General features: G+C 70.0%; 48 protein-coding genes and 1 riboswitch (1 of these 49 only partly in view). Of the genes, 30 read left to right on the top strand and 18 right to left on the bottom strand.

Annotated features, from left to right (window positions below; translation table 11 throughout):
• Positions 1-550, top strand: partial view of an acVLRF1 family peptidyl-tRNA hydrolase gene (locus ACZ6ZD_RS29875; RefSeq protein ID WP_465677249.1) — the 3' portion only. The gene continues 77 nt to the left of window position 1, outside the view; only the last 550 of its 627 coding nucleotides appear in the window; its start codon lies beyond the left edge, outside the window; the stop codon is at positions 548-550.
• On the opposite strand, the gene ACZ6ZD_RS29870 is transcribed toward ACZ6ZD_RS29875, so the two are convergent.
• Entirely contained in the window at positions 526-1,086 is a 561-nt protein-coding gene (locus tag ACZ6ZD_RS29870) for a hypothetical protein (RefSeq protein ID WP_465677248.1), read from the bottom strand. The genes ACZ6ZD_RS29875 and ACZ6ZD_RS29870 overlap by 25 nt on opposite strands.
• Complete coding sequence (locus ACZ6ZD_RS29865; protein ID WP_465677247.1) at positions 1,086-7,349, bottom strand: hypothetical protein; 6,264 nt, start codon at positions 7,347-7,349, stop codon at positions 1,086-1,088. The genes ACZ6ZD_RS29870 and ACZ6ZD_RS29865 overlap by 1 nt, the downstream gene beginning before the upstream one ends.
• A gap of 120 nt (positions 7,350-7,469) precedes the next feature.
• Between ACZ6ZD_RS29865 and ACZ6ZD_RS29860 the strand changes: the two genes are divergently transcribed.
• From ACZ6ZD_RS29860 to ACZ6ZD_RS29800, 13 genes are all read left to right on the top strand, one after another.
• Positions 7,470-7,922, top strand: coding sequence for a hypothetical protein (locus ACZ6ZD_RS29860; protein WP_465677246.1), 453 nt, complete (start codon positions 7,470-7,472; stop codon positions 7,920-7,922).
• Between the two features lie 53 nt (positions 7,923-7,975).
• Complete coding sequence (locus ACZ6ZD_RS29855; protein ID WP_465677245.1) at positions 7,976-8,713, top strand: hypothetical protein; 738 nt, start codon at positions 7,976-7,978, stop codon at positions 8,711-8,713.
• Positions 8,713-9,507 carry a hypothetical protein gene (locus ACZ6ZD_RS29850; protein ID WP_465677244.1) on the top strand — a complete coding sequence of 265 codons (795 nt, stop codon included), beginning with the start codon at positions 8,713-8,715 and terminating at the stop codon, positions 9,505-9,507. The genes ACZ6ZD_RS29855 and ACZ6ZD_RS29850 overlap by 1 nt, the downstream gene beginning before the upstream one ends.
• Complete coding sequence (locus ACZ6ZD_RS29845) at positions 9,504-10,814, top strand: CpaF family protein (protein ID WP_465677243.1); 1,311 nt, start codon at positions 9,504-9,506, stop codon at positions 10,812-10,814. Before ACZ6ZD_RS29850 ends, ACZ6ZD_RS29845 begins: the two co-directional genes overlap by 4 nt.
• Positions 10,814-11,713: a type II secretion system F family protein gene (locus tag ACZ6ZD_RS29840; RefSeq protein WP_465677242.1), complete on the top strand. Its 900-nt coding sequence runs from the start codon at positions 10,814-10,816 to the stop codon at positions 11,711-11,713. The genes ACZ6ZD_RS29845 and ACZ6ZD_RS29840 overlap by 1 nt, the downstream gene beginning before the upstream one ends.
• On the top strand, positions 11,710-12,630 hold the full coding sequence (locus ACZ6ZD_RS29835; protein WP_465677241.1) for a type II secretion system F family protein: 921 nt from the start codon (positions 11,710-11,712) through the stop codon (positions 12,628-12,630). Before ACZ6ZD_RS29840 ends, ACZ6ZD_RS29835 begins: the two co-directional genes overlap by 4 nt.
• Before the next feature lie 88 nt (positions 12,631-12,718).
• A complete protein-coding gene (locus ACZ6ZD_RS29830; RefSeq protein WP_465677240.1) occupies positions 12,719-12,940 on the top strand; it encodes a hypothetical protein in 222 nt (73 codons plus the stop codon).
• A gap of 6 nt (positions 12,941-12,946) precedes the next feature.
• The gene (locus tag ACZ6ZD_RS29825) at positions 12,947-13,378 is read left to right on the top strand and encodes a TadE family protein (protein ID WP_465677239.1); all 432 of its coding nucleotides are present in this window, start codon (positions 12,947-12,949) and stop codon (positions 13,376-13,378) included.
• Entirely contained in the window at positions 13,375-13,806 is a 432-nt protein-coding gene (locus ACZ6ZD_RS29820) for a TadE/TadG family type IV pilus assembly protein (RefSeq protein ID WP_465677238.1), read from the top strand. The genes ACZ6ZD_RS29825 and ACZ6ZD_RS29820 overlap by 4 nt, the downstream gene beginning before the upstream one ends.
• On the top strand, positions 13,796-14,569 hold the full coding sequence (locus tag ACZ6ZD_RS29815) for a Tad domain-containing protein (RefSeq protein ID WP_465677237.1): 774 nt from the start codon (positions 13,796-13,798) through the stop codon (positions 14,567-14,569). Before ACZ6ZD_RS29820 ends, ACZ6ZD_RS29815 begins: the two co-directional genes overlap by 11 nt.
• A 19-nt stretch (positions 14,570-14,588) precedes the next feature.
• The gene (locus tag ACZ6ZD_RS29810) at positions 14,589-15,233 is read left to right on the top strand and encodes a hypothetical protein (protein ID WP_465677236.1); all 645 of its coding nucleotides are present in this window, start codon (positions 14,589-14,591) and stop codon (positions 15,231-15,233) included.
• Between the two features lie 109 nt (positions 15,234-15,342).
• Positions 15,343-16,299, top strand: coding sequence for a hypothetical protein (locus tag ACZ6ZD_RS29805; protein WP_465677235.1), 957 nt, complete (start codon positions 15,343-15,345; stop codon positions 16,297-16,299).
• Between the two features lie 27 nt (positions 16,300-16,326).
• Positions 16,327-19,293 carry a hypothetical protein gene (locus ACZ6ZD_RS29800; RefSeq protein ID WP_465677234.1) on the top strand — a complete coding sequence of 989 codons (2,967 nt, stop codon included), beginning with the start codon at positions 16,327-16,329 and terminating at the stop codon, positions 19,291-19,293.
• Positions 19,294-19,345: 52 nt separating this feature from the next.
• Here the strand turns inward: ACZ6ZD_RS29800 and ypfJ are convergent, their stop codons facing one another.
• Positions 19,346-20,257, bottom strand: a complete 912-nt coding sequence (gene ypfJ, locus ACZ6ZD_RS29795; RefSeq protein WP_465677233.1) for a KPN_02809 family neutral zinc metallopeptidase — start codon at positions 20,255-20,257, stop codon at positions 19,346-19,348.
• Positions 20,258-20,352: 95 nt separating this feature from the next.
• On the opposite strand from ypfJ, the gene abc-f reads away from it, so the two are divergent.
• From abc-f to ACZ6ZD_RS29775, 4 genes are all read left to right on the top strand, one after another.
• A complete protein-coding gene (abc-f, locus tag ACZ6ZD_RS29790) occupies positions 20,353-21,951 on the top strand; it encodes a ribosomal protection-like ABC-F family protein (protein WP_465677232.1) in 1,599 nt (532 codons plus the stop codon).
• A 25-nt stretch (positions 21,952-21,976) separates the two neighbouring features.
• Positions 21,977-22,747 (top strand): enoyl-CoA hydratase/isomerase family protein, encoded by a 771-nt coding sequence (locus ACZ6ZD_RS29785; RefSeq protein WP_465677231.1) that lies wholly within the window; start codon positions 21,977-21,979, stop codon positions 22,745-22,747.
• Between the two features lie 65 nt (positions 22,748-22,812).
• Positions 22,813-24,693 carry an ABC transporter ATP-binding protein gene (locus ACZ6ZD_RS29780; RefSeq protein WP_465677230.1) on the top strand — a complete coding sequence of 627 codons (1,881 nt, stop codon included), beginning with the start codon at positions 22,813-22,815 and terminating at the stop codon, positions 24,691-24,693.
• An 18-nt stretch (positions 24,694-24,711) separates the two neighbouring features.
• Positions 24,712-24,888, top strand: a complete 177-nt coding sequence (locus ACZ6ZD_RS29775) for a hypothetical protein (RefSeq protein WP_465677229.1) — start codon at positions 24,712-24,714, stop codon at positions 24,886-24,888.
• On the opposite strand, the gene ACZ6ZD_RS29770 is transcribed toward ACZ6ZD_RS29775, so the two are convergent.
• The 3 genes from ACZ6ZD_RS29770 to ACZ6ZD_RS29760 are packed head-to-tail and all read right to left on the bottom strand — an operon-like array spanning position 24,889 to position 27,287.
• Complete coding sequence (locus ACZ6ZD_RS29770) at positions 24,889-25,392, bottom strand: hypothetical protein (RefSeq protein WP_465677228.1); 504 nt, start codon at positions 25,390-25,392, stop codon at positions 24,889-24,891.
• A gap of 60 nt (positions 25,393-25,452) precedes the next feature.
• The gene (gene uppS / locus ACZ6ZD_RS29765) at positions 25,453-26,211 is read right to left on the bottom strand and encodes a polyprenyl diphosphate synthase (protein ID WP_465677227.1); all 759 of its coding nucleotides are present in this window, start codon (positions 26,209-26,211) and stop codon (positions 25,453-25,455) included.
• Positions 26,211-27,287, bottom strand: coding sequence for an ATP-dependent DNA ligase (locus ACZ6ZD_RS29760; RefSeq protein ID WP_465677226.1), 1,077 nt, complete (start codon positions 27,285-27,287; stop codon positions 26,211-26,213). Before ACZ6ZD_RS29760 ends, uppS begins: the two co-directional genes overlap by 1 nt.
• 71 nt (positions 27,288-27,358) lie before the next feature.
• On the opposite strand from ACZ6ZD_RS29760, the gene ACZ6ZD_RS29755 reads away from it, so the two are divergent.
• Entirely contained in the window at positions 27,359-27,928 is a 570-nt protein-coding gene (locus tag ACZ6ZD_RS29755; protein ID WP_465677225.1) for an FHA domain-containing protein, read from the top strand.
• 30 nt (positions 27,929-27,958) lie between these two features.
• Here the strand turns inward: ACZ6ZD_RS29755 and ACZ6ZD_RS29750 are convergent, their stop codons facing one another.
• Entirely contained in the window at positions 27,959-28,936 is a 978-nt protein-coding gene (locus tag ACZ6ZD_RS29750; protein ID WP_465677224.1) for a LysR family transcriptional regulator, read from the bottom strand.
• A gap of 196 nt (positions 28,937-29,132) precedes the next feature.
• On the opposite strand from ACZ6ZD_RS29750, the gene ACZ6ZD_RS29745 reads away from it, so the two are divergent.
• Positions 29,133-32,447: a M20/M25/M40 family metallo-hydrolase gene (locus tag ACZ6ZD_RS29745; RefSeq protein ID WP_465677223.1), complete on the top strand. Its 3,315-nt coding sequence runs from the start codon at positions 29,133-29,135 to the stop codon at positions 32,445-32,447.
• 103 nt (positions 32,448-32,550) lie between these two features.
• Here ACZ6ZD_RS29745 and ACZ6ZD_RS29740 read toward each other — a convergent pair whose 3' ends face one another.
• Both ACZ6ZD_RS29740 and ACZ6ZD_RS29735 read right to left on the bottom strand, forming a co-directional pair.
• Positions 32,551-33,543 (bottom strand): zinc-binding dehydrogenase, encoded by a 993-nt coding sequence (locus tag ACZ6ZD_RS29740; RefSeq protein ID WP_465677222.1) that lies wholly within the window; start codon positions 33,541-33,543, stop codon positions 32,551-32,553.
• A gap of 35 nt (positions 33,544-33,578) precedes the next feature.
• Positions 33,579-34,496 carry an aldo/keto reductase gene (locus tag ACZ6ZD_RS29735; protein ID WP_465677221.1) on the bottom strand — a complete coding sequence of 306 codons (918 nt, stop codon included), beginning with the start codon at positions 34,494-34,496 and terminating at the stop codon, positions 33,579-33,581.
• 31 nt (positions 34,497-34,527) lie between these two features.
• On the opposite strand from ACZ6ZD_RS29735, the gene zapE reads away from it, so the two are divergent.
• From zapE to ACZ6ZD_RS29715, 4 genes are read left to right on the top strand one after another with little or no spacing between them, the layout of a single operon-like run.
• Positions 34,528-35,538: a cell division protein ZapE gene (zapE, locus tag ACZ6ZD_RS29730; protein ID WP_465677220.1), complete on the top strand. Its 1,011-nt coding sequence runs from the start codon at positions 34,528-34,530 to the stop codon at positions 35,536-35,538.
• A gap of 33 nt (positions 35,539-35,571) precedes the next feature.
• A complete protein-coding gene (locus ACZ6ZD_RS29725) occupies positions 35,572-36,180 on the top strand; it encodes a hypothetical protein (RefSeq protein ID WP_465677219.1) in 609 nt (202 codons plus the stop codon).
• Between the two features lie 7 nt (positions 36,181-36,187).
• Positions 36,188-36,817, top strand: a complete 630-nt coding sequence (locus ACZ6ZD_RS29720; RefSeq protein WP_465677218.1) for a hypothetical protein — start codon at positions 36,188-36,190, stop codon at positions 36,815-36,817.
• Between the two features lie 14 nt (positions 36,818-36,831).
• On the top strand, positions 36,832-37,698 hold the full coding sequence (locus ACZ6ZD_RS29715) for a PPK2 family polyphosphate kinase (RefSeq protein WP_465677217.1): 867 nt from the start codon (positions 36,832-36,834) through the stop codon (positions 37,696-37,698).
• Positions 37,699-37,715: 17 nt separating this feature from the next.
• Here the strand turns inward: ACZ6ZD_RS29715 and ACZ6ZD_RS29710 are convergent, their stop codons facing one another.
• The 6 genes from ACZ6ZD_RS29710 to ACZ6ZD_RS29685 form a co-directional block, all read right to left on the bottom strand.
• Positions 37,716-39,797: a hypothetical protein gene (locus tag ACZ6ZD_RS29710; protein WP_465677216.1), complete on the bottom strand. Its 2,082-nt coding sequence runs from the start codon at positions 39,795-39,797 to the stop codon at positions 37,716-37,718.
• Between the two features lie 60 nt (positions 39,798-39,857).
• On the bottom strand, positions 39,858-40,637 hold the full coding sequence (locus tag ACZ6ZD_RS29705; protein WP_465677215.1) for a sirohydrochlorin chelatase: 780 nt from the start codon (positions 40,635-40,637) through the stop codon (positions 39,858-39,860).
• Positions 40,634-41,920: a sulfate adenylyltransferase subunit 1 gene (locus ACZ6ZD_RS29700; protein WP_465677214.1), complete on the bottom strand. Its 1,287-nt coding sequence runs from the start codon at positions 41,918-41,920 to the stop codon at positions 40,634-40,636. Before ACZ6ZD_RS29700 ends, ACZ6ZD_RS29705 begins: the two co-directional genes overlap by 4 nt.
• Positions 41,920-42,846, bottom strand: a complete 927-nt coding sequence (gene cysD / locus ACZ6ZD_RS29695) for a sulfate adenylyltransferase subunit CysD (protein WP_465677213.1) — start codon at positions 42,844-42,846, stop codon at positions 41,920-41,922. The genes ACZ6ZD_RS29700 and cysD overlap by 1 nt, the downstream gene beginning before the upstream one ends.
• Positions 42,843-43,529: a phosphoadenylyl-sulfate reductase gene (locus ACZ6ZD_RS29690; RefSeq protein WP_465677212.1), complete on the bottom strand. Its 687-nt coding sequence runs from the start codon at positions 43,527-43,529 to the stop codon at positions 42,843-42,845. The genes cysD and ACZ6ZD_RS29690 overlap by 4 nt, the downstream gene beginning before the upstream one ends.
• A 216-nt stretch (positions 43,530-43,745) precedes the next feature.
• The gene (locus tag ACZ6ZD_RS29685; protein WP_465677211.1) at positions 43,746-45,443 is read right to left on the bottom strand and encodes a nitrite/sulfite reductase; all 1,698 of its coding nucleotides are present in this window, start codon (positions 45,441-45,443) and stop codon (positions 43,746-43,748) included.
• Between the two features lie 382 nt (positions 45,444-45,825).
• Between ACZ6ZD_RS29685 and ACZ6ZD_RS29680 the strand changes: the two genes are divergently transcribed.
• The 3 genes from ACZ6ZD_RS29680 to ACZ6ZD_RS29670 all read left to right on the top strand — a co-directional run bounded on the left by ACZ6ZD_RS29680 (position 45,826) and on the right by ACZ6ZD_RS29670 (position 49,783).
• Positions 45,826-46,386 (top strand): winged helix-turn-helix domain-containing protein, encoded by a 561-nt coding sequence (locus ACZ6ZD_RS29680; RefSeq protein ID WP_465677210.1) that lies wholly within the window; start codon positions 45,826-45,828, stop codon positions 46,384-46,386.
• 103 nt (positions 46,387-46,489) lie between these two features.
• Entirely contained in the window at positions 46,490-48,337 is a 1,848-nt protein-coding gene (locus ACZ6ZD_RS29675) for a glycoside hydrolase family 9 protein (RefSeq protein WP_465677209.1), read from the top strand.
• 339 nt (positions 48,338-48,676) lie between these two features.
• Positions 48,677-49,783 carry an amidase gene (locus ACZ6ZD_RS29670; RefSeq protein WP_465677208.1) on the top strand — a complete coding sequence of 369 codons (1,107 nt, stop codon included), beginning with the start codon at positions 48,677-48,679 and terminating at the stop codon, positions 49,781-49,783.
• Here ACZ6ZD_RS29670 and ACZ6ZD_RS29665 read toward each other — a convergent pair.
• The 3 genes from ACZ6ZD_RS29665 to ACZ6ZD_RS29655 all read right to left on the bottom strand — a co-directional run bounded on the left by ACZ6ZD_RS29665 (position 49,780) and on the right by ACZ6ZD_RS29655 (position 53,433).
• Positions 49,780-50,244 carry a GbsR/MarR family transcriptional regulator gene (locus ACZ6ZD_RS29665; RefSeq protein ID WP_465677207.1) on the bottom strand — a complete coding sequence of 155 codons (465 nt, stop codon included), beginning with the start codon at positions 50,242-50,244 and terminating at the stop codon, positions 49,780-49,782. The two genes, ACZ6ZD_RS29670 and ACZ6ZD_RS29665, sit on opposite strands and share 4 nt — an antisense overlap.
• A gap of 9 nt (positions 50,245-50,253) precedes the next feature.
• Entirely contained in the window at positions 50,254-51,702 is a 1,449-nt protein-coding gene (locus ACZ6ZD_RS29660) for a glycine hydroxymethyltransferase (protein ID WP_465677206.1), read from the bottom strand.
• A 28-nt stretch (positions 51,703-51,730) separates the two neighbouring features.
• A riboswitch (ZMP/ZTP riboswitch) is annotated at positions 51,731-51,813 on the bottom strand.
• On the bottom strand, positions 51,811-53,433 hold the full coding sequence (locus ACZ6ZD_RS29655) for an acyl-CoA dehydrogenase family protein (RefSeq protein WP_465677205.1): 1,623 nt from the start codon (positions 53,431-53,433) through the stop codon (positions 51,811-51,813). (Overlaps the previous riboswitch by 3 nt.)
• 63 nt (positions 53,434-53,496) lie before the next feature.
• Here ACZ6ZD_RS29655 and ACZ6ZD_RS29650 point away from each other — a divergent pair, with 63 nt between their 5' ends.
• From ACZ6ZD_RS29650 to ACZ6ZD_RS29640, 3 genes are all read left to right on the top strand, one after another.
• Complete coding sequence (locus tag ACZ6ZD_RS29650; RefSeq protein ID WP_465677204.1) at positions 53,497-54,546, top strand: YihY/virulence factor BrkB family protein; 1,050 nt, start codon at positions 53,497-53,499, stop codon at positions 54,544-54,546.
• Positions 54,547-54,692: 146 nt separating this feature from the next.
• On the top strand, positions 54,693-55,760 hold the full coding sequence (rsgA, locus tag ACZ6ZD_RS29645; protein ID WP_465677203.1) for a ribosome small subunit-dependent GTPase A: 1,068 nt from the start codon (positions 54,693-54,695) through the stop codon (positions 55,758-55,760).
• Positions 55,761-55,776: 16 nt separating this feature from the next.
• Positions 55,777-56,520: an SDR family NAD(P)-dependent oxidoreductase gene (locus tag ACZ6ZD_RS29640; protein WP_465677202.1), complete on the top strand. Its 744-nt coding sequence runs from the start codon at positions 55,777-55,779 to the stop codon at positions 56,518-56,520.
• The last annotated feature ends 436 nt before the right edge of the window (positions 56,521-56,956 follow it).

Raw genomic sequence — 56,956 nt, 5'->3', positions numbered from 1 at the left:
CTCGTTCGAGGTAGCACCGCATCAGGTGACGGTGTCTGCCGCGGACGGGACGGTCGCCGTGGTGAGTGTTCCGTTCCAGCCTCTCGCGGAGTTGAGCCGCGAGGGGCTGGTTGCGCATGTGCTGGGTGAGCATCGGCTCGGCGTCCTGCTGGTTCGGCGCGGCGGATACGGGGCCGGGGTGTTCGTCGGCGCGCGGCTGGTCGACTCGAAGGTCGGGTCGCGGCATGTGCAGGGGACGACGAAGGCCGGCGGGTGGTCCCAGCAGCGGTTCGCGCGGCGGCGGGACAACCAGGCGCGGGAGGCGTTCAACGCGGCGACCGAGGTCGCGGTCCGGATCCTCGCCGAGGCGCGGCTGGATGCGTTGGTGTGCGGGGGAGACCGGCGCGCGATCGACACCGTGCTGGAGGACCCGCGGCTGAAGGGGCTGGTCCCGCTGGTGCGGGCGCCGTTCCTCGGCGTCCCGGACCCGAAGCAGAAGGTGCTGGAGCAGGCCGGGGTGGACGCGCGGGCGATCCGGATCGAGATTCAGGACGTCGACGGGCCGGCGTAGAGCGCGCGGAAGTCGGCGAGCGTGCCTTCGTAGTACTCCAGATCGTCGAACAGCTTCCCGCGGAACAGCATCTGCGGGCTCTCGGCCAGCAGCCGGCGGCCGTACTCCGACCAGACGGCCGACTCCGGCACCTGGTCGGCGTCCTCGGGCAGGAACTTGATCGCCTCGCGGACGGCGTACGCTGCGTACTCCCAGTTCAGCTCGACGACCGAGCGGTCCTGATCGGGCTGACCGGTGTACGACATGTCGGCCGTCAGCGCCCGGCGGGCGAACGTGCCCGACAGGACGGCCCAGAGCGCGGCGTCCATGATCGTCGAGACGCCGAGGCCGAACGGTACGCCGAGTTTGCGGGAAGCGTCCTCGGCGGCGTACGGGATCTCGATCTCGCCGACGGTCGACGCGTACGTCCAGCCGGTCTCGCCCTCGGTCAGGTTGCCGGAGAGCCCGGGCGGCGGCACCGCCGGGACGCTCTCGTCGGCGGCGGTCAGCACGCTCTCGTAGACCTGTGCCTCGATCAACGACCTCGCCCGCAGCATCAGTGCCCTCGTTCCTGTTCGCGGCTCGACCGGGTGGACCCTACCGTGCTCGGCGTCGCCGCCGGGCTCAACTGGCGCGCCGTCGTGCTGTAGTCGAGGCCCTTGAGCATGCTGTCCGGTACGCCGCTGCGCACCAGCTCGTCGGACACCTTGGCGCTGAAGTTCTCGTCGGGACCGGCGGCGTCGTACACCTGGCGAAGGTCGACCCGGCCCTGCGCCATCAGCGCCAGGCGCGGATCCAGCCCGCCGAAGGCCGCACCGAAACCGCCGTCGCCGACCCCGGCCAGCGTGCCGTTGCTCGCGGCAACGTAAACCCGCTCCTGGCCGTCCCGGTCGGCCATCGCCACGACCAGCGTCGTCCCGTCGCGCTTGGCCTGCGCGAGCGCGTCGACGAGCGGGCGGTAGGGCTCGTAGACCTGGTTGCCCGCGGCATCTTCGTGGTACGCCGAAGCCCGGATGTCCGGCGTCCGCAGCTTCTCGGGGGTGAGCTGCAGCCGGGCCGCTGCTGATGCGTTGTCGGCGCCCGCTCCGGTCTCCAGCTGACGCAGCGCGTCGAGGTACTCGTGTTTGAGCATCTTGACCACGAACTGGGCCTCCGCGGCGTTCGGAAGCTGTTTGTGCTGCTTGCCCTTCGCGATCGTCACGTCGTAGCTGACCGGGATCCGGACCGCGACGACCTCGCCCTCCTCGAACTTGGTCGTCTCCAGCCGCGTGCCGTGCCCGGCGGAGCTCTGCTCCTTGACCTGCCGGCTCGCCGAGCCGCCGACCGAGACCGGGCCGCCCGCGACACCTGCGTTCACCGAGCCCGGGCCGAGGCGACTCGACGTACTGGATGAGCGGGAGCTGGTCTCCAGCCGGCTCACCGAGCCGGTCTGCGCGTCACTGACGGCGTCCTCGGCGAGCGCGAAGCCGGTCATCCGGGCTTTGACCGTGACCGCGACCGTCGCGTGGCCGTTGCCGCGCGTCGCCATCTGCATCAGCTGGAGGCCGTTCGGGCCGGTCAGCTCGGCGAACGACGCCTTCAGCCCGACCGGACCGAGCTGATCCCCGAGCGCACCCTGGGCTTCGGCGAAGCCGCTGACGCCGAGCCATTGCGGCCGGGCGAGTTCGGCTTCGAGAGCGTTGTAGAGCTGGTCGGCCGGACGCGCGCCCTGCGGATACGGCAAGGCGGTCTGGACGATCGCGCTCTCGGAGAGCTGGATCGAGCGGTGGTCGAACTGCTGCTCTGCTGCCGCCTCCCGGCTACCTGGCTCGCCGATGAGTGCGCGCGGCGCGAGCAGCGTGACGTCCGCGGCGAGCTGCCGCGGGCTCGCGGCGATGCTTTGCTCGGCGGGTGTGGTGCGCTGGAGCTTCCAGCGCGCGCTGGTCATCGCGGCGGCGCCCGCGTCCCGGACCCGGACAACCTCGCTGGTGAACACCACCCGGCGCTCGACCGCGGCCAGGTCGAAGTGACCGCTCATGTCGATCGTCGTGGCCAGCTCGCCGCTGCCTGCTGTCGTCTGCCGCTCCCGCTTAAGCCCGGCGCCGCCCGTGACGTCGCCGCTGCCGCCGCCGATGCCCGCGTCGTACGTCGTACTACGGCCGATCGAGCGGTTCTGGCCGCGGAACCGGTAGGCGCCGTCGAGACCGACCGCGTCGACCTTCTGGATCTCTGGCGTGCCGTCGACGGTGTAGTCGCCGACGTAGCGTGCGGTGATGCGAACCCGGTACAGATCGGGGTTGGGCTGACCGGCGACCGGCACCTCGACCGTGGTGTTGAAACCGCGTGGGCCGAGCATGTTCTCGAAGTCGCCCTGGAAGGCGTCCAGGTTGACCCGCAGCGCCGGTGCGAGCAGCTGGCTCTCCGCGAGCACACCGGGGGCGATCTGCTCGAACTGCGGCCGGACCAGCTCGAAGAGGTCAACCCGCTCACCCGGTCGGCCGACCGGCGCGATCGACTCGATCTGGGCCGACGCGACGCTGGTGTCGTACGAGGCGCCGAGGTCGACCGCTCGGCGTTGCTCGGCGAGCTGCTCGGTCGCCTGCAAGGTCTCGTCCACGCGCGCAGCCGGCGACGGGCGTTGCGCGCCGGAGTTGTCGAGCAGCTTGGCGACGAGCTGCTCGCTGGTGTGCTCGGCGGCGAGCCCGGTCGTCGCCCCGGCCTTCTCGACCTGGTAGCGACGGATGAAGCCGGCCGCGGTCTTCGCGTCCATCGGCAGGCGGTCGTTCAGGTAGCGCTCGGCGGCATCGGCCACGAAGGGCAGCGGCAGATCCATCCGGCCGGCGGCGTACAGGGGGTGGGCTCGTCGCTCGGCGATTGCCCGCTGTGCGATCGCGTCGTCCAGCGGGACGGTTTGGACGACGGCGCCGCGGCTGTCGACGATATCGGCCTGGAGCCGGAAGCGGTTCAGCAGTTCGTAGTGCGTGCCGAGGTGGATCAGCTGCCACTCTTGGGCGTTCGTCTGGCTGTTGCCGGTCGACTCCGACGTCCCTGCGGACCGGCCGACCGAGCCGGCGACCGGGCTGGTGCCGCTACCGATCGCGGCGCCACCGCCCGTCGACGAACCGGCGGTGAGGCTGGAGTCCGTCATGTTGAGGTTCATGTTGCCGGTGATCTGACCGGTCGCCGCGACGACGGTCTGACTGACCGCCTCTCCGCGCAGCACCACCTTGTACTGCTGGGCTTGCAGGCCGCGCTGCGTGACGACCAGCGGGATCTCGAGGTTGCCGTTCATCCAGTCCGGGTTGGCGACGAGACTTTCCGGGGACAGGGCGGCGTGGATCTGCGCGACGGCGCTGGAGTCGGCCCGGAAGCTGTCGACGGCCGCGATGATCTGGTCGGCCGGGTTGCGCGCGTCCACAGCGACAGTGATCGCGTCCCGGATCGCCTGCGGGTGCGGCGCCTTCGGGCTCACCGCGGGCGCCGGCGTCGCGGACCGGGTCAGACCGCTGTCGTACAGCAGGTGCACGCTGCCCGTCACGGCCGCGAGCGGCTGTGCCTGACCCTGCTCACCGAAGGTCATCAGGACGCGTTGCTGCAGGGCGTTGAGCGGCTCGGTGCTCTCGGTGATCGTGACCCGGTTGGCGCGTTTGCCCTCCGACGACGACAGGCTGCGGGCGAGGGCGTTCCGGTTGAGCTTGAGGCCGAACAACCCGGCGGACAGCGGAAGGGATTTCGAGCGGCTCGAGTTCCGGCTGGTGGCGGCCGAGGTGATCCCGAGACGGATGACGTTGCGGGTGGGCGTCGTACCGCGGCCGATCACGGTGTCGAAGTCCTGGCTGACGGCGAGCCGGAACTGGCGGTAGTGCGGATCGCGGCCGGTGCGCTGGTCGACCAGGGTGATCGGGATACCGCCCTGGCAGGCCTGGTTCAGCCCGCCCCGGAGGCGGTGCGCGGTGAGGTTCTGGATGACGGCGTTGTAGTTCGCGTGCTGGCCCGCGCGCCGGAGGTCGTCCTTGCCCGGATCGTCGGCGATCGGCTGGAAGTCGCTGTCGAGCGGCGGGACCAGACCGAGCCGCTGCAGGTTCGTCAGCGCCTGGCGCCGGAGTTCGTCGACGCCGGTCAGCTTCTCGGCGATGGCTTTACCGGGGCCGCGCAGCTGATCGGGACCGTTGCCCAGCCAGGGCGGCAAGGCCTGCGGCGTCGCGGACGGCTCCGGATCACCGCTGAGCAGGAGGCGTCCGTCCTGGTCCAGCCGCTGCGTGCCGTCGGGGTTCCGGAGGACGGCGGCGGCTGCGGCCGGACCGCCGGCGCGCAGCAGATCGTTCTCGGGAACGCGCAGGCGCGCCTCGCAGGTATCGGTGACCACGACCGGCGCCGCGTTGCGGTCGCCGATCTTCCGGAGCACGGCCCGGACCTTGAAATCGACGATCACGCCTTGGGTCGAGTTCTGGTTGCGGTGCGCGGTCGGCGAGATGGTGGTCCGGCTGACGTTCTGGCCGCCGGACCGGCTTACTCCGCGCGCCACGGCGGCCGAGGGCGCACCGGGAACGGTGTCCGCGCCCAGCCCGACGCTCCCGCTCAGCGACGTGCCGTAGGTCTCGCTGGCGCTGATCCCGCTGAACTCGTTCTCGATCTCCTCCTGCCACAGGTCGAAGCTGCGCTCACCGCTGAGCTTCGCAGTGCTCCAGACGGGCTCGAACGCGACCGTCAGCTCGTACGCCGGCCGCCCGGCGACCGAGATCGGACGGGTCAGCCCGCCGGGCTTGACGTACTCGTGCAACAGGCGGGCCGGGTCGCGGGTCATCATGACGTTGAGATGGTCGTAGGCGACCCGGTCGAGCGCGCCGAACTGGTCACGGGTCTGCGTGACGAGGCGATCGCTGATCGCTTGCAGACCGTTGAACCGGGTGACGGTGTGCTGGGGGAGCTCCGGACTGACCTCGTCGGCCCGCCCGAGCTGGGCCAAAGTGACGGTGGCGGCTGCCGGCTTGACCGCGTACGCGCTCGGGACCCAGGTGAGTTGCTTGCCGGCGGCAACTGTCTCGGCCGGTGACCAGGGGGCGGTGGGGGAGTTGCGGACCTCGATCTCCCACTCGCCGGTCCACTGGTAGAGCAGCGACTCGCCGCGATCGTCGTCCACCCGCCCGAACTGGGAGTGCCCGGCCTGGCCGGACGACGCGGTGAAGGATTCCCCCGAGCTGAGGTCGGCCCGCGGCGCGACCACCTGGCCGACCGCGTGGACCGGGCTGGTGGGCGGCGTCATCATGAGGAACGCCTGCAGATCGACGCCGCCCGACGTCCCGGTCGACTGCGTCACGGACGTGCTGACGCCCTGGTTGCCGGTGCCGAACGTGCCGTTGATCTGCTCGGCGAGGTCGTAGTCGCGGTCGACGATCTCGGTGAGATCGCGGCGCTTCATCCGCAACCGCACCTGTGTCACCTGGTTGACGTCGTCGCCGGGCGCGCCGCCGACCGGGATGATCATGCCGTCGGCGGACATCAGCCGCCGGTACTCCGCGGCCGGAATCGGCCGTGGCGCGATGTTGTCGAGCCGCTGACGCAGACCGTTCTCGGCGAGGATGCGGTTGATGTCGTCGACCGGCGCCAGCAGAGCCGGCCCGGTCGGTACGCCGGTCTCCAGCGCGTCGTGGACGGGCATGGCCTGTGCGGTCGCGGCGACGTACTCCGTGCTCCGGTTCGCGGCATCGTCCGCGAGGACGGCGAGCTGTCCGTGCGGACGGCTCGGATCGGCGATGACAGCGTCGGTCTCGGCCAGCAGGTTGCGGTACCCCTGGAGCGTGTGCGCGGCGTTCGCGGCTGCCTGCTGGTAGCCGGCCGCCAGCTCCGTGTGCCGGACAGCCGTGTTCCCCGCGGCAACTGCTGCGACCCGGATCACCCGGGCCCGTTCGGCAGCGCCTCGATCCCGCATCGCGGCCTCGACCTCAGCTTTACCTTCAAGCTCGGCGGCCTCAACGGTCGCAGCGCCTGAGCTGGTCACCTTGGTCTCGGCCAGGTGCGTCAGCTCCGCGACGGCCAGCTCCAGCTCGCCGACCTGCGCGGCCACCTGCTGCCGGAGTTGCGCGGCCCTCGGGTCGACCCGGGTCAGCGCGGTCGCGGCCGCAACACCTTCGGCCGTGTACCGCGCCCCTGCCTGCCAGGGAGCCTCCGGGAGCACACCTCCGCGCCGGCGGATCGCCTCAGCCGTACCCTCCAGCTCACCTTGAACCCAGGCGCCGGCACCCCAAGCCTTGACCAGCAGTTGATAGCGGTCGTACTGGGCGCGCAACTGGTTCTCACGCCGCTCCACCCTGAAGACCCGCCGCAACCGGCCGACGAACCCGGAACGGGACGTCGGCTCGTGCTGGGTCCGGGGCTCGGGAGGCGCGCCGTGGGCCGCGCGGGAGATCGCCCGGCCGCGTTCGAGGACGGAAAGCGGGGAAGCCTGGCTGGGAGTCTGCAGGCGAGCAGCGGCCTCGGGGGAGGTTGCTGCCGCGGCGCGGAGGGCCACCTGCAGCATGGCTTGGGCCTCGGCGGTCCGCGATCGGTCCAGACCGGGGACGGCGAGCATCCGGTCGAGAGCCGCGGTCGCGCCCTGGGCCGGGTCGGTCCGGCGGACCCGTGCGACCTCTGCGCCGAGCAGGGCGACCGTTTCGGCGAGGAGGCGATCGTCCGACACCCCGGCGGCGCGGCGAGCGACGTACTGCTCGATGGCGGTGGTGGAGACGGTGTCACGGCGGCTGGTGAGCCAGATGCGGTCACCCTGCAGCGGAACGGCGGTGGGAAACGCGATCCCGAGGGCCGTTGCGAGAGTCGCGCGTGCGCGCGCCGCTGTGCTCGTCACCGATACCTCACTTTCTGATCGCCTCGCCGGGACGTTAGCAAACAATCGGTTACTCGCCAGCTACTTGAAGCACCCGATCTGTTAACGAATTACGCCCTACTGTCCTCCTAGGATCGACGCATGACTGAGCGTCTTGGCTCCTCGCAATGGACTGTCGCCGAGGCCCGTGGCGTCATCGCCCAACTGCGGCACGTCGCGGCCGACGGCGACGAGTACGACGCGGTCGAGCTTTTCCTCGCCCTGTGCGAGTACCTCGACCAGCTGTACGGCGGCCGCGGCTTCGACGAATTGCTGGCCGGTCCGGCGCGCGCGGCGCTGGCGGGAGCGGTTCGCGAGCTGCACGCCCGGCGTACCGGTGCGGGGGAGCGGCTCGACCAGCCGGTCAACTCCGCCGTCACGCTCACCGACGGCCGCGCGCTGGCCGCGGAGCTGGAGGCCGCGGACGGCTGGCAGCGGGAGCTCGGTCTGGCGCTGCACGGCCTGTACGGCTATCTAGACCAGTTGTACGGCGGCCCGGGCGCTTTCACCGAGTTGCTGACCGTCGAAGAGCGCAGCCGGGTCGCGAGCCGGTAACGGCCAGCGTCTCCTGACCTGATTGGGCCTGCGGTGCCGTTACGGTAGGGCGCGTGAGTCTCTCGTCCTCAACGCGTACTCCGTCCTCCAACGCCCGCGGAGCGGGCCGTTCGGGGGGCGGTGGTACGAACCGCCTCCCCAGTAGCCGAGAGCGCCGGCCCGCCCTGGCCGCCCTCGCCGTCATCCTCATCCTGCTCGGCGCCGCCGGATCGGCGCTGATCGCGCTGAACAGCGGTAACCGCGAGGGGTACGTCGCGATCAGCACCAAGGATCCGATGCCACCCGGCCACCGGCTCCAGCCGGGTGACCTGGCCCGCGGCGATCTGGCCGGTGCCACCGACGGCCTGATCAAGTGGTCGGATCGCAACCAGTTCCTCGGTCAGTACACGACCGGATGGCTGTTCAACGGGCAGTACCTGGCCAAGGGCAACCTCGTGAAGGAGACCCCGATCCCGTCCACCGGCGCGGAGATCGGCGTCGTCCTGGAGGCCGGCCGGGCGCCGGCCGGCGGTCTCATCGAGGGCGACATCGTCCAGGTGGTCCGGGTGCCGAGCGCGAACCAGGACGCCGCCGGTCTGGGCATCCTGGTGACTGCGGCCGAGGTGACCAGCGCGGCCGGCGGTGTGGTGGCCGACAAGACCTCGACGGTGAACACGCTGAACGTGACGATCCTGGTCCCCAGCAGCAAGGCACCGGGTGTGGCTGCCGCGGCTGCGGCGAAAACGCTCGTACTGGTGAAGCTGAACCCCGCAACGAAGCCCGAGGTCGCGCGGAACAACGGAGCCGGTTGATGGCACTGGTGGCATTCGCGAGCGCGAAGGGCTCCCCGGGAGTCACGACCGCCGGTCTCGTCCTCGGCGCGCTCTGGCCGCGGCAGGTGCTGCTGGCCGAGTGCGACCCGTCGGGCAGCGATGTCGGTATCCGGATGACGGCTCCTGGCGGCGCCCCGCTGAACTCGGACCGCGGTCTGGTCTCCCTGGCGGCCGCGAGCCGCAAGGGGCTAGGCGACGAGGTGATCCTCGCCCACAGCCAGCAGTTGGACGGCGGCCTCGACGTACTGCTCGGCGTCCGCTCGCCGGAGCAGATCGGCGGTATGGGCGGCCTCTGGCACCCGCTGGGCATCTCTTTCAACCAGATGCAGGCCGCCGACGTCCTGGCTGACTGCGGGCGGGTCAGCGCGACCGCTCCGCAGCTGCCCGTCATCCACTCCGCGCGGCTGATCGTCATGGTCTGTACGGCGACCGGCTCGTCCGTGGCGCACCTCCGCGAGCGCCTGTCCTCGCTGGTACATCACGTCGACGCCCAGCTCGGAGTGGTCGTCGTGGCCGACCCGAAGCAGCGGGACGCCGTCAAGCAGGTCTGGACGGTTCTCGACCAGATGTCCGTACCGGTCCGGCACCGGTGGCATCTGGCGTACGACCCGGTCGGTGCGGCCTTTTTCGACGGCCGTGGGCACGGCCGGCTGGAAAAGACCCAGCTGATCCGGTCTGCGACCGACATCGCCGCTGAGATGTCGGCGCTGGTCGCCACCCCGCACGACTTCGACATGGCCCAGGCGGCCTTCCCCGGGCAGGGGGAGCGATGACGGCTGATCAGGAGCTGGTCCGCCGCCTGCGGGTCCAGGTCGCGGAGCGGCTGAACGAGCAGCGCCGTCGCGACCAGGTGAACGGCGTCCCGCCGATGAGCGCCGAGGACGAGCGGGAGTACGCCCGGTCGCTGATCGTGCAGGTCCTGGAGGACCACGCCCGCTACGAGCTGGCCGAGGGCCGGACGCCGCCCACCCCGGACGACGACGCCCAGATCGCCGGCGCGATCCACTCCGCGCTGTTCGGCGTCGGCCGGCTGCAGCCGCTGATCGACGACCCCGAGGTCGAGAACATCGACATCAACGGCTGCGACCAGGTCTTCGTCCAGTACGGCGACGGCCGCGAGGAGATGCCGGGCCCGGTCGCCGAGAGCGACGACGAACTGGTCGAGCTGATCCAGGTGCTGGCGGCGCACGCCGGCCTGACCAGCCGCCCGTTCGACTCGGCCAACCCGCAGCTCGACCTGCGGCTGCCCGACGGCTCCCGGCTGTCCGCGGTGATGGGCGTGACGTCGCGCCCCGCGGTCTCGATCCGGCGCGCGCGGCTCGGCCGGGTGTTCCTGCGCGACCTGGTCGCGAACAACACGATCTCCGAGGACGTCGGCTCGTTCCTGCGCGCCGCCGTCCGGGCCCGGAAGAACGTCATGATCGCCGGCGCGACCAACTCGGGGAAGACGACGCTGCTGCGCGCGCTGGCCAACGAGATCGCGCCGCACGAGCGGCTGATCACGGTCGAGCGCTCGCTCGAGCTCGGCCTCGGCGAGTTCAAGGACCTGCACCCGAACGTGGTCGCGTTCGAGGAGCGGCTGCCGAACTCCGAGGGCGTCGGCATGGTCAGCATGGCCGACCTGGTCCGCCGGTCGCTGCGGATGAACCCGTCCCGGGTCATCGTCGGTGAGGTGCTCGGCGACGAGATCGTCACGATGCTGAACGCGATGAGCCAGGGGAACGACGGCTCGCTGTCGACGATCCACTCGAACAGCTCGATGGAGGTGTTCAACCGGATCAGCACGTACGCGATCCAGGCCTCCGAGCGGCTGCCGATGGAGGCCACCCAGATGCTGATCTCGGGCGCGCTCGACTTCGTCGTGTTCGTCCGCAAGCACAACGACTACCAGCACGGCGGCACCCTGACCCGGTACGTCGAGAGCATCCGCGAGGTGACCGGCTGGGACGGTCGCGTGCTGTCCGGCGAGGTCTTCGCGCCCGGTCCCGACGGCCACGCGGCCGCGCACGCCCCGATCGCCTGTATGGACGAGCTCGAGCACTACGGCTACCAGCCGCTCGTGCACGGGACGTGGGCCTGATGACCGACGAGACCCTGCTCGCGCTGCTCTGCGGCGCCGTCGTCGGCGGCGGGATCCTGCTGCTGATCATCGCGATCCGCGGCACCGAGCCGCGCGACGAGACGCCGTCCTTCTTCCGGCGGAACAACGTCGACGGCCGCAAGCAGCTGATCCGGATCGGCAGCGGGATCGCGGTCGGCCTGATCGTGCTGGTCGTCACCAAGTGGCTGGTGCTGGCCGCGGCCCTCGGGCTGCTGGCCGCGATGGCCGACCGGTTCTTCGGCGGTACCGGCGAGGAGCGGCGCGCGATCGACCGGCTGGAGGCGCTGGCCACCTGGACCGAGGCGCTGCGCGACACGATCGCCGGCGCGGTCGGTCTGGAGCAGGCGATCCCGGCCACCGCGGTGAACGCGGCGCCCGCGATCAAGCCCGGCCTGAACCTGCTCGTCGACCGGCTGCGAATCCGGGAGCCGTTGCCCTCGGCCCTGATGCGGTTCGCCGACGACCTCGACGACCCGTCCGCGGACCTGATCGTCGCGGCCCTGGTGCTGAACGCGCGGCTGCGCGGGCCGGGTCTCCGGGAGGTGCTGAGCGCGCTGGCCGACTCCGCGCGCGAGGAGCTCGACGTCCGCCGGAAGGTCGCCGCGGAACGGCGTTCCACCCGGCGTTCGGTCCAGGTGGTCGTCGCGATCACGCTGCTGGTCGCGGCCGCGCTCGTGCTGTTCAACCCGCAGTACGTCGCGCCTTACACCAGCTTCATCGGGCAGTTCGTGCTGTTCATCGTGATCGCGTTGTATGCGCTGGGTCTGATCTGGCTGCGCAGACTGGCCAAGATCGAGGTGCCGGAACGCTTCCTGATCGGCGGTAACGACAAGCGGGCCGGGCGGTCCGAGGAGCGGATGGAGGTGGTCGGCGGATGACGTGGGCCTTCTTCTCCGGCGCTCTGGTCGGGCTCGGCGTGTTCCTGCTGGTGCGGATGTTCGTCCGGCCGCGCGCGAACGTGCTGTCCACCATCGCCCGGATCGACGCCGGCCGGGCCGGCTACACCAGCCGCGCGACCGCGAGCGCGGCCGGTGAGCGCACCCTCGGCGGCCTGGACCGGGCCAAGGAGACGCTCGGCCGGCGGCTCGAGGCCGAGGCGAACGCCCGCGGCTGGGCGTTCGGCAAGCTGCGCCGCGATCTCGCGGTGATGAACCAGCCGTTCGCGACGATGCTGGCGACCAAGGTGTTCTTCGCGCTCGGCGCGCTGATCTTCATCCCGATCGTGCTGTTCCTGTTCAGCGCGATCGGGTTCGCCGCACCTGGTGCGACGCCGGCCGTCGTGACGCTGGGCGCGATGGCGTTCGCGTTCTTCCTGCCCGACCTGGCCCTGCGCCAGGAGGCGGAGGCGCGGCGGCGCGACTTCCGGCACGTGGTCGGCAGCTTCCTGGACCTGGTCGCGATGAACCTGGCCGGCGGCCGCGGGCTGCCGGAGGCGCTGATGACGGCGTCCACGATCGGCGACCACTGGGCGATGGCCAGGATCCGGCAGGCGCTGGCCAACGCGCGGCTGATCGGCATCACGCCGTGGGACGCGATGGCCCGCCTGGGTGAGGATCTCGGCGTCGAGGAGCTGCGGGACCTGGCGTCCGCGCTGGCGCTGGCCGGCGACGAGGGCGCGAAGATCCGCGCCTCGCTGCTGGCCCGGGCCGCGTCGTTGCGCCGCAAAGAGCTCGCCGACGTCGAAGGCAAGGCGGGGGAGCGGTCGCAGTCGATGCTCGTCGCGCAGCTGGTGATGTGCGCGGCGTTCATGCTGTTCCTCGGTTTTCCGGCCGGGATCGCGATCCTGGCGAGCTGAAACGGGTACGGATCCGATCGGCGGAACTGTCCGTCGTACAGGGCATACTGAGGCCAGCCCCGGCCTCAGGAAGTGGAAGGCGAACGAAATGAACACGGAACTGCAGTTCTGGCGCGCGATGGCCGGCTACGCCGTCGCGCGGGCGCACGCGCAGCGCGCGAAGGCCAAGCAGGGCCGCACCGAGCTCGGCGCCTCCGCGCTGGAGTGGGCCATCATCTCCGGGATCCTGGTCACCGCCGCGCTGGCGATCGGCATCATCGTGCGCCGCGTCATCACCAAGCACTCCGGCGAGATCGAGAACGGCGGCTGATCCATCGTGCCGGTCCGCCCCCTCCGCCGGCGCCGCCGTACTGAGCGTGGCGCGAGCTCGCTCGAGCTCGCGATCCTCGCGCCCACGATCATGGCGCTGATCTTCGTCTCGATCCAGACCGCCCTGTACCTGTACGGGCGGTCGGTCGCGCTGAACGCCGCGCAGGAAGGCGTTTCCCGGCTCCGGCTGGTGCAGCCGCCGGTGTACACCCCCGGGATCGGCGAGAAGGTGCGGACCGATATCGAGGCCTACACCAAGGAGCTCGGCGGGACGACGCTGCGCAACCCGGCGGTCGCGCCCCCGGCGTACAACAATCCCGAGGGTCTGGTGTCGTTCACGGTCAGCGGCGACACGGTCTCGCTGGTGCCGGGCCTGAAACTGCACGTCGAGCGGACGGCGACCGGCCCGATCGAGCAGTTCGAGGCGGACGACCGATGAGGAGTCCTCAGTTTCGCGGTGAGCGCGGCACGATGGCCCTCGAGATGGTCATCCTGGCGCCGATCCTGCTGATCCTGTTCATGTTCCTGCTCGCCTGCGGGCGCTACTTCCAGACGTCGTCCCTGCTGGAGAGCGCGGCCCGCGACGGCGCCCGCGCGGCCAGCCAGTCCCGCTCGCTGCCCGAGGCCCAGGGCCGCCTGGACGACGCCGTCACCCGCACGATGGACCAGTCGATCAAGTCCTGCAAGGCGACCGCGGCCGGCACCGTGACCAGCGCGCTGACCGCCGGCGCCCCGCTGTCGGTCGAGGTCACCTGCACCATCGACTACCGCGACCTCAACCTGCTCGGCATCGGCGGCGACACCACCATCACCAAACGCTTCAGCTCGTCCGTCGACCCGTACCGCGGAGTCCGCGATGGCTCCTGAATCACACCGCTCGCGGATCGTCGAGTTCGTCCGCATCGATGCCCCCGGCAACCACCGCTCGATCCTCCCGCGCGGCGCCCTGAGCCCCGCCGTCATCATCCTCGCGGTGATGATCTTCACCCTGGCCGGGCTCGTCATCGACGGCGGCCGCCAGCTCGGCGCCCGCTCCCGCGCCGTCGGCTACGCCCAGGAGGCCGCCCGCGTCGGCGCCGCCACCATCGAGCTCAACACCGCCGACCCCAAGATCGACATCCCCAAGGCCACCACCGCCATCGCCGCCTTCTGCGCCCAGGTCACCGCCAACGACCCCGCCGTCACCGCCTGCGCCCCCACCACCCTCACCGCCGACCAGGTCGACATCGCCGTCACCATCCTCAACAAAACCACCTTCCTCGGCCTCATCGGCAAATCCACCCTCCGCGCCACCGGCGCCGGCACCGCCCACGCCGAACAAGGCATCGAGAAAGCCGACGACAGCCCGACCATTCCGCCCATCTTCGTAACGCGGGTGTCGGGCGGCCCGGGCTGGTCGATCTCCAGTACAGCCGTCCCGCCGGACGCGCCCTGCCCGGCGAAGTGGACGATCGGCTCGCCGACGCCCACCTGGACGCTCGACCCGCTGCCGTTCCCGGCGAGCTGTACGCCGAGCATCACTCCGACGCCGAGTCCGACCCCGACCGACGGCGAGGAGAGCCCCGGCACGCGCCCGACCACGCAGCCGACCTCGAAACCGCCGAAGCCCACCACGCCACCGACCCGCTGACCCGAAGGAAGGACTGACCGTGCGAACCGTTGCCCTGACCGCCGCCGTACTGACCGGTGCCGTGCTGCTGGCCGCCTGCGGCGGGAACTCCGCCGACGGCGGCGCTCCGGTCCCGGTCGGCGGTGGTTCCGAGCCGACCGCGTCGTCGCCGACCGCGAGTACCTCGGCGCCGCAGAGTACGGCCCCGACCAGCGCGCCCACCGCGCCGGCGTCGACACCGCCGAAGAAGGCCCAGGTGATCGTCGTCCCGGGGAACTACGGCGCGAATCCCGCCGTCCAAGGGCTCGTGCAGAGCTACCCGCTGTACTTCCAGGCCTTGGTGAGCAAGGACGACCAGATCCTGCGGACGCAGTTCCCGTCGTTCTTCTACGCCGACACGCAGCAGGAGATCATCGACGCCCGGTCGCAGGGCTGGGTGATGAAGCCGCCGGGGAGTTTGGTTGTCCGCAGCATCAAGGACCAGCCGAACGGCGTCGTCCGGGTGAGCGCCTGCCGCTCGCAGACGACGTTCTACTGGGATGCCAAGGGCAAGCGCTGGACGGTGCCCGCGCCGAACGGGGCGCCCCAGGTGATCGACATGATCAAGACCGGCCTGGGCTGGCGGCCGTACCGGATCGGGCCGCCGAAAGGCGTGAAATGCACCGGAGTGACGTATCCGGCCTAGTCCGGACCGGCGAAATTCACATATCGAACAGGTGACGGGGTACCGGACAACGGGCAAGATGCCACCTGCTCGGACAATAATCTGCCAGAGACGACCCTGGGGAGTGAGGATGCGTAACCGAGTGGTTCGCGGACTGGTCGCGCTGGGTGGCACGCTCGCCCTGATCGCGGCCGTTCCCGCCTCGACCGCGACCGCCGACACCATCCAAGCCGGTAACAACGTGTGCAGCATGTACGTGAACTCGTTCGGCTTCGGTGCCTTCTGCAGCTCCGGCGCGGCCTACTACCCGAACCCGCCTGGTACGCCGCCGCCGACCTGGCGGCAAAAGCTGGACGGGCGCGTCTTCATTCCCTGTCGGGATTTCCCGGTCCCGGACGGTATCCGTCTGCCCAAGCCGCCGGACGGCAAGCAGTGGGTCCTGCGGCTGTCGATCAGCGACTACCGCCTCGACACCGTGAACGGCGGACCGGAGGCGCACCTCGAGCGGGCGATCGTCCCGGTCGACGCCGAGGAGCGGCGGCAGTGCCCGGTCGAGGAGTACATGGAGCAGTTCTGGTGGCAGTTCGGTGATTCCTACCCGGACCCGATCCTCCAGGTGATGCCGACGTACACGCCGCGGGTGAACGTCCCGGCGTATTTCTCCCTGACGCCGGAGAGCGCGAAGGTCCAGAAGACCGATCCGCGCAAGATCGACCCGAGCGAGATCAACGGCGGGCTGTACGACGCCACGCACAACCTGATCATGCGCGGTCTGGTCGTCGAGATGATCGTCGACCCGGGGGACGGCACCAAGCCGTTCAAGTGCCCGATGGGCATCACGCCGGAGGACGACCCGGACGGGTACGACGAGAACAGCGACCCGTACCACCAGCTGAGCACCTGTAAGCACGTCTACAAGCGGTCGAGTGCGAACCAGCCGGACAAGATGTACACGGTCAAGCTGACCATCACGTGGGAAGTCTCCTACTGGGTGAACGCCGCGACGCAGTGGCAGGCGATCGGCCGGGCGAACGTCTCGGCCGTCCAGCGGTTGCCGGTGCAGGAAGTGCAGGCTATCGGTGGGTGACGTGGGGACGGGGACGGAGGAGCGAGCATGGTGAAGACCGGTGAGCCGGTGCGGGCGCGGTTGCCGCAGCAGCGGTCGGCGAGTCCGGGGGCGGATCGGGCCAAGGGGTTGCTGGCGCTGATCGCCATCGCGGCGATCGTGGGCGGGGTGCCTTATGTGCTGCTGCGCTTCTTCGGGACGCCGTGGCCGGACCAGATGCCGCACTGGAACGTGCTGCTGGCCGAGCTGGACGTCCGGGCCGTGCTGGGGATCTTCGCGTTCTTCATCTGGGTGGCGTGGGCGCATTTCGTGGTCTGCCTGATCGCTGAGGCGATTGCCGAGGTGCGGGGGCACGGGTTGTCGCCGCGGATTCCGCTGGGCGGCGGCTCGCAGTCGCTGGCGCGGCGGTTGATCTCGACCGTGGTGCTGATCGCGGGCGCGGCCAGCGTGGGGATGCCGGTGGCGACGGCGGTGACGGCGAGTACGACGGCCGGGCCGAGCTCGGTGTCAGTCGTCCAGGGTGGTGAGCACGAGACGCGGGACACGTACCGGCAGACCGAGAAGCGCAGTTCGGTGCTCTCCGGCGACCAGACCGTCAAGAAGACCGCGACCGGCGTCCGGACGAACAACGACCAGAAGGGCCAGGTCGTCAAGTACACCGAGGTCCGGCCGCCCGCTGGGCGGAACTACGACTGCCTGTGGGACATCGCCGAGCGGTACCTGGGCGAGGGCCGGCGGTACAAGGAGATCTACGATCTCAACAAGAACAAACTGCAGCCGGACGGACGCCGCCTCACGAACCCGGATCTGATCATGCCGGGCTGGCAGGTGCGGCTGCCGGCCGATGCCAAGGGCGCCGGCGTCCACACCGTGCGGGTGAACGTCGACCAGCCGGGTAAGCCGGTGAAGACGGTCGACCAGAAGCCGGTCAAGCCGGTGGAGCAGCAGCCGACCCGCGTCGCCAAGCCGAAACCCGTGCATGTCGCGGGGGAGGAGCAGGGCAGCCGCTGGGCCGAGCAGGGCGCCGAGTCGGGCTCGTCGGTCTCGATCGGGAACGCCGCCGCCGACCCCGGCGCGAAGAACATCCGCCCGGCCAACCCCGGGCAGGACCCGACGGCCGGGCAGTCCCAGCCGGGCGATCCGCTCCCCGGCGCGACTCCGGTTGCCGCGGACGGCGGCTTCGACGCGACCCAGGCGGGGATCTACGGCTTCGGCGCGACGCTGCTCGCCGCCGGCCTCGCGATCGCGCTCAAGCGCCGTCGCGGCTGGGCCCAGGGCCCCGGCCCGAAGGCCGCCGGGCAGCGCCAGACTGAGGTCGGTCTGCGGCTCGCGGCCGACATCCCGACCGCACAGTTCGTGGACGCCGCCCTGCGTCAGCTCGGCGCCGACATGGTGAAGGCCGAGCGGCCGATGCCGAAGGTCGTCGCCGCCCTGGTGACGGACACCGCGCTGACGCTCGTGCTCGACCCGTACGAGGCGCAGCCCGCGCCGCCCGGCCCGTGGCAGGCGATCGCCGAAGGCACCCGCTGGACGCTCCGCCGGGCCTACGCGCCGACGGCTGATCTGACGGCTGTGCCCGCGCCGTACCCGACGCTCGTCACCATCGGCCAGAACGCGGACGGCGCGACCGTCCTCGTCGACCTGGACACCGCGAACGGCATCGTCAGCTTCGGCGGCGTCACGGGCGCCGCCCGCGACGTGGTCGGCTCGCTCGCCGTCGAGCTCGCGACCAACCTCTGGTCCGAGGGCTCGCATGTCAGCATGGTCGGCTTCGGCGACGACCTCTCGGCGCTCGCGCCGGGCCGGCTGCAGTACTGGGTCCGCCTGGACGACGCGATCGCGGATGTCACCCGCCGTACGGACGCCCAGGTCCAGGCCTGCGAACGCCGCAACATCGCCTCGGCCGCCGACGGCCGGACGGCGCACCCGGACGTCGCGCTGTGGGGCGCGGAGATCATCTTCGTGTCCGCCCCGCCGTCGCCCGAGGAGCAGGACCAGCTCAACCGCCTCGCCGCGGAGCAGAAGCGCGGCATCGCGGTGGTCGTGGTCGGCGACGTCCTCAGCTCGCCGTGGCGGTTCGTCGTCGACGACAAGTCACAGGCGGTCTGCCGCCTGCTCGGCCTCGAGGTGGACGCGCACACCGTCACCCCGGAGCAGGTCAAGGACCTGGTGGCCCTGTTCGAAGCGGCCGAGACCGACGGCGGCGACAAGCGCCGCGCGGAGCAGGACATGCCGGCGTACGAGTTCTCCGCCACCGACCTGAGCCGGCCCGCGCCGGTCGAGGTCGACCTGCTCGGCCCGGTCGAGGTGGACGCCCGCGGCGCCATCGACGACGGCCGGATCGCGCTCTCGACCGAGATCATCGCGTTCCTGGCCAGCCAGGACTACGGCGTCCACCCGAACGTCCTCGCCGGCGCCATCTGGCCGCGCGGGATCAGCGAGGAGCTGCGCGACGCCGCCCTCGACCACACCCGCCGCTGGGTCGGCAACGACGCCATGTACGCCGACGAGTCCGGCCGCTGGATGCTGAACCGCAGCATCGTCCGCGTCGACTGGGACGTCTTCCGCACCCTGGCCAAACAAGCCACCATGATGGACGACCCCAGAGCCCCCTTGTCGACGGCCCTGGCCCTCGTCCACGGCCCCGCCTGGGCAAGCCTCCCGGCCGGCCGCTACTCCTGGCTGGCCGCCTCCGGCATCGAGCGCAAAATGGCCGAACAAGTCGTCGACGCCGCTCTCAAACTCGCCGAAGCCTCCCTGGCCCACAACGACGGCGCCATGGCCCGCACCGCCCTCCAGACCGGCCTCAGCTTCTCCCCGGCCTCCGAGGACCTCTGGCGAGCCACCCTCCGCCTCGCCGCCCACTTCGGCACCACCCAAGACGTCACCAACGTAGCCACCCAGCTCTACCTCGCCCTCGCCAAACACGGCACCCCCCGAGGCCCCGAACCCGAAACCGACGCCCTGGTCGACGAACTCCTCCCCGGCTACCACCGCCCAGCCCAAGTCGCCTGAGAAAGCAGAACCGCCCCGCGCCTGATCAGGTGCGGGGCGGTTTGCGTTGGGGTTACAGGGTGGTGGCGGACCAGGTGTCGCAGGTGGTGAGGTCGCCGGAGTCGAGGCCGGTTTTGAACCAGCGCATGCGTTGGTCGGCGGTGCCGTGGGAGAAGGACTCGGGGTTGACCTGGCCTTGGGTCTTGGACTGGATGCGGTCGTCGCCGACGGTGGCGGCGGCGTCGAGGCCGCGGGCGATGTCGTCGTCGGTGAGGCCGGTGATGAGGGGGTCGCCGGATTTGGTGGGGACGGTGGTGGCGTGGTTGGTCCAGATGCCGGCGAGGCAGTCGGCCTGGAGCTCGGAGCGGACGGAGTCCGAGGTGGGGCCGGTGCGGGTCTTGATGCGGCCCAGGATGCCGTAGAGGTTCTGGACGTGGTGGCCGTACTCGTGGGCGACGACGTACGCCTCGGCGAACTCGCCGCCGCGGGCGCCGAGGTCCTTTTCGAGGGTGGCGAAGAAGCCGAGGTCGAGGTAGACCCGTTTGTCCGGCGGGCAGTAGAAGGGGCCGACGGCGCTGGTGGCCGGGCCGCAGCCGGTGTTGACCGAGCCGTCGAAGACGTTCATCGGCGCGCGGGTGTACTTCTTGCCGCGGCGGGGGAGCTCGGTGGACCAGAAGCCCTCGATGGAGTTCTGGTAGAAGACGAACCGGCAGTCCGAGTTCGACTGCAGGTCGGTGCCCTTCTTGCAGGAGTCCAGGTTGCCGGGGGCGGTGTTGCGGGCGGCCGGTTCGCCGCCGCCGGTGTCGCCGCCGAGGCCGGGGATGCCGCCGGTGAGCAGGACGATGACGACGAGCAGGATGATGCCGCCGATCCCGCCGCCGACCGGGATCATGCCGCCGGGGAGCCGGCCGCCGCCGCCTCCGCCGCTGCCTCGGGTGTCCTCGACCCCGCTGGTGTCGAGATCCGCGTCGGGATTGAATTTCACACTCGGTAGACTAGTCCCCGAAGTGGGAGATGGTGGAGCGCCGCCGATAAGCCCCGCCGACCGGATCCGACGAGCCCGAGGACGCCCGCACCGCGATGATCACTGTCTCCAATCTCGAGGTGCGTGTTGGCGCCCGTCAGCTGCTCGCGCCGGCGTCGTTCCGGGTCGGCCCGGGGGACAAGGTCGGTCTGGTCGGCCGCAACGGCGCCGGGAAGACGACGCTGACCAAGATCCTGGCCGGTGAGGGCCTGCCGGCCAGCGGGTCGGTGACGAAGTCCGGCGAGATCGGCTACCTGCCGCAGGACCCGCGGACGGGTGACCTCGACGTCCTCGCCCGGGACCGGATCCTGTCCGCCCGCGGGCTGGACGAGGTCGTCCGCCGGTTGCGCAGTGCCGAGAAGTCGATGGCCAGCGCCGACGAGAAGACCCGCTCAAAGGGGATGCGCCGTTACGAGCGTGCCGAGGCCGATCTGCATGCCGCCGGCGGGTACGCCGCGGAGTCCGAAGCGGCCCGGATCGCGGCCAACCTGGGCCTGCCCGACCGGGTCCTCGGTCAGCCGCTGAGCACGCTGTCGGGCGGTCAGCGCCGCCGCGTCGAGCTGGCCCGGATCCTGTTCGCCCAGGCCGAGGTCCTGCTCCTCGACGAGCCGACCAACCACCTGGATGCCGACTCGATCGTCTGGCTGCGCGACTTCCTCAAGCAGTACGCCGGTGGCGTTATCATGATCAGCCACGACGTGAACCTGCTCGAGGAGACCGTCACCCGCGTCTTCCACCTGGACGCGAACCGCGCCGAGATCGACGTCTACAACGTCGGCTGGAAGGCCTACCTGACCCAGCGCGAGCAGGACGAGCGCCGCCGTAAGCGCGAGCGCGCGAACGCCGAGAAGAAGGCCAGCCAGCTCGTCGACCAGGCGAACAAGATGCGCGCCAAGGCGACCAAGGCGACCGCCGCGCAGCAGATGCTGCGCCGGGCCGAGCAGTTGATGTCCTCGCTGGACGAAGAGCGCCGTTCGGACCGCGTCGCGAAGATCGCCTTCCCGACGCCGGCCTCCTGCGGCAAGACGCCGCTGATGGCCAAGGAGCTGTCGAAGTCCTACGGCTCGCTGGAGATCTTCACCGACGTCGACCTGGCGATCGACCGCGGCTCGCGGGTCGTCGTCCTCGGGCTGAACGGCGCCGGCAAGACGACGCTGCTGCGGGTGCTGTCCGGGATCGAGAAGTCCGACACCGGTGAGGTGATCGACGGCCACGGCCTCAAACTCGGGTACTACGCCCAGGAGCACGAGACCCTGGACGTCAACCGCACGGTCCTGGAGAACATGAAGACCGCCGCCCCGGATCTCAACGAGACCCAGGCGCGCAGCGTGCTCGGCTCGTTCCTGTTCAGCGGGGACGACGCCGACAAGCCGGCCAAGGTGCTCTCCGGCGGCGAGAAGACCCGGCTCGCGCTCGCGACGCTGGTCGTCTCGGCCGCCAACGTGCTGCTCCTCGACGAGCCGACCAACAACCTCGACCCGGCCTCCCGCGAGGAGGTGCTGAACGCGATCCGCTCGTACCAGGGCGCGATCGTCCTGGTCACCCACGACGAGGGCGCCGTCGCGGCCCTCGAGCCGGAGCGCGTCCTGCTCCTGCCGGACGGCGTCGAGGACCTCTGGACCAACGACTACGCCGACCTGGTCTCGCTCGCTTAAGCTACTCCGGGGTAATGTACGTCCCATGACGGATCTGGGACTGCGATTGACCGTGGACGGCCCGGTGGCGCGGGTCGTTCTCGACCGGCCGGAGGTGCGCAACGCGCAGACCCCGGCGATGTGGCGCGCGCTCGCCGACTTCGGCCGGTCGCTGCCGGACGACGTCCGCGTGGTCGTGCTGTCGGGGGAGGGCCAGTCGTTCTCGGCCGGCCTCGACCGCCGGCTCATCATGGGCGAGAACGACCAGGGTGAGGAGCCGCTCCTCGCGCTCGGCGCGAAGCCGACCGACGAGGTCTACGAGATCGTCGCCGAGTTCCAGGCCGGCTTCTCCTGGCTGCGGAACCCGAACATCATCAGCATCGCGGCCGTCCAGGGGCACGCGGTCGGCGCCGGTTTCCAGCTCGCGCTCGCCTGTGACCTGCGCGTTCTCACCCCCGACGCCAAGTTCAGCATGCGCGAGCCCGCGCTCGGCCTGGTCCCCGACCTCGGCGGCACGCAGCCGCTGGTCCAGCTCGTCGGCTACTCGCGGGCGCTGGAGATCTGCGCGACGACGCGCTGGGTCGAGGCGGCCGAGGCGAAGGAGCTCGGCCTGGCGAACATCGTCGTCCCGGCCGAGGAGCTCGCCGGCACGGTCAAGGACCTGACGGACGCCGTCCTGACGCCGCTCGCGGGCGCCGTCCGGGAGACCAAGGCGCTGCTGCTCGGCGCCGCCGACCGCACCTACGCCGATCAGCTCAAGGCCGAGGGCGCCGCTCAGGAGCGCCGGCTCAAGGAGCTCATCGCCGCCTTCGGCTGATCGCCGGGAACATCGGCGTAACCTGAAGTGTTGTCCAGCTTTACGGGGAACACGAAGGGAGCCGGATGTCGGGAATGGGTCGGATGCCGGTCGGCGCGAACTGGCGCCGTCAGGACGCGTCGGTGGTCGGTCAGAAGCTCGCCAAGGGCACGCTGCGCCGGATCGTCGCGTTCGCACGCCCGTACCGGCTGCACATCACGCTGTTCCTGCTGCTCGTCGTGATCTCGGCGTTCCTGGTGATCGCGTCGCCGCTGCTGTTCAAGAAGATCGTGGACGACGGGATCTCGAAGGGGGACGCCGGTCTCGTCACCGCGCTCGCCTTGGTGGTCGCGTTGCTCGCGGTCGTCGAGGCGGGCCTCGGCCTGCTGCAGCGCTGGTTCTCGGCGCGGATCGGCGAGGGCCTGATCTACGACCTGCGGACGAAGGTCTTCGGCCACGTCCAGAAGATGCCGGTCGCGTTCTTCACCCGGACGCAGACCGGCGCGCTGGTGTCCCGGCTGAACAACGACGTGATCGGCGCCCAGCAGGCCTTCACCTCGACGCTGTCCGGGGTGGTCTCGAACATCATCAGCCTGATCCTGGTCGTCGGCGCGATGCTCGTCCTGAGCTGGCAGCTGACGCTGGTCGCGATCCTGATGCTGCCGATCTTCCTGATCCCGGCCCGCATCCTCGGCCGGCGCCTGGCCGCGATGACGCGGGACCAGATGAACCTGAACGCCGAGATGTCGACGACGATGACCGAGCGGTTCAGCGTCGGCGGCGCGCTGCTGGTCACGCTGTTCGGCCAGCCCGCGATCGAGAGCCGCGAGTTCGGCGACCGGGCCGGGCAGGTCCGCGACCTGGGGATCCGGATCGCGATGCTCGGCCGTGTCTTCTTCACCGCGCTCACCCTGGTCGCGGCGCTGGCGACCGCGCTCGTGTACGGCGTCGGCGGCAACCTCGCCGTCCGCAACACGCTCACGATCGGGACGCTGCTCGCGCTGGTCGCGCTCCTGGGTCGGCTTTACGGCCCGCTGACCGCGCTCTCGAACGTCCGCGTCGACGTGATGACGGCTCTGGTGTCGTTCGAGCGGGTCTTCGAGGTGCTCGACCTGGAGCCGATGATCCAGGACCGGCCGGAGGCGGCTGACCTGCCCACGGACGCCGCGAGCGTCGAGTTCGACCATGTGGCGTTCGCGTACCCGACGGCCGAGCAGGTGTCGCTGGCCAGTCTGGAGTCGGTCGCCGTCCTCGACAAGCGCGTGTCGGCGCAGGTGCTCGAAGATGTGAGCTTCGTCGTCCAGCCGGGGCAGATGGTCGCGCTCGTCGGGCCGTCCGGCGCAGGAAAGACCACGATCACGAACCTGGTCGCCCGCCTGTACGACGTCAGCGGGGGAGCGGTCCGCGTCGGCGGCCACGACGTCCGGGACGTCACGCTGCGCTCGCTGCACGACCGGATCGGGTACGTGACGCAGGACGCGCACATGTTCCACGACACGATCCGCGCCAACCTGGTCTACGCCAAGCCGGAGGCGACCGAGGAGCAGATGGTCGAGGCGCTCCGGGCCGCGCAGGTATGGGAGCTGGTCGAGGCGCTGCCGGACGGTCTCGACACGGTCGTCGGGGATCGCGGTCACCGGCTGTCCGGCGGTGAGCGGCAGCGGCTCGCGATCGCTCGGTTGTTGCTCAAGGCACCGCAGATCGTCGTCCTGGACGAGGCGACCGCGCACCTGGACTCGGAGTCCGAGGTCGCCGTCCAGCAGGCGCTGGACACGGCGCTGGAAGGCCGGACGTCGCTGGTGATCGCGCACCGGTTGTCCACCGTGCGGAACGCCGACCTGATCCTGGTGGTTGACCACGGCAACATCGTCGAGCGCGGCACCCACGAGCAGTTGCTCGCGCGCGGCGGCGAGTACGCCGACCTCTACCACACCCAGTTCGCGGAGAGCGCGATACCGTTGAGCTGAGGCGCCGGGAGGAGGGGCATGATCAAACTCGCGTTGGTCCTGCTCGCGGGGTATGCAGGCTACAAAGTTGCCTACCACTCCGAAGACGGCCAGCACTACGGCAAGGTCGGCGACCGCACCCTACGGACGTCGCTCTCCCTGCTCATCGGCGCGCTGGCCGCGGGCATCACCTACGTCGCGCTCCTGCGGTACTGACTAGGACGCGTTCTCCTGCTGCGGCTCCTGTTCCAGCAGATGCAGGACGGGCACCTTGAGGTGCCGGCGCGCCGAGTTCGTCCAGTCCAGATGGAAGAACTCCGCCACCACGTGCGGCCGGGTCAGAATGACCACTTCCTGCCCCTGGGACGACTCCACGGTCGCGATCAGCGCGTCGATCGGCCGATCGTGCGAGATCCCGCCGTCCGCCTCCTTGCCCAAGTCCCGCAGCCGCTGCACACTCCGCCCGCTGCACCCCTTGGCCTCACTGTCGATGGCCCGCTGCGCCTCCGCCAGATCCTGCCGCTGCGTAGCCAACCCAGGCCCGTACAGATCCGCCGTCCCCAACGCGCTGATCGAGGCCTCCACGCCAGCCTCCGCGTTGTGACAAGGCACCAGCACGTGATACCGAACCGCCTCCGGCATCTCCTCGTGCAACTCCACCACCCGCCGAGCATCAGGCTCCGACAGCTCCTGCTCCACCAGCAGCACCACGTCGTACATAGCAACCTCCACTCTCCGGCCCCTACACCCCCATAGTGCCCCTCCGTCCCCACATTTCACTCACCTGAATCGTTCCACCCGCCGTCTTCCGTACGTGCGGAGCGCGCGCAGCAGGTCGATCTCGCGGAATGCGGGCCAGTTCAGGTCGCAGAACGCGATATCCGAGCGGGTCGCCTGCCAGAGCAGGAAGTCCGACATTCGTAGCTCACCGCTTGTCCGGATCACGAGATCCGCGTCCGGTAACGACGGGACGTACAGATGCCGGCTGATATCGGCCTCGGTCAGCGTCGCGGCGATCTCGTCCAGAGCACGCCCGGACGCCGCCGCCTCGTCCAGGACGCCGCGGACGGCGTCGATGAGTTCGAGCCGGCCGCTGTAGCCGATCGCGATCGTCAGATCGCCGGCGCCGGTCCGATCCCGGGTCGCCTCGACCGCCTCCTTCAACGCGCGAGCCGTTGTGTCGGGCAACAGATCGAGCTGGCCCGCGACATGCAGCCGCCAGCGGTGATCCCGGCGGACATGGTCGGCCAAGACGGTTTCGGCCAGCCGCATCAGGTAGTCGACCTCGGCCGAGTCGCGCCGACGGATGTTGTCGGCGGAGGCCACCCAGGCGGTGACGCAGTGGACGCCGGCCTTGGCGCACCAGCCGAGGAAGGTATCCAGGTGTTCGGCGCCGAAGCGGTGGCCGACGCGGACGTCGTCGTAGCCGGCGCCGCGAGCCCAGCGGCGGTTGCCGTCCATCACGATCGCGATGTGCTGCGGCATGGGGAGCCCGGCGAGCTGGCGACGCAGCACGCGCAGGTAGAGACGGCGGAGCATCAGGTGGTCGCGCTCGTCAGGACGTCGGCGAGATCGAACTTCACTGGTTCTTCGAGTTGCTCGTAGTTGCAGGAGTCGGGGGTGCGGTCGGGGCGCCAGCGGACGAACTGGGCGGTGTGGCGGAAGCGGATGCCTTCCATGTGGTCGTAGCGGACTTCGACGACGCGTTCGGGGCGGAGGGGAGTGAAGGAGAGGTCCTTGCCGGCTTGCCAGCGGCTGCCTTCGGCGTTGCGGGGGGTGCGGACGCCTTCTTCTTGTTTGGCCCAGGCCCAGGGGTGTTCGTCGAAGGTGGTGACGAGGGGCTGGAGTTCGGCGAAGAGCTCTTCGCGGCGGGCCATCGGGAAGGCGCCGATGACGCCGACGCTGGCGAGGACGCCGTCGTCGTTGTAGAGGCCGAGCAGCAGCGAGCCGATCCGGTCCGGGCCGCTCTTGTGGACGCGGTAGCCGGCGACGACGCAGTCCGCCGTCCGCTCGGGTTTGACCTTGAACATGGTCCGCTTGTCGGGGAGGTAGAGGCCGTCGAGGGGTTTGGCGATCAGGCCGTCCAGGCCGGCGCCCTCGAACTGCTCGAACCATTGGCCGGCGGTGTCGTGGTCGGTGGTCGCGGGCGTGACGTGGATCGGCTCTTTCGCGTCGGCGAGGGCTTCGAGCAGCGCCGTACGCCGTTCCGCGAACGGGCGCTCGGTGTAGTCGTCGTCCCCGAGGGTCAGCAGGTCGAACGCGACGAACCGGGCGGGCGTCTTCTCGGCGAGCATGTTCACCCGGCTCGCCGCCGGGTGGATGCGCTGCTGGAGCGCCTCGAAGTCGAGCCGGTCGCCGGACTCGCCGATGACGATGATCTCGCCGTCGATCGCGCAGCGCTCGGGCAGGTTCGCCAGGACGGCGGCGACCAGCTCGGGGAAGTACCGGGTCATCGGCTTCTCGTTGCGGCTGCCGATCTCGACCTCGGCGCCGTCGCGGAAGATGATCGAGCGGAACCCGTCCCATTTCGGCTCGTAGCTCAGCTCCCCGCGCGGGATCCCCTTGACGGGTTTGGCGAGCATCGGCTTGACCGGTGGCAGCACAGGCAGGTCCATCTCGTCATTCTGACCCACCGCGCCCCGAGTCGGGTGGACAGTGCACCCGATTGCCCTCGACAATTTTCGCCATGAGTACGGTCCAGGCGCGTCCCTCGGATGCGGAGCGCGATCGCGCGCTCGCGATCCTGCGCGCGGGCGCCGGGAGCGGCCGGCTCTCCCACGACACCTTCGTCCGCCGGATGAACTTCGTCCTGAACGCCCAGAGCCGCGGCGAGCTCGACTCGGTCCTGACCGACCTGCCCCGGCCGGAGTCCCGCGCGACGGTCTGGGTCCGGACGCTGCGCGAGCGGGTGGCCCGGGTCGACGTCTGGCGCCGGCTGGAGGATCTGATCGGCGTCCCGCTGGCGAGGCGGACGCCGATCATGCTGCCGATGACCCCTCTCGCGCTGCCCGCGCCGGGTTCGGCGACGGTCCGCGTCGGCCGCGGCGACGGCGCGACGCTCCGGCTGGCCGACGTCGGCGTCTCCCGGCAGCATGCCGAGCTGCGGCATGTCGGCGACGGCTGGATGGTCCGCGACCTCGGCTCGATGAACGGCACCGAGGTGAACGGCCTCCGCATCACGACCGCCACCCGCGTCCGCCCCGGCGACCGCGTCTCGTTCGGCCCGGTCGCCTTCGTCCTCACCTGGACCGAATAACACTCATCCTTCGATCGACCGCCGGCTGCGTCAGTCGGGGTCGATGACCGTGGGGTGGGCCGCGGGATGAGCGGCCCACCAGCCGCGGACGGCCGCGTTGGCGGCGATCGTTTCCCGGTAGGTGTCGACGAAGGTCTGGTGGACGACGTTGACCGTCTCCTGACTCACGTTGTCCACCCGCCAGCGCAGCGTCCGGCGCCAGTACAACGGCGTCCCGACGAGCGGTTTCACGACGGTCCGGGGGAGCTCCCGAACCGTCGGCGCGCAGAGGCAGATACCGCGCCCGGCGCCGATCAGCTGTTCGATCTCGGTCGTGTCGAGGTTCCCGTACCGGAAATCGGGGGTGAATCCGGCCTGCTCGCAGGCCTCCCGGAGGTAGGCCAGGTCGCCGTCCTCCTTACCGGCCGGTGGGCAGATCCAGACATCGTCGGCCAACTGTTCCAGCTTCACCTCGTCGGCGTCCGCGAGCCGGTGGGTGTCGGGGAGCGCGACCCCGAACGGCTCCGGGTAGACCATCGTCTGCTCGCGGATGCCCTGCGGGCACGGCGGCGCGTACGCGTCCTCGCACCGGCCGAGCATCGCGATGTCGACGACGTCGGCCGCGAGCAGCTCGGTCAGCACCGCGGTGGACGAATCCACCTGGCTGGCGATCTCACGGTCGGAGAGCGCTTCCTCGAGGCGGGACAGCCAGTTCCCGAACATCACCGTGCGTGCTGATCCGAGCCGCAGCGTGCCGGAGCCGCTGGTATAACGCCGGCTCGATCCGACCAGCTCGTCCATGTCCGCGAGCATCGACCGGGAGCGGGTCAGCACGTGCTTACCCAACGGCGTCGGGACGACGCCGCCCGGTCCGCGCTCGAACAGCGAGCCGCCGACGGCGTCCTCGATTCTGTGCAGCTGCGCGGTCAGCGACGGCTGCGAGACGCCGAGGGCGGCGGCGGCCTTGGAGACGCTGCCCGTGTCCGCCAGGCGGCAGACCACGCGCAGGTGGCGAAGTTCGAGCTCCATAGCGGGGAGGTTATGCCCTGCTGGGATATCACAGCCATCACGTAGAGGTGTCAATCTCATCGGAACGAGGACGCCGGTCGCTCACCTGCCTGCCCTGCCGGAGCCGGCCTCCTCGGTATCCGCCACCGGCCGACCGGACTGCAGCCCCAGCGGCCGGTGGCGGCGTCCCGCCCCCTTCCTAGTGAGGACATGTCCCGTGAAACGCACTGCCCTGCGTGCGACGGCGATCGGCAGCGTGCTGAGTCTCGCGGTGCTGACCACAGCAGTGGTCACCACCAAGCTCCCAGCCGCCACCGCCGACGCCGAAGCAGCATCCAAGCCCGATCCGCGGGCTGCCGCGATCCGGACCGCCGACCGACTGGTCGACGGCCGCGCCGCCGAGTTGAAAGCCGGTTCTGGGGACCGGTTCATCCGTCAGCAGGACATCAGCACGCCGTGGGGCCTGCACTACGTCGCCTACCAGCGCACGTACCAGGACCTCGCCGTGATCGGCGGCGACTTCGTCGTCACCACGGACGCCGACGGCAACGCCAAGAGCATCACCGTCGCGCAACAGCAGCCGATCTCGGTCGACCGCACACCCACGGTCTCCAAGGCGGCGGCGAAGAAGGCCGCGCTGAAGGCGATCGACAAGGCCAGCCCGGTGCCTGGTGAGCCCACGCTGGTCGTGTACGCCGGCGGCGCCAAGCCGGTACTCGCCTGGGAGGCCCGCATCCAGGGCACCGACCACGGCGAGCCCAGCCGGCAGAAGGTGTACGTCGACGCCCGCACCGGCAAGGTCGTGCACACCATCGAGGAGACCGCGTCCGGCACCGGTACCGGCGCCTGGAACGGCTCGAACCTGACGATCGGGACGACGCAGTCCGGCTCGACGTACACGATGGTCGACCCGGCGCGGCCGTCGCTGCGCTGCGGCAACCAGTCGAACGGCACCACCTTCTCCGGCCCGGACGACGTCTGGGGCAGCACCTCGAAGACCGACCGCGAGGCCGGCTGCGTCGACGTCATGAACGTCGCCGCCGGCGAGTGGGACATGCTGAAGAACTGGTACGGCCGCAACGGCCTGGACAACCAGGGCAAGTGGGCCGACGCGCTGGTCGGTCTCGGCGACGTCAACGCGTACTGGGGTTCGCAGTACAACCCGGACGGCGTCGTCTTCGGCTACAACAACGCGCGGGAGTGGATCACCGGCACGGACGTCGTGGCGCACGAGTACGGCCACGGCCTGGATGCGAACACCCCCGGCGGGATCTCCGGCCACCCCTCGCAGGAGGCGGTCGCGGATATCTGGGGAGCGCTCACCGAGGCGTATCTGAACAACCCGAACGACGCCCCCGACTACGAGGTCGGCGAGCGGATCAACCTGACCGGCGCCGGCCCGATCCGGTACATGTACCAGCCGTCGAAGATCTCCGGGCACCCGGACTGCAACTCCAGCAGCCTGCCGAGCTCGGTGCATGCGGCGGCCGGGCCGATGAACCACTGGTTCTACCTGCTGGCCGAGGGGACCAACCCCGGTAACGGCAAGCCGAACAGCCCGACGTGTAACAACACGACGCTGACCGGTATCGGCATCAAGGACGCCGGCAAGATCTTCTACAACGCGATGCTTGCGAAGACGTCGAGCATGTCCTACGCCAAGTGGCGCACCACGACGCTGACCGCGGCCAAGAACCTGGACAGCAGCTGTGGGTGGCACGCGAAGGTGAAGGCCGCCTGGGCCGCCGTGTCCGTCCCGGCCCAGTCGGGCGAGGCCACCTGCACCGCGACCGGTAACGACTTCACGATGTCGGTCTCACCGGCCAACGGCTCGGTGAAACCCGGAGAGAGCGCTTCCGCGACCGTGAACACGGTGATCGGCAGCGGGTCGGCGCAGTCCGTCCAGCTGACCGCCAGCGGTCTGCCGGCCGGCGCCACCGCGTCGTTCGACCCGGCCTCGATCCAGTCCGGCAACTCGTCGACGCTGCGGATCAGCACGACGTCGAGCACCCCGGAGGGCACGTACGACGTCAGCATCGCCGGTGACGGCGCGGACGTCGACCGGACGGCGTCGTACCGGCTGACCGTCGGCGGATCCGCCCCGCCCGCCGGAGTACCGAACATCGACGTCGAGAAGGTGAAGGCGCACCTCGTGGCGCTGCAGTCGGCGGCCGAGAACAACGGCGGCCACCGGCGGGCCGGCAGCGCGGGCTACACCGCGTCGGTGAACTACGTCGAGCAGAAGCTGCGGGACGCCGGGTTCAACGTCACCAAGCAGCGCTGCACGAACTGCCAGTACCCGTCGGACAACCTGATCGCCGACTTCCCCGGCGGCGACGCCAACCAGGTGATCATGCTCGGCGCGCACCTGGACGGCGTCAGCGCCGGCCCGGGCAGCAACGACAACGCGTCCGGCTCGGCGGCGATCCTCGAGGTCGCGCTCGCCCTGGCGCAGCAGAAGCCGACGCTGGCCAAGCACGTGCGGTTCGCCTGGTGGACCGACGAGGAGCAGGGCCTGAACGGCTCGAAGTTCTACGTCAGCCAGCTGCCGACGGCCGACCGGTCGAAGATCAAGGCGTACCTGAACTTCGACATGGTCGCGTCCACCAACGCGGGCTACTTCGTCAACAACATCACCACGGACACCGGCAAGGTGCTGAAGGCGTTCTACGACGGGCTGAACCTGGCGCCGGAGGAGAACACCGAAGGTGCGGGACGTTCGGACGACGCGTCCTTCAAGAACGCCGGGATCCCGACCAGCGGTGTCGCCGCCGGGGCAAGTGCCCGCAAGACGAGCGCGCAGGCACAGAAGTGGGGCGGCACCGCTGGTTCGGCTTACGACCCCTGCTACCACGCGGCGTGTGACAAGTACCCGTCGAACGTCTCGGCGACGGTGCTGGACCGCAGCGCGGACGCGGCGGCGTACGGGCTCTGGAAGCTGGCCGTCGGCGAGCCGCCGACCGGGAGCGACTTCAGCCTGAGCCTCGACCCGGCCAGCGGATCGGTTGCCCCGGGCAACTCGGTGCAGACGACGGTGAAGACGGCGACGACCAGTGGCGACCCGCAGTCGGTCCAGCTGGCCGCGAGTGGCCTGCCGAGTGGCGCGACCGCGTCGTTCTCGCCGACGAGCGTGAACTCCGGGTCGTCGTCCACGCTGACGATCGCCGCTTCGGCGTCCACGCCGGCCGGGTCGTACAACATCGTCGTCAAGGGCACCGGTGCGGTCAGCCACGAGGCGACGTACCGGCTGACGGTGACGGGATCGCAGACCGGCACGGTCACCGTGCAGAGTCCGGGCAGCCAGTTCGGGTTCGTCGGCTGGCAGAGCTTCCCGCTCCAGGTCCGCGCGACCTCGAGCGCCGGCCTGCCGATCACCTTCAGCGCCGCCGGCCTGCCGCCCGGTCTCACGATCAGCTCCTCCGGAGCGATCACCGGAACGCCCACCACCCGAGGCACCTTCTCGGCGACTGTGACCGGCACCGACTCCGGTGGCGCATCCGGTCGGGCGACCTTCTCCTACACCATCTACTAACCCTCAGCTGGGTCGCGGAGGATCCCACCAGGTCTTCCGCGACCCGAACCGGCCGCGTGGTCTTCTCCCTGATGAGGTGGGGAGAAGGCCACGCAGCCACGTGTCACGGCACCAGCACCACCTTGCCGACGGTCCGCCGCTCCTCCAAGGCGCGATGGGCCTCGGCCGCGTCGGCGAGTGGGAACGTCGTAGAGAGCGCTCTCCAGCGTCCCTGGATCGTCTCGTCGAGCGCGATCCGCTCGAACTCGCGCAACCGCGCCCGCACATCGCCGAGCGCCGCCGTCACCGTGATCCCGCGGGTGGACAACACAGGGGAGTCCACCGGCAACGGATCACCACCCGACCACCCGAAGGTGAGCACCCGACCGCCGTCCCCAACCAGATCCAGCGCTTGCCGACCGCTCTCCCCGGCCACCCCATCCAGCAACACTGTCACCGGCCGCTCACCCTCGAGGCCGGACCCGGAGCCGAGATCGGCGCGGAGAGCGCTCACCCAGTTGGGATCCTGGTAGTCCGCGGCGTAGTGGGCGCCGAGGTCACGGACGAGTTGGGTCTTGGTGGGGCCGCCGGCCAGGCCGATGACGGTGGCGCCCGCGTTACGGGCGGCCTGGACGAGATAGCTGCCGATGCCGCCGGCGGCGGAGGTGATGAGGACTACGTCGTCGGGGGAGAGCGCTGCCTGGGCGAGGATCCCGGCGGTGGTGCGGCCGGTGCCGATGGCGGCGACGGCTTGGACGGCGTCCACGTGGTCCGGCAGCTCGTAGAGCGACTCGGTCTTGGCGACGGCGAGCTCGGCGTAGCCGCCGGGGACCATCCCCAGGTGGACGACGACGCGCTTGCCGAGCCAGCCTGGGTCGGCGTCCGGGCCGAGCGCGCGGACGACGCCGGCGACCTCACGACCGGGGATCGTAGGCAGGTCGGGAGCGGAGAAAGCGGTTCCTTCGACGTTCCCGGCGCGTAGGAAGGTGTCGAGCAGGTGGACACCGGCGGCCTCGACCTGGAGGAGGACCATCCCCGGCCCGGGCACCGGATCCGGCGCCTCCTCGTAACGCAGGTTCTCCGCCGGACCGAACGCGTGCAACCGAATCGTCTTCATGACGACGCAAGCTATGACCTCAAGTTAGCTTGAGGTCAACCTTCGAGCCAGTACTCCCGATCCGGCAGCAGCGCGGCCAGCTGGTCGAGCAGGTCCGCGGGGAGATCGGCGGAGAGCGCGTTCTCGAGTGCGTCCACGCGAGCGGGTTTGGTGATGCCGACGACGGTCGCGGTGATGTTCGGGTTGTCGACCGAGTGCCGCAGCGCGGCGGTGGCCAGGTCGACGCCGTGCGCGCGGCAGGCGGCGTCCATCTCGGCGACCGCGCGCAGGACGGCGTCCGGCGCGTCCAGGTAGCCGTACTTCGTGGCGCCGGCCGGGTTGGCCAGGATCCCGCCGCCGTAGACGGCCGCGTTGACGACGCCGAGACCGTCGGAGACCGCTCTCTCGATCAGCGCTCCGGCGGAGTGGTCGACCAAGGTCCAGCGGTTGTGGACGAGGAGTACCTCGAACCCGCCGAGGTCGAGGTACCGGCCCAGCTCGGCCGGGTTCCCGCCGGCCAGACCGACGTGCCCGACCTCGCCGTCCGCGCGGAGCTGCTGCAGCGCGTCGACCGCCGGCCGCATCTCCTCGAACACGTTGAACTCCGGGTCGTGCAGATAGACCAGCGGCAGGTCGTCGAGCCCGAGCCGCTCCTTGCTCTCGGCAACACTGTCGCGGACCCGCTGCGCCGAGTAGTCGTTGCCGAGTGCATCGACCTTGGTCGCGACCAGGAAACCGGCCGGCAGCCCGCCGTACTCGCGGATCGCGCGCCCGATCCGGCGCTCGCTCTCGCCGGCGCTGTAGCCGTTCGAGGTGTCGATCCAGGTCAGCGGGCTGTCGAATACCCGGAGGACCACCTCGACCGCCTGATCGGCGCTCACGTCGTACCCGAAGACATCCGGCATACTGCCCAGGCCGCTGCCGCCCGCACAGACGCTGGAGACGGTCAATCCGGTGGATCCGAGGGTTTTCATACCGCCCAGCCTACGAAGATAGGGTTGCGGCATGGTGATTCGGCTGAGCGAGCGGTGGCCGGAGGTCAGCCCGGATCGGCTGCTCTCCGAGTGCGTCCCGCCCCCGCGGTTCGCGGACGTCCGCTTCGCCACCTACCGCCCCGACCCGGCCGAGGAGTCCCAGACCGCGGCGCTGACCCTGCTGACCGAGCGCGCGATGCTCCTGGCCCAGCCGCGACAGGAGCCGAGCCTGTGGTCCCGGCTCCGCGGCCGGACGCCGGAGCCCGGCAAACCGGGTATCTACCTGGACGGCGGCTTCGGCGTCGGCAAGACCCACCTGCTCGCCTCGCTCTGGCACGAGGCAGCGGGGCCGAAGATGTACTGCACCTTCGTCGAGCTGACCAACCTCGTCGGCGCGCTCGGTCTCCGGGCGGCGGTCGAGGCGCTGTCGTCGTACCGGGTGCTCTGCATCGACGAGTTCGAGCTGGACGACCCGGGCGACACGATGCTGATCACGCGCCTGCTCGGTCAGTTGGTCGGCGCCGGCGTCCAGCTGGCCGCGACGTCCAACACGCTGCCCGACAAGCTGGGGGAGGGCCGCTTCCAGGCCGTCGATTTCCTCCGCGAGATCCAAGCGCTCGCCGCCAACTTCGACGTCCGGCGGATCGACGGTCCCGACTACCGCCACCGCGGCCTCCCGACCGCGCCCGACCCCTGGTCCGACGAGCGCGTCGAGACAGCTGCCACCGAACGCCCCGGCGCCTCCTGCGACCACTTCGTCGACCTGCACCGGCACCTCGCCGAGCTGCACCCGAGCAAGTACGGCGCCCTGCTCGACGGCGTCCAAGCAGTCGGCATCACCGACATCCGCCCGCTCACCGACGAGAACGTCGCGCTCCGGATGGTCGTCCTGGCCGACCGGATGTACGACCGCGACCTGCCGCTCCTGGCGAGCGGCGTCCCCCTCGACCAGTTGTTCTCGGCCGCCATGCTCAAGGGCGGCTACCGCAAGAAGTACCTCCGCGCTCTGTCTCGATTGATCGCACTCGCCCGCAAATCGTGACGCGGTGAACCCGGAGCGTGTTCTGCTGAACGGATGGGGAACAGCCTGAACCGCAGGTCGGTGTCGCTCGGTCTGCTGGCGCTGGCCGTGGCGATCCTCGCACTCGGCCGCTACATCCAGTTCGACAGCGACGGTCTCAGCCACGAGCGATTCAACCACCCGCTCGGCGTGGTCGCGGCGCTGATCGGCATCGCGGCCCTCGTCGTCCCATGGCCCGACGCGAAGGCCCGGCTGGCCGCCGGCATCGCGCTGCTCGTACTCGCCGGCCTGGTCATCCTCGGATACATCGCCGACGCGTCGTTCCGCTTCATCTGGACGACGAACGACGGCGAGCTGTCCGTCTTCCTGATCGGCGCCCTGCTGCTGGCCTTCGTACTCATCACCAGCGCGGTCGCCGTCCGCACCGGCGACCGTTGGGTGCTCCGGACGGCGGCCTACCTGGCCGGCACGCTCGTCCTCGCCGTCATCGCCTTCCGCATCGGGTACGGCTTCCACGAGTCGCGCGGCTGCCCGGACCCGGACTCCGAATGCCTCGCCGGACTGAACGGAATCTGGTGGAGCTGCGCGGTCTTCGCCGTCGCACTGGTCGGCGCCGTCGGGTACGAGGTGACACGGTCGCGGACCGCCGAACCAGTCAGCTAGGAGAACCGTGGAGAAGTTTGCCGACCGCCGGACCCTCTCGCTCGGCCTGCTCGCCCTCGCCTGTGTCTTGTTCGCGCTCGGTGGCGCGATGCGGGTGTACAACGGGTGGAGTTCGTACTACGACGGACAGCCGATCCTGCTCGATCTGCTGACCGGCTTCGTGGGGCTGATTGCGCTCGCGGGGCTGATCGTCGCCGTGCCTGAGGCGCGCTCGCGACGCTGGTACGGCGCGGCGCTCGCCGTACTGGGTGGCTTGGTACTGCTGGCGCACTTGTGGTTCGACGACGCCGGCTTGTTCTTCGACTCCAGCGGTAGCGCCGTGTTGCTCGTTGCCTTGCCGGTCCTGATTCTCGGTGGATTGGCGCTCGTCGTGAGTGCGGCCGTCCAGCTGACCGGCGGCCGCTGGCTGGTGCGCGCGGCGATCTACCTGGTCAGCACTGCCGTGATTGCTGCGCTCGCGTTCAGCGCCGGGATGCGGGACGGCGCGCAGGACTGCGACGAGGTCGACACCGAGTGCTATCCGGTTCTGGCGGGCACGTGGTTCGCCTGCCAGGCGATCATCGGCTGCCTGCTCGTCGCGGTCGTGATCGAGGTCGTGCTGCGGCGGCGGAGGTCCGTGAACACGCCGGTCGGATAGGGCAGGATGGCCGAATGGCGAAGAAGCAGAAGGTGCAGGCGGAGGCCGGGGGACTGCTGGAGCAGCTGCGAGTGCCCGCCGGCCCGGTGGATCTGAGCACGTACGACCCGCGGGCGACGCCGGGATTCACCGGTGCGAAGGACGAGGGCAAGCTTGCGCTCGAGACCCTCGGCGCCGGGCTGTCGGACTGGCAGGAGCGGCTGTTCGCCGAGGGCCGCAAGGGCGGGGAGCGCAGCATCCTGCTCGTCCTGCAAGGGATGGACACCTCGGGCAAGGGCGGCGTCATCCGGCACGGTGCGGGGCTGATGGACCCGCAGGGCCTGAAGATCACCTCGTTCAAGGCGCCGACGCCGGCCGAGAAGCGCCGCGGCTTCCTGTGGCGCATCCGCCAGGCCGTCCCGGGCCACGGCATGATCGGCATCTTCGACCGCTCGCACTACGAGGACGTGCTGATCGCCCGCGTCCGCAACCTGGTCGCCCCGAACGTCTGGGACAAGCGCTACGACCAGATCAACGAGTTCGAGGCCGAGCTGGCCGAGTCCGGCGTCACGGTCCTCAAGTGCTACCTGCACATCTCCCCGGAGGAGCAGAAGACCCGTCTGCAGGCCCGCCTCGACGACCCCACCAAGGCCTGGAAGTACAACCCCGGGGACGTCGACGAGCGCCTGCTCTGGCCCGACTACATGGAGGCGTACCACGCGGCGCTCGAGCGCTGTAACACCGAAGCCGCGCCCTGGTACGTGATCCCCAGCGACCGCAAGTGGTACCGCAACTGGGCCGTCACGACCCTCCTCCAGGAGACCCTGACCGCCCTCAACCCCGCCTGGCCGGCCGCCGACTTCGACGTCGCCAAGGAGAAGAAGCGCCTGGCCGCGTCCTGATTCGGCAAAGCCGCCGGTCAGCGGCTGTGGTCGGTCTGGGGCTTGGCGGAGTTGAGGCGCGCGCCGGCGGCGGCCTGAGCTGCCAGGTGCGCGTCGTGGTACGCCGTTGCCTGGGCGGGCGCGGCGGGTGCCGGTTGTGAACCCGCGGGCGCCACGCCCTGGTGCGCGGCTTGGAGGGCCTGGTACAGGGCCTTGGAGTTCGGGCTGGAGTACTGCTGGGTCAGCTCACCCACTTTCGCCTGGCCCGCCGCTGCGGCAGCGGACTCGCGATTGTCGGGGGTCGCGTCGGCGGCCGTCGTCATCGCGGTCTCGATGGCACGCTGCGCGTGGAAGGCCTCGGGCTGCGGGACCACCTGAGGGAGTGCGCTGTCGGCGTAGAGCTTGGCCGCGGCCGCTTCGAACTCCCGTTCGCGAACCGGGCCGGGGGTGGGCGCCTCGTAACGGGTAGCGCCCTGCGGGTTGAGTCCACGCTGGGCGGCGAGACGGGACTGGTAGAGCGCCTGCGCATCCGGGCTGCTGTAGAGCTTCTCGTAGGTCTCGATGACGTGCCGGCCGGCGGCGAAGGACTGTTCGCCGCGCAACGTGCTCATGGCGCGGATCTCGTCGACCGATCCTTTGCCGGTGTTCTCGTCGAGCCAGGCGAAGTTGGTGCGCATCGCGAGCGCGATGTCGCGCTTGACCTTGACGACCTCGCTCGGCGGGACGAGCTCCGGGAGCCGGCTGCTCTCGTACATCTGGTCGGCCAGCTCGTCGAACTGGCCGCGCGGTGAGGCGGCGGCCTGCCGGCGAAGGGCTTCGCGGTCCAGGCCCGTCCGGCGGTCGAGGGCCTCGGCGACCGCGCGGGCCGCGGGCGCGTAGTGCTCGTAGGTTTCCTCGTTCTCGACGTCGAGGATGCCGGGGGCGATCTTGTCGACACCGGTCGCGCGGATGAAGTCGTCCAGATAGGCGCTGTTGAAGGCCTCGACGAATCCTTCCTCACTGAACTGGATCCACCGGTCCTCGCCGAACGTCTGCGCCGACAGCGCGTACTGCTCCTGCGCGTGGGCGCCACGCCGGACGTCGGGAATCGCGAAATGCGCGTTCTCGTGCAGGACGATCCCCATCGCCAGCCGGAACCGCCGCAGCGTCTGCGCGTCGTGTTGCTGGCCCGCGCTGTCGAACATCTCCTTCAGCGGTTGCACGACGTGCTTGTTGTGCAGGTGCATCGTGCCGTTCCAGTCGGCGATGCCACCCATGTTCTTGGTCTCGGTGAGCTTCTCCGAGTGGGCCGACTGCCCGGCGCCGGTGAGCCGCAGGACGGCGTCCCGGGCGTCCTTGGTCAGGAACTGGATCAGCCGCGGGTGGTCGTGTTCCTGCCGCAGCGCGGCGATCTCGGTCGCCATGGCGTCGATCGACGTGTAGCCGGCCATGGCATTGGTCTGCATCCGCTCTTGGTCGCTGCCGGTCGCGGTGTCGACCACCGCCAGGTGAGCGTCGAGGCTGCGCTCGATCCGGGCCCGGGCGGCCTCCTGGCCGTCGGGCGGGACCAGGAACTCGAGATAGTCGTTCTCGTACTGCGGACGGCTGAAGTAGGCGACCCGCTGATCGGCGGGATACTGCAGCAACTTGTCGTAGACCTCGTCGTTCTCCCAGCCCCAACGCTCGGCCAGCTGCATGCCCAGACCGGTGGCCGCGGCGGTCTCGTTCAGGAACTCGGCCGGCGCCTTAGCGGCCTTCAATCCGGGAACGGCGTCCGCCAGGCCGGTCCGGTCGAGGAAGTCGTTGAGGTTCCGCCGCGCCCACAGCTCGGACAGCCCTCGGTCGAGGACGCGGGCGGTGACGTTGGTTGCCGCCGGCCCCGGTTCTCCGGCGCCGGCGCGCCTGATCAGCCGGTTGTGCTCGCGGAGCAAGGCCTGCAGGGCGCCGCGGTAGCGGCTTAGGTCGGCTTCGGAGCGGCCGCTCCCGTTCGCGAACAGCTCCTGGAGGTCGCGATGCTGGGCGTCGGTGATGGCGATCCGGCCGGTGAAGTTCGTCCGCCGGGCCCAGGGGACCATCGACATGGTCGTCGCGGCGGCGGAACCCATCAACGCGTCGTACGACCGGACACCTTGCTCCGACACGGACTGTACCTCCAGGGACTACGGCTGTTGCGCGAACCGTAGCCCCCGGAGGGGGCGAGCTCAGGCGGAGTGGACGAGCACCGGGCGCGGTGCGGGCGCTAGCGTGAGGAGGTCGAGGCCGGCGACGCCGTACCGGAGCAGGATGAGCCGCGCGACCTCGGCGCTGACGCCGAGCGGGCGCGAGACCGCTACCGCTCCGGCCTTGCGGGCGGTCGTCTCGGCGCGGTCCGGGAGGACGCCGGGGGCCAGGAACAGCGAGCCGACGGCGACGTGCCGCCGTCCCTCCAGCCGCCACTGCAGGACGGCCTCGGCCGGCGACGGCGACGCGGCGCAGACGAACGCGGCGGTCACCGGCAGCTTGTGCCGCTGACCCCAGAGGCGGGCCAGGCGGGTCACGCTGGCGTTGGCCTGCGGGTCGCTCGACCCGGCGGCGGCCAGGACGAGCGCGTCCAGCTCCCGCACGCGACCGTCCTTGAGCTCGGCGCGCATCCGCCGGTCCAGGACGTCGAGCAGCGAGTCGTCGTAGCCGAGGACGTCGGACGCGATGATCCGCAGGTTCGGGAAGCGGCTGCGCGACTCGTCGATGACGGCCGGGACGTCGATCCGCGCGTGGTACGCCGACGACAGCAGCAGCGGCAGGACGACGACCTCCTCCACGCCCTCGGCGGCGAGCTTGCCGATCACCTGGTACGGCGTGGGCGGGCAGTGGTCGAGGAAGGAGGCTTCGATCCGCAGGTCGTCACGCATCTCGCGCAGGCACTTCACGAGCGAGTGGACGGTGGCGGCCGAGCGCGGGTCGCGGCTGCCGTGGGCGAGGATCACGAGAGCTGGAGCAGTCACAGCAGTTCCCCTTCTTCGTCGTCGATCATGCCTGCGGCCAGCGTCCACCCGTCGTGGGCGTCGATCAGCAGGAAGGATCCAGTGATGTTGTTACTGGAGTACGGGTCGGCGGCCAGCGGTGCGGCGATTTTGAGCTGCACCTTGCCGATGTCGTTCAGGTCGAGCCCGGCGGCGTCGATGACGCCGAGCGTGGCCAGATCGAGCACCCCGGTGATCTTGGTGACGATCGCCTGGGCCGTGGTGGTGGTGTGTTTGATCAGCAGCCGGGCGCCCACGGTCAGCGGGCGGTCCGAGAGCCAGCACACGGTGGCGGACAGTTCCCGGCGGGTGCCGGGGGAGGATTCGGCCGCGACGATGACCGAGCCGCGGGCGACGTCCAGGTCGTCGGCGAGGCGGACGGTGACGGCTTCGCCGGCGACCGCGGTGGGTCGTTCGGCGACGGCCGTGGCGGTGGCCGACACGACCGGGCGGTCGATGCCGGCGACCGTCGTCCGGCGCCCGGCGGGGAGGACGATGACCGGGTCGCCGACCGTGACGGTGCCGGAGGCAACGGTTCCGGAGTAGCCGCGGTAGTCGCGGTACTCGTCGTCGGTCTGCGGGCGGATGACGTACTGGACCGGGAAGCGCAGCGGCTGGGCCGAGGTGTCGGTCCGGCCGTTCGCGTTCTCGAGGACGTCGAGCAGGGTCGGGCCGTCGTACCAGGCGGTGGCCGTGGACGGGGTGACGATGTTGTCGCCGACGAGCGCGGAGACCGGGATCGTGCGCAGGTCGGCGATCTCGAGCTGGTCGGCGAGCTGTTGGACCTCTTTGGCGATACCGGTGTAGACGGCCTCGTCGTAGCCGACCAGGTCGATCTTGTTGACCGCGAGGACGACGTGCGGGACGCGCAGCAGGCCGGCGACGGCCAGGTGCCGGCGGGTTTGTTCGAGGACGCCGTGGCGGGCGTCGACGAGGATGATGACCACGTCGGCGGTGGAGGCGCCGGTGACGGTGTTGCGGGTGTACTGCACGTGGCCGGGGCAGTCGGCCAGGATGAACGAGCGCTTGTCGGTCGCGAAGTACCGGTAGGCGACGTCGATCGTGATGCCCTGCTCACGTTCGGCGCGCAGGCCGTCGGTGAGCAGCGCGAAGTCGAAGTCGCCGCCGCGGGCTTCGGAGACGGTTTTCACGTGCGCGATCTGGTCGGCGAGGATCGCCTTGCAGTCGTGCAGGAGCCGGCCGACCAGGGTGGATTTGCCGTCGTCGACCGACCCGGCGGTGGCCAGGCGAAGGAGGGTGCTCATCAGAAGTACCCCTCTCGTTTGCGGTCTTCCATGGCGGCCTCGCTGGCCCGGTCGTCGGCGCGGGTCGCGCCGCGTTCGGTGATGGTGCTGGCCGCGACCTCGATCACGACCTCGGCGGCGGTGGTCGCGTCGGAGGCGACCGCGCCGGTGCAGGACATGTCGCCGACGGTCCGGTAGCGGACGGTGCGCTCGGCGACGGTCTCGCCGCCGCGCGGCTGCGAGTAGGGGCCGACGGCAAGCAACATGCCGTCCCGCTCGAACACCGGCCGCTGGTGGGCGTAGTAGATCGAGGGCAGCGGGATGTTCTCGCGGGCGATGTAGTTCCAGACGTCCAGCTCGGTCCAGTTGGACAGCGGGAAGACGCGGACGTGCTCACCCGGCTTGTGCTTGCCGTTGTAGAGCGACCACAGCTCCGGGCGCTGGTTGCGCGGATCCCACTGGCCGAACTCGTCGCGCAGGCTGAAGATCCGTTCCTTGGCCCGGGCGCGTTCCTCGTCGCGCCGGCCGCCGCCGAACACGGCGTCGAACCGGTGCGCGTTGATCGCGTCCAGCAACGGAACAGTCTGCAGCTGATTCCGCGTCCCGTCCGACCGCTCCCGAAGCCGGCCGTCCGCGAGGTAGGTCTCGACCTCGGCGACCTCGAGCCGCAGCCCGAGCTGAGCCACGACGGAGTCGCGGTAGGCGAGGACCTCGGGGAAGTTGTGCCCGGTGTCCACATGCAGCAAGGTGAACGGCACCCCGGCCGGCGCGAAGGCCTTCCGCGCCAGGTGCAGCATCACGATCGAGTCCTTGCCGCCTGAGAACAGAATGACCGGACGCTCGAACTCGGCTGCCACCTCACGGAAAACGAAGATGGACTCGCTCTCGAGTGCGTCCAGCTCGGTCACCGTTTGCGTGGACAGGGGAGCCTCCAATGTGGCGGTCATGTGTGGAGCCCGCATTCGACCTTGCCCGTGCCGGACCAGCGGCCGGAGCGGGGGTCTTCGCCGGGTGCGACGCGTTGGGTGCACGGCTCGCAGCCGATCGAGGGGTAGCCGTCGTACTGGAGCAGGTTGACCAGTACGCCGTTGTCGCTGATGTAGGCATCCAGGTCGTCCTGGGTCCACGGCGCGATCGGGTTCAGCTTGACCATGTCGCGCTTCTCGTCGTACTCGACCAGCGGCGTGTTGGCGCGGGTCGGCGCCTCCTCGCGGCGGATGCCGGTGACCCAGGCCTTGTAGTGCGACAGGTGCCGGTTCAGCGGTTCGACCTTGCGCAGCGCGCAGCACTGGTCCGGACGGCGCTCGTACAGCTTCTCGCCGTATTCGGCGTCCTGCTCCGCGACGGTCTGCAGCGGCGTGCCGTTGATCAGGTTGATCGGGAGCATCTGGGCGACGGCGTCCCGGGTGCCGATCGTCTCGACGAAGTGGTAGCCGGTGTCGAGGAAGAGCACGTCCACGCCCGGGGCCGCCTCGGCCGCCAGGTGGGGGAGTGCGCCGTCCGCCATTGACGCGGTCACGACCAGCTCGTCGCCGAACGTCTCCCGCGCCCAGGCCAGCACCTCCTGCGGGGAGGCGTCGCCGAGCCGGGCGTTGGCCTCCTCGGCGAGCGACTTCAGGTCCGTACTCATTCGACACTCACCCGCAACCCGATCATCTTGAGCGAGAACACCCGTGCGCACGGCCGGCACTCCCAAGCACCATGGCCCTCTTCCGACGGACGAAGGTCCTCGTCCCCGCAGTACGGGCAGTACAGCGGTGCAGCGCGCTCGCTCATCGTCGTCCTCGCTTCGCTCCGGGCGCCGATGTTCCATGGCTGTATTGGATGGTGAACTCGCTTCGCTCCTTCACTGGAGGGCCTCCTGATCCGCACGGGTGGCCCACTGGGCGAAACGCTCGCCCTCGTTGCGCTCCTTCAGGTAGTTCTGGGTGACGCGCTCGACGTAGTCGGTGAGCTCGTCCGACGTCACCTTGTGACCGCGCAGCTTGCGGCCGAAGCCGGCGTCCAGCCCGAGGCCGCCGCCGAGGTGCACCTGGTAGCCGGGCACCTGGTTGCCGTCGGCATCGAGGACAAGCTGGCCTTTGAGCCCGATGTCGGCGACCTGGATCCGGGCGCAGGAGTTCGGGCAGCCGTTGACGTTGACGGTGATCGGGACGTCGAGGTCCGGGATCCGCTCCTCCAGCTCGTCGATCAGCTGCGCCGCGCGGGCCTTGGTCTCGACGATCGCCAGCTTGCAGAACTCGATGCCGGTGCAGGCCATCGTGTTCCGCCGCCAGGCCGACGGCCGGGCCTGGAAGCCGAGCGCGTGCAGAGCCGTCACCAGCGACTCGACCTTCGACTCCTCGACGTCGAGCACGATCAGCTTCTGCTGCGCGGTGGTGCGGATCCGGTCCGAGCCGTGCGCGGCGACGACGTCCGCGACCTCGGCCAGCTTGCTGCCGGACACCCGGCCGACGACCGGCGCGACGCCGACGAAGTACTTGCCGTCCTTCTGCTGGTGGACGCCGACGTGGTCGCCCTGGACGGCGGGGATCTCCGGCGCCGGGCCGTCGATCAGCGGGCGCTTCAGGTACTTGGTCTCGAGGATCTCGCGGAACTTATCGACTCCCCAGTCGGCGACCAGGAACTTGATCCGGGCCCGCGTCCGCAGCCGGCGGTAGCCGTAGTCGCGGTAGATGCTGCAGATCCCCCACCAGGCCTCGTGCACCTCCTCGAGCGGGACCCAGGCGCCGAGCCGCTGCGCGAGCATCGGGTTGGTCGACAGGCCGCCGCCGACCCAGACGTCGAAACCGGGACCGTGCTCGGGGTGCACCACGCCGACGAACGCGATGTCGTTCACCTCGGGGACGACGTCGTGTGACGGGTGCCCGGTCATCGCGGTCTTGAACTTGCGCGGCAGGTTGGAGAACTCGGTGGTGCCGATGTACTTCTCGACGATGTCGTCGATGGCCGGGGTCGGATCGATGATCTCGTCCGCGGCGATCCCGGCGACAGGGGAGGAGATGATGACGCGCGGCACGTCACCGCAGGCCTCGGTGGTGTAGAGGCCGACCGCCTCCAGCTTGTTCCAGATCGCCGGGATGTCCTCGACCCGGATCCAGTGCAGCTGGATGTTCTGCCGGTCGGTGATGTCGGCGGTGTCGCGGGCGTAGGTCGTGGAGACCTCGGCGATCACCCGCAGCTGCTCGGTGGTGAGCTGGCCGCCCTCGATCCGGACCCGGAGCATGAAGTACTTGTCGTCCAGCTCCTCGGGCTCCAGCGTCGCGGTCTTGCCGCCGTCGATCCCGGGCTTGCGCTGGGTGTAGAGGCCCCACCAGCGGAACCGGCCGCGCAGGTCGGCCGGGTCGATCGAGTCGAACCCGCGGTGCGCGTAGACGTTCTCGATCCGGGCCCGGACGTTCAGGCCGTCGTCGTTCTTCTTGTTCTCCTCGTTCTTGTTCAGGGGCTCGCGGTAGCCGAGCGCCCACTGACCCTCGCCCTTGCCCTTACGCGGGCGGACGGGTTTGCGGGGAGTGCCGGTCTGGGGGGAAGCGACGCCAGTCATCCGGAACGGTGTCCTTGTCCTAGAGACAGGTGCGCCCGCGGAAGGCTAGCTCGAAGCGTCGTCGATTCGACCCGGTCTGCGCGGCGCGCACCCAGCAGATGTTCGAGCGGGGTGGCTGTCAGAGCATCGAAGGACGACAGATGGCGCTGCGCATCCGCCCGAGGTCGACGTGAATGCGACCTACGAGGTGGGTGGACTGGGCAGCGAGCATGTCAACAAGAGTCAGCGGGAACGGCTGACAAATCAACTCCCAATCCTGCATCGCGAGACGTCATCTCACGATATGGCTAACCCGACCAGTCTGGTGGGGATTCTTCCACGCTCGCGACACGGTGGGCAATCAGGCTTGTACAAGAGATCTTGTCTAACTACCCTGGAGCGTATGCCGACCGAAAATCGCCGTCCCGCCGGAGCCTCCCGACTCCAGGCGGTCGACCATCCGTTACGCCGCAAGCTGCTGGGCCTGCTCGGTGTCGAGGGCCCGGCCACCGCCTCGATCCTGGCCGCCCGGACGGGGGAGATGGTCGGCAACATCAGCCATCACCTCAAGGTACTGAAGACCGCGGGGGTGATCGAGGAGGTCCCCGAGCTCGCCAAGGACAAGCGGGAGCGCTGGTGGCGCAGTGCGCTGACGTCGTACGCGTGGCCGGTCGCCGCCGCCGAGCCCGGCGCCGAGATGATCGCCGCGGTCGCCGAGGAGAGCAACGTCACGTACCGGGCCGGCCTGGTCCGGGACTGGTTCACCCGCCGTGAGGAGTACGGCGAGGAGTGGATCGAGTCCGCGTTCTCGATCGACGTCTGGCTGCGGCTGACGCCGGCCCGGCTGGCCGAGCTGCGGGAGCGGTTACAGGACGTGTTGGAGGAGTACGTCGACGACCCGTCGACCGAGCCCGAGACCCGCCCGGTCTACGTCTTCGCCCAGGGGTTACCCGCCCAGCCCTGAGCTCCGAACAGCTCGGCGCGACCTCTGTACGGCGCGGCCCGGATGAGCTATTTTCCCCGAAATGACAGGAAACTTTCCTGTCAATTATCGAGGAGGCGGGCGTGTGAGGGCGTTGCTCCGGGTGGGGTCGGTCGTGGTCGCGACCGGGTTGGTGCTGGGGGTTACCGGACCGGCACAGGCGGTGACGGACAGTGGTGCGGTCCGGGTGAATCAGCTCGGGTACGGCGCGTTCGCCGGTAAGGCGGCGTACGTGCTGAGTCAGGGCGCGGCGGCCGGCCGGCGGTTCCAGGTCGTGGACGCGCGCGGCCGGCGGGTGCTGACCGGGAAGGTCGGTGCCGAGCTGGGGGAGTGGAACGGGAAGTACCAGCACGTCTACGCGCTGGATCTGTCCCGGCTGTGGGTGCCGGGGAAGTACCGGGTCGAGGTGCCCGGGGTGGCGACGTCGCCGGAGTTCGTCGTCCGGGCCGACGGCGACGGGCTGGCGACGTCCGCGCGGGACAAGGCGGTGAACTTCTTCACCGAGCAGCGCGACGGCGCGGACGTTGTCCCGGGCGCGCTGCAGCGCAAACCCGCGCATCTGACCGATCGCGCCGCGCAGGTCTACGAGCTCCCGACCTTCGCCGGGCCGGACACCGACCAGACGGTCGGCGAGCTGCGGCGGATCGGCGGGCCGGTCGACGTCGAGGGCGGCTGGTACGACGCCGGCGACTACCTCAAGTTCACTCATATCGCGGCGTACTCGGAGACGATGCTGTGGGCATCGGCCCGGGATGCGCGACGGCCGGACCGCAAGTTGCTGAAAGAGGCCCGGCACGGGCTGAAGTGGCTGGACAAGATGTGGGACGAGCGGTCGAAGACCCTCTACATCCAGGTCGGCGTCGGCACCGGCAACGCCGAGGGCACTTTCATCGGCGACCACGACATCTGGCGGCTGCCCGAGCAGGATGACCACCTGACCGACCCGTCGGAGCGCCACCTGCGCAATCGGCCGGTCTTCCGCGCGGCGGCGCCCGGTCAGCCGATCAGCCCGAACCTGGCCGGCCGGACGGCGGCAGCCTTCGCGCTCGCGGCGCAGGTCGAGGCCGCGACCGATCGCAAACTCGCGCGTAAGCACCTGGAGACCGCGGCGCAGATCTTCGCGCAGGCCAAGACCACGAATGTCGGTCAGCTGACGACGTCGCTCCCGTTCGCGTTCTACCCGGAGTCGACGTGGCGCGACGACCTCGAGCTGGGCGCGACCCAGCTGGCCCTGGCGGCACAGCGGCTCGGCGATCGGCGCGCCGCGGGCTTCGTGCGGCAGGCGGCGTACTGGGCCGATCAGTACCTGCAGCATGAGGCCGGCGGTGACACGCTCAACCTGTACGACGTGAGCGCGCTCGCCCATGCCGACCTGATCCGGGCCGCGCGGTCCGACCGGCGGCTGGTCGCGAAGCTGACCGGCGACCTGCGGGCGCAGCTCGAGATCGGCGCTCAGCGGGCCGCGAAGGACCCGTTCCGCGCCGGTGCGCGGTACGACAACTTCGACGCCGTCCCACACACCTTCGGGCTCGCGGCCACCGCGCGCCTCTACCGCAAGGTGACCGGCGACCGCCGCTACGACGCCTTCGGCGCGCAGCAACTCGACTGGGCGTTCGGCGCGAACGCGTGGGGCGTCTCGTTCATGGTCGGCGTCGGCGACAACGGCAAACGCTGCCCGCATCACCAGATCGGCAACATCCTCGGCCGCGAGGTCGTCGGCGCCGTCGTCAACGGCCCGAACTCGGCCGGCCTCTTCGAAGACGGCCTCGGCGGTCACCTCGACGGCATGGCCCCGTGCCCGGCCGACGGCGTCGACAAGTACGAGGAGTTCACCGGCCGGGGCTCCCGCTACGTGGACGACGTCCGCTCCTGGCAAGCCTCGGAGCCGGCCGATGACTTCGCCGCCATCGCGGTCTACGCGCTGACGCGCTAGCCCTCATTGGAACAGGCGCCACCGAGGTGATCGGCCTCGGTGGCGCCGACCGGGGGAGCGGGGTGAGCCGCGAGGCGGCTCCTGGTGTAGTGGGGGAGCCGAGGAAGCGCCGGTCCGCTCTGGCGAGGAATCCGAAAGGCCGATGCAGGAGCCTCCCAGGTGGGGATTTCTTTGCAATCGATCTTGTACAAGAGTTCTTGTCTAATCGCCAAGGCGAAAATCGCCGTTTTCAAGGGAAAGCAAAGGGCCGCCACGTGGCCGGTTACTAGGGTTGCGGGGGTGGAGACGGCTGGGGAAATCGCGGCGGGGGTTCGGGGTGGGCACCGAAGTGCGGTCGAGGTGGTTAAGGAGGCGTTGGAGGCGGCTCGGCAGCTGGATCCGGTGCTGCATTTCCTCGAGGAGCTGGACGAGGTCGGCGCGCTACGTGCGGCGCGAGCGGTCGAAACCGGCGCTCTGGCTGGGGTTCCCTTCCTGGTGAAGGCGCGGACGCCGGCCGGGTCGCCGATCGTGCGGCGGTTGGTCGCGGCGGGTGCGGTCCCGATCGGGACGGCGACGCGGGCGCGGCCCGGGCCGGGGTCGCAGACATACGGATGGAACGGCCGCGAGTACACAGCGAACCCCTGGGACGTGACCCGGACGCCGGGTGGCTCGACGGCTGGGGGAGCGGCGGCGGTCGCGGCCGGGGTCGTGCCGCTGGCGACTGGCGGCGACAGCGGCGGTTCGCTGCGGATCCCGGCCGCGTTCTGCGGCCTTGTGGGTTTCAAAGGCACTTTCGGCCGTGTCCCGCGCGCGGCAGGCCGCGGTTTCGGTGGGCTGACGACCGCCGGCGTGCTCGGCGCGGATCTGGACGACGTGATCCTCGCGACGAGCATCGTCAGCGGTCCCGACCGTCTCGACCCGACAGCGTTACCGCATTGGCCGATCCCGCCGCGCTCCGACAGATCGTGGCGCGTCGCCTACCGCCCGACCCTCGGCGTCCACCCCTCCGACCCGGACGTCGATCGCGTCGTCCGTGATCGCCTCCGACTGCTCGACGTGATCGACGTACCGCTCCAGCTGGAGCCGACCGACGACGCCTGGCACGTGCTGTCCACCTTGGACGCCGGCCGCGGCGTCCAGACGTCCGCGGTGCGCCGGGCGCGCGAGGTCCGCGATCGCAACAACACCGCGCTGGCCGACCTGTTCGACGTCGTCGACGCGCTGATCACGCCGACCACGCTGACTGTTGCCCACCGCAACGGTCAGCACGATGAACAGATCGTGGTCGGTGACCCGTGCTGGGCGTTCAACGTCACCGGCCACCCGGCGGTCAGCATCCCCGTCGGTCTTCTCGACGGTCTACCGGTCGGAGCGCAAGTCGTCACCAAGCACCACGACGATGCGACCGCGCTGGCGATCGCCCGGCAACTACGCGTCGAGCTGCCCCGCCCGCCGATCTACTTCTAGCGCGGGTGTTTGGCGCGCCATTCCTTCATGGTCTGCTCGAGATCACCGTGGATGAACGTGATGAAGTCCGCGGCTTCGGAGAGCCGCCGGCCGACGACGGTGTCGTCACCGAAGAGCTCGGCCCCGGCGGCGCTGCTCGCGGCCCAGTCTGTCAGCGCCGCGTTGCGCCGCTCCACGATGGCGGCGAACACGTCCTCGCGGATCCGGTAGTGGTCCTTGCGGGAGCCCGGCATCCGTTCGCGGCTGATGAACGACATCTGGATCAGCTGCCGGACGGCGCCCGACACCGCGGGCTGGCTGATCTTGAGTGTGTCGGCCAGCTCAGCCGCGGTCATCGTTCCGTTCGGGCTGACCAGCATCCGGCCCATCACCCGCGCGGACATGGTCGGGACCCCACTGTTGGCCATCACCCCGGCGAAGCGTTCGACGTACTGACTGACTTCTTCCGGGGTGGGCGCCATAGTTGAACTTTACGCGAGCTCGAGGCCCGGGTAGAGCGGGTGCTTGTCGAGCATCTCGGCCGAGGCCGCGCGGGTCTTGTCGGCGACGCCGTCCCCGAGCGTGTACTTCGCCTTGGACGGCGCACCGGCCGCGGTCGTGGTCGGCGTGGTCGCGGACAGGACGTCGACGATCAGCTCGGCGACCTTGTCGAACTCGTCGGCGCCGAAGCCGCGCGTGGTCAGCGCCGGGGTGCCGATCCGGACGCCGGAGGTGTACCAGGCGCCGTTCGGGTCGCGGGGGACGGCGTTGCGGTTGGTGACGATGCCGGCGTCCAGCAGGGCGGACTCGGCCTGGCGGCCGGTGATGCCGTACGACGAGACGTCGAGCAGGACGAGGTGGTTCTCGGTGCCGTCGGTGACGAGCTTGACGCCGCGCTTCATCAGCCCCTCGGCGAGCGTGACGGCGTTGTCGGCGACGGCCTGGGCGTAGGTCTGGAACTCCGGCTGGCGGGCCTCGGCCAGCGCGACGGCCTTGGCAGCCATGGTCTGGCTGAGCGGACCGCCGAGGACCATCGGGCAGCCGCGGTCGACGGAGTCGGCGTACTCGGGCTGGCACAGGACCATGCCGCCACGCGGGCCGCGCAGCGACTTGTGCGTGGTCGTGGTGGTGACGTGCGCGTGCGGGACCGGGTCGAAGTCGCCGGTGAAGACCTTGCCCGCGACCAGACCGGCGAAGTGCGCCATGTCGACCATCAGCGTCGCGCCGACCTCGTCGGCGATCTCGCGCATCTTGGCGAAGTTCACCTTGCGCGGGTACGCCGAGTACCCGGCGATCAGCACCAGCGGCTTGAACTCGCGCGCGGCCGCGGCGACCTGGTCGTAGTCGAGCAGGCCGGTCTCGGGGTCGGTGCCGTAGGAGCGCTGGTTGAACATCTTGCCGGAGATGTTCGGGCGGAAGCCGTGGGTGAGGTGGCCGCCGGCGTCCAGGGACATGCCGAGCATGCGCTGGTCGCCGAGCGCCTTGCGGAGCTTGTTCCAGTCCTCTTCGGACAGGTCGTTGACGTGCTTGGCGCCGACCTCGGCGAGCGCGGGGGACTCGATCCGCTGCGCGAGGATCGCCCAGAAGGCGACCAGGTTGGCGTCGATCCCGGAGTGCGGCTGGACGTAGGCGTGCGGCGCGCCGAACAGGGCCTTCGCGTGGTCGGCGGCGGTCTGCTCGACGGTGTCGACGTTCTGGCAGCCGGCGTAGAAGCGGTGGCCGACGGTGCCTTCGGCGTACTTGTCGGACAGCCAGTTGCCCATCGTGAGCAGGGTGGCGGGGGAGGCGTAGTTCTCACTCGCGATCAGCTTCAGCGAGGAGCGCTGGTCGGCCAGCTCGGCCTTGATCGCGCCGGCGATGGTCGGCTCGACGGAGGCGATCACCTCGAGCGCGTTCTGGTAGGCCGCGGAGGCCTTGGCGGCGTCGAAGGGTTGAGTCATCGTTGTCTCTCCTGCGGTTGCAGTGGGTCGAAGGCACCCAGGCGCACGGTGCCGACGGTCTTCGCTCCCCGGTGGTTCTCCACCTTCAGCGCGCCAGTCGCTTCGCGCTCACCCTATCGTGCGCTCGACGATGTCCTGGAACGGCGTCGTCCGTGGAAGTGTCCCGAAGACGCCGCCCCAGGCGCCGCCCAGCCGGGAGCCCACGAACGCGTCCGCGACGGCGGGTGTCGAGTGTCGAATCAGTAGCGATGCCTGCAGGCACAGCGCCATCCGCGCGGCCAGTCGGCGCGCGCCCGCTTCGCCGATATCAGCCAGGCCTTGCAGGACGTCGGTCACCGCCGCGTCCAGCCGCTGGTCGGCCCCGCTCACCGTGCCCATTTCCATCAGCCAGGCTTCCAGCGACTCCGGCTTCCGCAGTGCCCGGAGCACATCGAGCGCGTTGACGTTCCCCGAGCCTTCCCAGATCGAGTTCAACGGCGACTCGCGGTAGAGCAGCGGCATCCCCGACTCCTCCACGAAGCCGTTGCCGCCCAGACACTCCAGCGCTTCCGCGACCAGGAACGAGGTCCGCTTCGTCACCCAGAACTTCGCGAGCGGCAGGGCGATCCGCCGAAAAGCCGTCTCTTGCTGATCCCCACCGACGGAGGCGTCGACGGCGGCGGCCAGGCGCATGGCGAGGGCGGTGGCGGCTTCGCTTTCGATGGCCAGGTCGGCGAGGACGTTCTGCATGGCGGGTTTGTCGGCGAGGAGGCCGCCGAAGGCGGAGCGGTGTCGGGTGTGCCAGACGGCTTCGACGAGGGCTCGGCGTTGGAGGGCGGCTGAGCCCAGGACGCAGTCGAGGCGGGTGGCGGCGACCATTTCGATGATGGTGCGGACGCCGGCGCCTTCGGGGCCGAGTCGGTGGCCGACGGTGGAGTGGAACTCGACTTCGCTGGAGGCGTTGGAGCGGTTGCCGAGTTTGTCCTTGAGGCGTTGCAGGGCGAAGGTGTTGCGGTTGCCGTCGGCAAGAACGCGGGGGACGACGAAGCAGGTGAGCCCGTCGGGCGCCTGGGCGAGGACGAGGAACAGGTCGACCTGCGGCGCGGAGCAGAACCACTTGTGCCCGTCGAGCAGGTACTCGTCGTCGCCGCCGGACGGCGTGGCGGTGGTCAGGTTGGCGCGCACGTCGGAGCCGCCCTGCTTCTCGGTCATCCCCATCCCGGCCAGGACGCCGCGCTTGGCCGCGCCCGGCAACCGGCGTACGTCGTACTCGGTCGAGGCCAGTCGCGGCGCCCACTCGGCGGCCAGCGCCGGCGATGCCTGGAGGGCGGGGACGGCGGCGTACGTCATCGAGATCGGGCAGCTGTGGCCGGGCTCGACCTGGGACCAGACGTAGAACCCGGCGGCACGGGTCAGGTGCGGGTTCGGCCGGGTGCTCGTCCAGGGCGCGGCCTGGAGGCCGAAGCCGACGGCGCGCTCCATCAGCCAGTGCCACGACGGGTGGAAGTCGACCTCGTCGATGCGGTGCCCGTAGCGGTCGTGGGTGCGCAGGGCGGGTGGGTGCTGGTTGGCCGGGAGAGCGTGGGAGAGCGCTTCCTCCGATCCCGCGAGCGCTCCGATCCGGGTGAGTTCCGGGTCGGCGGCGAGGTCGGCGTAGGGCCGCAGCGCGTCGCCGAGCGGCGCGTCGCGGGTGAAGAAGTTCACGCCGTGCAGTGGGGGAGCCTGGTTCGTTACAGCGTTTGGGTCCGCCATATCAGTACGGTAAGCGGTATGGCGCGTTCAGGGGCAGGACCCAGCAGTGGGAGCTCCCTCTCATTGGCATGGGTCCGGAAGATCCCCACGACGACGTGGCGGCTGATCACCCAGACGGTCGGGGTGTGTCTGCGCTACCGCGTCACCGGGCTGGCCGCGGAGGGAGCGTTCTTCGCGATTCTCTCGCTGCCGCCGCTGATCTTCGGGCTGGCCGGCAGTATCGGTTTCATCGCGACGCGGTACTTCCAGGTCGAGACGATCGAGGAGATCAAGCTCCAGATCGCGGAGCTCGCGCAGAGAGCGCTCACCGACGACTCTGTGAACAGCGTGATCGTCCCGACGCTGAACCAGGTCCTGAACGGCGGCCGCCCGGATGTGATCTCGATCGGTTTCGTGCTCGCGCTGTGGTCGGGCAGCCGGGCGCTGAACGTGTTCGTCGACACGATCACGATCATGTACGGGATGGGCGGTAAGCGCGGGATCGTCCGGACGCGCGCGCTGTCGTTCACGCTGTACTGCGTCGCGCTGGTGATCGGCGTGATCGTGCTGCCGCTGGTGCTGGCCGGGCCGGACGCGGTGGACGCGATCCTCCCGGCGCGGCTGGACTTCCTGAACCAGCTGTACTGGCCGGTCGTGACGATCCTGTCCGCGGGCTTCCTGAACACGCTCTATCACGTGTCGGTGCCGGTCCGGACGCCGTGGGTGTCGGATCTGCCGGGCTCGTTCCTGGCGCTGTCGATCTGGATCCTGGGCAGCTTCGTGCTGCGCTGGATCCTGCAGAGCACGGTCGGCGGGACGTCGATCTACGGGCCGCTGGCGGCGCCGATCGCGGTGCTGATGTGGTTGTACATGACGGCGATCGCCGTCCTGATCGGGGCGGCACTGAACGCGGTCGTGAACCGGCTCTGGCCGGCGCGTAAGCGGGAGCCCGCGCTGCCGCCGCTCGAGGGCGAGCGGGAGCCGGTGATGAAGGCCGAGGCGGAGCCGCACCACGAGCTGACGCCGGTCGAGGAGGACACCCGGCCGGAGGTCGCGGCGGCGGAGTCGATCGAGCGGCTGGCCGAGCCGGTCGAGTCCGAAAATCCGGTGCGCACGACGAACCCGACGACATAGGCTGAGGGCATCGCGACTACCGGTTGTCGAACTTCTGGAAGGGAGGCACTGCCATGAGCCACTTACCGGCCGCACGGGCCGTGGTCTCCCTTACTGTCCGTCCGCTGAGCTGATCTCGCGGCCGGACCCTCCGAAAGGTTCGCCGCATGTCTTCCACACTTCAGGCTCTGGGGCTCGACAGTTCCACGGCCGATGTCTTGCAGTCTTCCCCGGCCGAGCTGGTGCCGGGTCGCGTCGCCCGGGTCGACAAGGGCCTGGCGACGGTTCTGACCGAGGACGGTCCCGTCCGCGCGACGTGGTCGGGTGCGTTACTCGGCGCCATCGCGGGTGATCCGCACGCGATGCCCTGCACCGGGGACTGGGCACTACTCCGGCGCTGGCCGGACGACCGGATCACGGTGGAGTCGCTGCTGCCCCGGCGGACGGCGATCGTCCGCGCCGAGGCGAGCGGTACGTCGAAGGGCCAGGTGCTGGCCGCGAACGTCGATGTCGTCGCGATCGTGGTCGGTCTGCATCCGGAGCCGAACATCGGCCGGATCGAACGTTTCCTCGCGCTCGCGTGGGAGAGCGGCGCACGGCCCGTCGTCGTCCTCACCAAGTCCGACCTGGTCGGCGACGGCGAGGCAATCGCCGAGGACGTGGCGATAGCCGCGCCAGGCGCCGACGTACTGCTCTGCAGTACAGCGACCGGCGAGGGCGTCGACGCCGTCCGCGAGCTAGTCGCCGGCGATGCAACGCTGGCCCTCCTGGGTTCCAGCGGCGCAGGAAAGTCATCCTTGGTGAATGCGCTGGCCGGTGTCGAGTTGCTGGACGTACAGGCAATCCGCGAGGACGGCAAAGGCCGGCACACCTCCGTACGGCGCGAGCTGATCGTCTTGCCATCCGGTGGCGTCGTCATCGATACACCCGGACTCCGGGGAATCGGTCTACAAGACTCGGGCGACGGCCTGGCAGCCGCCTTCCCCGACATCACCTCGCTGGCCGAAGTCTGCAAATTCAAGGACTGCGCACACGAGACAGAACCCGGCTGCGCCGTTCAGGCCGCCCTGGCAGAAGGTTCCCTGCCCTACCGGCGCTACGACAGCTGGGTTCGCCTCCGTCGCGAGGCGGCCTACATGGCGCGCCGCTCGGACGCGCGCCTGCAAGCCGAGACCAAGAAAGAGTGGGTCCGCGCCAGCAAGTCCTACCGCCGCGACTCAAAGCCACGGTTGTAATGACAAAATCGATCCCATGGATCGCGCCGTACTGATCACTGGAGCTTCCCGCGGCATCGGTGCCGCAGCCGCCCGGACTTTCGCCGCGGACGGCGACCGCGTCGCCGTCCACTACGGCTCGTCACGCGCCGCAGCAGAAAAAGTACTCGCCGAGCTCCCAGGCACCGGACACACTCTCGTACAAGCCGACCTCGCAGACGCCGACGCCGTCGAACAAATGGTGAACAACGCCGCAGCCGCCCTAGGCCGAATCGACGTCCTCATCAACAACGCCGGCGTCTACCACTCACACCCCATCCGCGACACCACCTACGCCGAATGGCAGCAAGCCTGGACCGACACCCTCGCCGTCAACCTCCTCGGCCCCGCCAACACCACCTGGTGCGCCCTCCGCCACATGCCCCGCGGCGGCCGCATCATCAACGTCTCCTCCCGCGGCGCCTTCCGCGGCGAACCCAACCAACCCGCCTACGGCGCCTCCAAAGCAGCTCTCGTCTCCTTCACCCAATCCCTAGCCAGAGCCCTAGGCCCAGACGGCATAGCCGTAACCGCCCTAGCCCCCGGCTGGACCACCACCGACATGGCCGCCCAAAACCTATCCGGCCAAGGCCTCACCCGCCGCTCCGCCGAAAGCCCCCTCAACCGAGTAGCCACCCCCACCGAAGTAGCCGCCGCCCTCCACTACCTAGCCTCCCCAGCCGCCGAATTCGCCACCGGCACAGTCCTAGACTTCAACGGCGCCTCCCACCTCCGCATGTAACAACCCCCCAACACACGACCACCAGCAAGTCACCAGCACCGCCCACCCCGCCCCCACCAACGAGCGAAGCGAGTCGTCACCCCCCGACCGCCGCCGCCCAGCGAAGCAGGTAACCAGCGACCGCCCACCCCAGCCACCACCGACGAGCGAAGCAAGTCGTCGGCGAAGCACCCAACCCCGCAACAACAGACGAGCGGCAGCGAGTGATCAGCACCCGCTCAACCCACCCCCCACCAACGAGCGAAGCAAGTTGTCAGCGACCGCCCAACCTGACGCCCACCGACGAGCGAAGCGAGTTGCGGCGTCCACCCACCCCGACCACCGCCGACGAGCGAAGCGAGTTGTCAGGAACCGCGGAAGCCAACCACTGCCGACGAGCGGAGCGAGTTGTCGGCGACTGCTCAACCCAGCCACCGCCGACGAGCGAAGCGAAGTC

The organism is Kribbella sp. NPDC104218, assembly GCF_055584105.1.
This window is presented reverse-complemented; position numbering and strand designations above follow the sequence as displayed.

Coding starts and splice junctions, on each gene's coding strand:
- ACZ6ZD_RS29870 (WP_465677248.1), bottom strand. CDS start 1,086: ATGCTGCGGGCGAGGTCGTTGATCGAGGCACAGGTCTACGAGAGCGTG.
- ACZ6ZD_RS29860 (WP_465677246.1), top strand. CDS start 7,470: ATGACTGAGCGTCTTGGCTCCTCGCAATGGACTGTCGCCGAGGCCCGT.
- ACZ6ZD_RS29850 (WP_465677244.1), top strand. CDS start 8,713: ATGGCACTGGTGGCATTCGCGAGCGCGAAGGGCTCCCCGGGAGTCACG.
- ACZ6ZD_RS29845 (WP_465677243.1), top strand. CDS start 9,504: ATGACGGCTGATCAGGAGCTGGTCCGCCGCCTGCGGGTCCAGGTCGCG.
- ACZ6ZD_RS29840 (WP_465677242.1), top strand. CDS start 10,814: ATGACCGACGAGACCCTGCTCGCGCTGCTCTGCGGCGCCGTCGTCGGC.
- ACZ6ZD_RS29835 (WP_465677241.1), top strand. CDS start 11,710: ATGACGTGGGCCTTCTTCTCCGGCGCTCTGGTCGGGCTCGGCGTGTTC.
- ACZ6ZD_RS29830 (WP_465677240.1), top strand. CDS start 12,719: ATGAACACGGAACTGCAGTTCTGGCGCGCGATGGCCGGCTACGCCGTC.
- ACZ6ZD_RS29820 (WP_465677238.1), top strand. CDS start 13,375: ATGAGGAGTCCTCAGTTTCGCGGTGAGCGCGGCACGATGGCCCTCGAG.
- ACZ6ZD_RS29815 (WP_465677237.1), top strand. CDS start 13,796: ATGGCTCCTGAATCACACCGCTCGCGGATCGTCGAGTTCGTCCGCATC.
- ACZ6ZD_RS29805 (WP_465677235.1), top strand. CDS start 15,343: ATGCGTAACCGAGTGGTTCGCGGACTGGTCGCGCTGGGTGGCACGCTC.
- ACZ6ZD_RS29800 (WP_465677234.1), top strand. CDS start 16,327: ATGGTGAAGACCGGTGAGCCGGTGCGGGCGCGGTTGCCGCAGCAGCGG.
- abc-f (WP_465677232.1), top strand. CDS start 20,353: ATGATCACTGTCTCCAATCTCGAGGTGCGTGTTGGCGCCCGTCAGCTG.
- ACZ6ZD_RS29785 (WP_465677231.1), top strand. CDS start 21,977: ATGACGGATCTGGGACTGCGATTGACCGTGGACGGCCCGGTGGCGCGG.
- ACZ6ZD_RS29780 (WP_465677230.1), top strand. CDS start 22,813: ATGTCGGGAATGGGTCGGATGCCGGTCGGCGCGAACTGGCGCCGTCAG.
- ACZ6ZD_RS29775 (WP_465677229.1), top strand. CDS start 24,712: ATGATCAAACTCGCGTTGGTCCTGCTCGCGGGGTATGCAGGCTACAAA.
- ACZ6ZD_RS29770 (WP_465677228.1), bottom strand. CDS start 25,392: ATGTACGACGTGGTGCTGCTGGTGGAGCAGGAGCTGTCGGAGCCTGAT.
- uppS (WP_465677227.1), bottom strand. CDS start 26,211: ATGCTCCGCCGTCTCTACCTGCGCGTGCTGCGTCGCCAGCTCGCCGGG.
- ACZ6ZD_RS29760 (WP_465677226.1), bottom strand. CDS start 27,287: ATGGACCTGCCTGTGCTGCCACCGGTCAAGCCGATGCTCGCCAAACCC.
- ACZ6ZD_RS29755 (WP_465677225.1), top strand. CDS start 27,359: ATGAGTACGGTCCAGGCGCGTCCCTCGGATGCGGAGCGCGATCGCGCG.
- ACZ6ZD_RS29750 (WP_465677224.1), bottom strand. CDS start 28,936: ATGGAGCTCGAACTTCGCCACCTGCGCGTGGTCTGCCGCCTGGCGGAC.
- ACZ6ZD_RS29740 (WP_465677222.1), bottom strand. CDS start 33,543: ATGAAGACGATTCGGTTGCACGCGTTCGGTCCGGCGGAGAACCTGCGT.
- ACZ6ZD_RS29735 (WP_465677221.1), bottom strand. CDS start 34,496: ATGAAAACCCTCGGATCCACCGGATTGACCGTCTCCAGCGTCTGTGCG.
- zapE (WP_465677220.1), top strand. CDS start 34,528: ATGGTGATTCGGCTGAGCGAGCGGTGGCCGGAGGTCAGCCCGGATCGG.
- ACZ6ZD_RS29725 (WP_465677219.1), top strand. CDS start 35,572: ATGGGGAACAGCCTGAACCGCAGGTCGGTGTCGCTCGGTCTGCTGGCG.
- ACZ6ZD_RS29715 (WP_465677217.1), top strand. CDS start 36,832: ATGGCGAAGAAGCAGAAGGTGCAGGCGGAGGCCGGGGGACTGCTGGAG.
- ACZ6ZD_RS29700 (WP_465677214.1), bottom strand. CDS start 41,920: ATGAGCACCCTCCTTCGCCTGGCCACCGCCGGGTCGGTCGACGACGGC.
- cysD (WP_465677213.1), bottom strand. CDS start 42,846: ATGACCGCCACATTGGAGGCTCCCCTGTCCACGCAAACGGTGACCGAG.
- ACZ6ZD_RS29690 (WP_465677212.1), bottom strand. CDS start 43,529: ATGAGTACGGACCTGAAGTCGCTCGCCGAGGAGGCCAACGCCCGGCTC.
- ACZ6ZD_RS29685 (WP_465677211.1), bottom strand. CDS start 45,443: ATGACTGGCGTCGCTTCCCCCCAGACCGGCACTCCCCGCAAACCCGTC.
- ACZ6ZD_RS29680 (WP_465677210.1), top strand. CDS start 45,826: ATGCCGACCGAAAATCGCCGTCCCGCCGGAGCCTCCCGACTCCAGGCG.
- ACZ6ZD_RS29665 (WP_465677207.1), bottom strand. CDS start 50,244: ATGGCGCCCACCCCGGAAGAAGTCAGTCAGTACGTCGAACGCTTCGCC.
- ACZ6ZD_RS29660 (WP_465677206.1), bottom strand. CDS start 51,702: ATGACTCAACCCTTCGACGCCGCCAAGGCCTCCGCGGCCTACCAGAAC.
- ACZ6ZD_RS29655 (WP_465677205.1), bottom strand. CDS start 53,433: ATGGCGGACCCAAACGCTGTAACGAACCAGGCTCCCCCACTGCACGGC.
- rsgA (WP_465677203.1), top strand. CDS start 54,693: ATGTCTTCCACACTTCAGGCTCTGGGGCTCGACAGTTCCACGGCCGAT.
- ACZ6ZD_RS29640 (WP_465677202.1), top strand. CDS start 55,777: ATGGATCGCGCCGTACTGATCACTGGAGCTTCCCGCGGCATCGGTGCC.